Below are 56,075 nucleotides of genomic sequence, written 5' to 3'. Positions count from 1 at the left end.
ATGGTCGAATAGGTCTTCATGCCGGTTTCGTCGATGCCCCAACCCTGGCCTGCGGTATCGCCCGACCAGGCGAAGCGCACGTCGCGCTTGGACGACGGCGCGGTGCGGAAGCGGCCGACGATCGGCTCGGAGACGGCGTTGACATCGGAGAGGTCGGCCGCAATCATGCGGTAGAAGATGTCCTGGTCCGAAGCGAGATCGGTGAGCAGCCGCTTGACGGTGTAATCGCTGGCCGGCGACGTATCGAGGCTGGCAAGCCTGGTGGCATTGGTGAAGCTTTCGGTCGTCGACACTTCATACATCACGCGCGCCGGACGATCCGTGCGCGTCCACACCATGCCGGAATTGGCGTCGACGTCGCCCGACTGCACGCCATGGGTGAAGGCCGGACGCTGGCTGGCGCGCGAATAATAAGGCAGCGCGAGCCCGGAGGCGCCGACAAGGCCGAAAGCGCTGGCCGAAGTGACGAAAGCGCGGCGGGTAAGCGAAAGCTTGTTCATGGCTGTCTCCAGGATGGCGTTCGAACATCCCCGCCAAGCTCCAGCCTCAATGTTTCAGGCGTGTCTCGGAACCATGAACTTTTGATAACAGTGAACAGCTCTTCCTTCTCCCCTTGTGGGAGAAGGGAAAGCGCGCCTCAGGCGGCCTGCGGCTCGGGATCGAACGCCGGCCTGCTCGTGTTGATCAAGAGCGAGATGCAGGCCGCTGCAATTCCCGTCATGCCGGCGATCAGGAACGCCAGCTCGTAATTGCCCTGCAGCTCGCGCATCGTCCCGCCAAAGGCCGCGGCCGCCGCCGCGCCGATCTGGTGGCCGGCGACGATCCAGCCGAACACGATCGGCCCGCTGCGGTCGCCGAAGGCTTCGTTGGCAAGCCGCAGAGTCGGCGGCACCGTGGCGATCCAGTCGAGCCCATAGAGCACGGCAAAGATGATCAGGCTGGTTCCCGAAAAGCCGGAATAAGGCAGGTAGATCAACGACAGGCCGCGGATGGCATAGTAGACGCCGAGCAGCTTGCGCGGATCGAAGCGGTCGGTGAGCCAGCCGGACAAAGTCGTGCCGATCAGGTCGAAAATGCCCATCAGCGACAGCAACCCGGCCGCCTTCACTTCCGGAATACCCATGTCGCCGCAGAAGGCGATGAGATGCGTGCCGACGAGGCCGTTGGTGGTGAAGCCGCAGATGAAAAAGGTGGCGAACAGATACCAGAACACGCGCGTGCCGGCGGCGCGGCGCAGCGTGTTCAGCGTGTGCGCCAGGAAATTACCTTGCGATGCCGGCGACACCGGGGGCACGTCATCGGCGTCGGCGCCATAGCGCACCAGGCCGATCGAGGCCGGACGCTCGGGCACCAGCAGGAGCACGAACGGAATGAGCGCGGCTGTCGCCAGGGCCACCGCAATGGCGACGGGTTTCCAGCCGCCGCTTTGCGCCAGCGAGGCAATCAGCGGCAGGAAGACAAGCATGCCGGTGGCGCTGGAAGCCGACATCAGTCCCATCACCAGGCCGCGATTGGTCTTGAACCAGCGGTTGACGATAGTGGCGCCAAGCACGCTTGCCACCGCGCCCGAGCCGATGCCGGAAAACACGCCCCAGGTCACGAAGAGATGCCAGGGCTGCGTCATGAACAGGCTGAGCGCGGTCGAGCCCGACATCACCAGCAGTGCGCCGAGCAGCGTGCGGCGCATGCCCACACGCTCCATCAGCGCTGCTGCGAACGGGCCGGTCAGGCCATAGAGCAGGATGCCGATGCTCGCGGCCCAGGAGGTCACGTCACGGCGCCAGCCGAAGCTTTCCTCCAGCGGAATCATCATCACCGAAGGCGCAGAGCGAAGCCCGGCCGCGATCAGCAGGCAGAAGAAAATGACGGCGACGACGACAAAGGCGTAGCGCTGGCCAAACGGACGGGACTGAGCTATCATGTTACTGACCGGTACGTTGCAATTGGGTGTCGCCCTACATACGTACCGGTCAGTAACATTGTCAAGCGAGTTGTTTGCATGCCATCCGACAATAATATTGAAGCGTCGATCAGCGAAGCGCGCTCCGCCACAGCGCCAAAGGCGGCCGACAAAATCCTCGATGTGGCGTTCGACCTGTTCTATCGCGAAGGCATAAGGGCGATCGGCGTCGACGAGATCGTCAGGCGAGCCGGCGTTACCAAGCCGAGCCTTTATCGCAGCTTTCCGTCCAAGGATGAGCTCGCCGCCTCCTATCTGCGCAAATACGATCTCGAATTCTGGGAGCGCTTCGACGAGGCCGTCGACGCGCATCCTGGCGATCCGCGCGCGCAGATCATCGCCTTCCTGACACGCGTCGGCAAACGCACGCAGAAACCCGACTATCGCGGCTGCGGCATGACCAATGCGGCCGTTGAATATCCCGAGCACGGCCATCCCGCGCGGGTGGTGAGTGAAAACAACAAGCTGGAATTGCGCCGGCGCCTGCGCGCAATGGCCAAGGCGATTGGCGCGCCCGATGCCGATACGCTGGGCGACGGCCTGCTGCTCCTGATCGAAGGCGCCTATATCAGCGGCCAGCTCTTCGGCCTTGGAGGCCCGGCGGCTACTGTCGCCCGCAACGCCGACCTGTTGATCGAAGCCAGCTTGAAGAAATAGCGATTGGCGCTAGGCTCGCGGCGACCTCCACCGGAGACGTTCGCCATGCGTGCTCTTCTGATCCCGCTTGCCCTCGCCTGCTTCTGCCAGGCGGCCCATGCCGGCGACATTTCCAGCGCCTACACCGATCTCGACTCCAAGAAGGATTGCGTGACCTATGCCCAGGCTGAACAGGGTGATGGCGACTGGGCAAACCTCGTCTGCTCCGGCTATCGCGGCTACCCGGTGCTGATCAACTACGACGATGCGCGCGAGTCCGTCTATTACGGCTTTCCGTCAGACGACATGACCGCCGTCTGGGAAAGCTTTTCCGCCTTCAACGGCTCCGGGCCGAAGGTGGAATGGCGCGTTGAGACCAAGGGCGACATCGCCGTCCCCTACGCGGCCATCCACCGCCGCTCCGTCAGCAATCCCGAGGACGACAAGAAGTCGATCGACGTGCTGGTCGTCGCCAAAGTGGCGCAGCCCGAGCAGCATGAGGGCTGCACGATCGGCCTGGTGTTAGCCACCGGCAACCCGCAGGCCAACGACCAGGCCCGCAAGCTCGCCGATGAGAAGGCAAAGACGTTCGCCTGCGGCAAGGACAAGCGCGAGGTCATCGGCAGCGTGCCGGATTTCGGCCGGGTGGATAATTAGCGCAGCAGTGAGGCGGTCAGCCGGCATCGGGGCGCCAACTGTTAGGCCAGGGCCGCATCGGGTTCCCATCAGCGTCGGCGCCTAGTAATCCTTCCCCGATCACGACCGATCTCGGAGGATTTCCGCTTGTCCAATTTTGTCAGCGTCGCAAGCGACAACGGCGTCGCGGTGGTCACCATCGACAATCCGCCGGTCAACGCGCTGAGCTTCCACGTCCGCAAACCGCTCTATGAGGCGCTTGCCGCGCTGCGCGACGATCCCGCCGCCAAGGCGATCGTCATCGCCTGCGCCGGGCGGACTTTTGTCGCCGGCGCCGACATCACCGAATTCGGCAAGCCGCTGGAGCAGCCCGAATTGCGCGCCATCATCGCTTTGTTGGAGACGATCGCCAAGCCGACGGTTGCGGCCATCCACGGCACGGCATTGGGCGGTGGATTGGAACTGGCGCTCGGCTGCCATTTCCGCGTCACCGATCATGGCGCCAAGCTCGGCCTGCCGGAGGTCAAGCTCGGCCTGCTGCCGGGTGGTGGCGGCACGGTGCGACTGCCACGCCTGGTCGGCGCGGCTAAAGCGCTTGGCATGATCGTTTCCGGAACGCCGATTTCGGCCAGCGAGGCAAAGACCGCTAGTCTTGTTGACTCTGTTTTCGACGGCGATCTGTTGGCGCAGACCGTTCGTTTCGCCAGCGAAATGGCCTCCCGGGGTGAAGCATTCGTGCCCGTGCGTGATCGCAACAACCGTCTGGCCGAAACCGATCTGGCTGCTTTCGACGCCCAGGCGGCTGACCTCGCCAGGAAAGCCCGCGGGCTGGAGGCGCCGCTCGCCTGCGCCGAGGCTGTCCGCAACGCCATCACTTTGCCTTTCGACGCGGCGCTGGCCGCCGAGCGCCAGCTCTTCCTGAAACTCGTTTCCGGCGACCAGTCGCGGGCGCAGCGGCATCTGTTCTTTGCCGAGCGCGAGGCGGCGAAGATACCCGGCAAGGATGTGCAGAAGCGAAAGATTGCCCGCGTCGGCATCATCGGCGCCGGCACGATGGGCGGCGGCATCGCCATGGCTTTCGCCAATGGCGGCTTCCCGGTGACCTTGCTGGAGACCAGCGCGGAGCCGCTGCAGCGCGGGCTGGCGACGATCGAGAAGAATTATGCCGTTTCGGTCAGCCGCGGCTCGCTGACGGAGGAAGCAAAGCAGAAGCGGCTCGGCCTGTTCAAGGCCAGCACCGACTATGCCGATCTTGCCGATTGCGATCTGATCGTCGAAGCCGTCTTCGAGGATATGGCGGTCAAGAAAGAAGTGTTCGGCAAGGTCGATGGCGTCGCCAGGCCCGGCGCCATCCTTGCCACCAACACCTCCTATCTCGACGTCAATGAGATCGCAGCCTCGACCTCGCGTCCACGGGACATGCTCGGCCTGCATTTCTTCTCGCCGGCCAATATCATGAAGCTGCTCGAGATCGTGCGCGCTGAAAAGACGGCTCCCGACGCGCTGGCGACGGTGACCGATCTCGCCCGGCGCATCGGCAAGGTGCCGGTCGTCGTCGGCGTCTGCCACGGTTTCGTCGGCAACCGCATGCTGGCCGCGCGCGGCGCGGAAAACGAATTCCTGCTGCTCGAAGGCGCTGCACCGAGCGAGGTCGACAAGGCGTTCACCGATTTCGGCTGGCCGATGGGACCGTTCCAGATGGGCGATCTCGCCGGACTCGATATCAGCTGGCGCAACCGCAAGGCGCGCGGCCTGACGGCGGCGATCGCCGATACGCTCTGCGAGCAGGGCCGCTTCGGCCAGAAGACCGGCCGCGGCTGGTATCGCTATGACAGCGGCGCGCGCGAGCCGGTTGCCGATCCGGATGTCGAAGCGCTGATCCGGACGAAGGCGGCAGATCTGGGGATCGCACAGCGCAACATTGGCCCGGACGAAATCCTTGAGCGCACGCTGTATCCCTTGGTCAACGAGGGCGCGAAAATCCTCGAGGAAGGCATCGCGGCGCGCGCGTCCGATATCGATGTCGTCTGGGTGAATGGCTACGGCTTCCCGATCGGCAAGGGCGGGCCGATGTTCTGGGCCGGGCTCCAGGGGGCGGCGAAGATCGTCGAGCGGCTGGAGTATTGGCACCGGCAAACGGGGCGGCCGGTCTTCGAGCCGGCTCCGGCGCTGAGGCGGTTTGCCGTGACGGGGTCGTGGGAGAGTGTCCCGAACGGATAAGGACAGGCGCCGCGTTCCTTCGCGCCGACCTCGCTGGCTCTCACCAAACGCCGTCGCCAAATTTGACCATGTGGACAAAACTCAGGCATCGTTCCATAGTCCTCAGCGTCTGACATTTGGAACAGCCGGCTCGACACGGCTGTCGAACAGAGGGGCACTTCAATGGAAAACGAACGTAGCAAAACGCAACGCACGAGCCTGTCGCGGCGCAACGTGCTGGAACTCGGCGCGCTTGGCCTCGCCGCTTCCGTCCTGCCGGGTGCGGCCTTTGCCAAGGACAAGAAGCTGAAGGTGGCGGCGATCTTCGCCACGCCGATCGAGGAGCCGTGGGACAACCAGATCCACGTCGCCTTGCAGAGGGCCGAGAAGGAGCTGGGCATCGACTACAAATGGTCGGAGAAGGTCCAGACCGCCGACTTCAGCCGCGTGATGCGCGAATATGCGCAGGGCGGCTATCAATTGGTTTTGGGCGATGCCTTCGCCGCCGAGCGTGAATCGCGCAAGACCGCCAAGCAGTTCCCGAAGACGGCCTGGCTCTTCGGCTCCGGCGCTGGGCCCGCCGAGCCCAATTTCGGCGTCTTCGACAACTGGATCCACGAGCCGGCCTACCTCTCCGGCATGATCGCGGGAAAGATGTCGAAGTCGGGCACGGTCGGCGCGGTTGCGGCGATGGGCATTCCGGAAGTGAACCGGCTGGTCAACGCCTTCTTTGCCGGCGCCAAGGAGGTGAACCCGAACGTCAAGAAGAAGGTCGCCTTCATCGGCTCCTTCTTCGATCCGCCCAAGGCCAAGGAAGCTGCCGTGGCGCAGATCGACGCCGGCGTCGACGTCATCTATGCCGAGCGTTTCGGCGTCATCGAGGCGGCGGTGGAAAAGAAGATCTACGCCATCTCCAATATGTCCGACCAATCGAGCCTCGGCCCGGACACAGTCATCACCGGCCCTGTCTGGGACATGTACCCGACGGTCGAGCAGGCGATCAAATTGGTCAAGGCCGGCGTCTTCACCGCGCAGGATTATGGCGATTTCTCGCGCATGGCCAAGGGCGGCTCGTATCTGGCGCCCTTGCACAAATTCGACAAGACGCTGCCTGCCGAGGTCAAGGACCTGGTCGAGAAGAAGAAGGCCGAGATCCTCGAAGGCAATTTCCGCGTCGACGTCGACGAGAACACGCCGGTTTCGGATTGATGCCTTGTTGAGGGGTGGCGCGAGGCCCCCCTCTCTGCCCTGCCGGGCATCTCCCCTCAAGGGGGGAGATTGGCGGCTTCGTCGACGACGCTCGATCTTTTCAACGTTGAAAGTTGGCGAAAGCCGGCGTGACATCTGATCTCCCCCCTTGAGGGGGAGATGGCCGGCAGGCCAGAGAGGGGGGCCTCGCGCTGCCCTCGGGATCGCAAATCCAGGGAGCACCCTTGTCCGTCCCTCTCATCGAAATGCGCGGCATCACCAAGATCTTCGGCGCCGTCACGGCGAACGAGGCTGTCGATCTCAGCGTCGCGCCCGGCGAAATCCTCGGCCTTCTGGGCGAGAACGGCGCCGGCAAGACGACGCTGATGAACGTGCTGTTTGGCGCCTATGCGCCGGATGCCGGCGAAATACTCGTCGAGGGCAGGCCTGTCGCCATCCACAGCTCCGCCGACGCTCTTGCCGCCGGCATCGGCATGGTGCACCAGCATTTCCATCTCGCGCCGCGCCTGACGGTTCTGGAAAACCTGCTGATCGGTATTCCGGGAAAATCCGGCCGTATCGATCGCGCCGGTGGACTGGCGCGGCTGCAGGAAATCGGCCGCCAGCATGGGTTGAGCCTGGATCCGAACCTGCCGGTCTCGGCATTGTCGGTTGGTGAGCAGCAGCGTCTGGAAATCATCAAGGCGCTGTTTCGCGGCGCCAGGCTTTTGATCCTCGACGAACCGACAGCGGTGCTGGCGCCGAGTGAGGTCGATGGCCTGTTCGCCGCTTTGCGTTCCATGGCGGCACAGGGGCTCGGCATCATCTTCATCTCGCACAAGCTGAACGAGGTCCGGGCGCTGACGCATCGCTGCGTCGTGCTGCGCCACGGCAAGGTCGCGGGCCGTGTCGACGATCCGGCCAACACGACATCTGCCGCCATGGCGGAACTGATGTGTGGCCACGAAATCGTGCCGCCGACCAGGGGAGCCTCGACCATCGGCGCCGCCGTGCTGACGCTCGACGGCATATCCACCGCCAGCCATGCCGGCACGCCATTGCGCGACGTCTCGCTGTTCGTCCGCTCCGGCGAGATCCTCGGCGTTGCCGGCGTTTCCGGCAACGGCCAGCGCGCGCTCGCCGACTTGATCTCCGGCATGCTGGCGCCAAAGGCGGGCACCATGACGATAGCTGGCAAACAAGTGACGCAGTTCGCGCCGCGCGAACTGCAGGCGCTCGGCCTCGGTCGCATTCCGGAAGACCGCATGACGACCGGCCTGGTGACCAATCTGCCGCTCGCCGATTCCATGGTGCTGCCACGCATCGGCACCGATGCCTTCAGCCGCAACGGGCTGCTCAATCCCGCTGCGATCCGCGCCTTTGCCGAGGCGCAGATCAAGGCTTACGACATTCGCTGCCCGGGCCCTATGGTGCGTGCCGGCGCTTTGTCCGGCGGGAATTTGCAGAAGGCGCTGCTGGCGCGTGAGCTCGCCTTCGACCCCAAGGTTCTCATCGTCTCGCAGCCGACGCGCGGGCTCGACATCGGTGCGGCCCGTTTCATCCACGAAAAATTCCTCGACATGCGCGCCAAGGGTTGCGGCATCATCGTCATCGGCGAGGACCTAGAGGAATTGCTGGTGCTCTGCGATCGCATCGCGGTGATGTATGAAGGCCGCATCGCCGGCACGCTGGACAGCGCGGACGCGACCGTCGCCAGGCTCGGCCTGATGATGACCGGGGCCGGACATGCCGAGGAGGCCGCCTGATGTTCCGGCTCGAAGCCCGCAGCGCCACGCCCGCCTGGTTCAATCTCGCGCTGCCGCTCATCGCCATCGCGGCGACGCTGGTGCTGTGCAGCGGCCTGATCGCGATCGCCGGTGCCGGCGTTGTCGAAGCCTATGGCGTGATGCTGTCGGCCTCGCTCGGCGACAGCTACGCCATCACCGAGACGCTGGTGCGCGCCGCGCCCATGATCTTCACCGGCCTGGCGGTGGCGGTCGCCTTCCGCGCCAAATTCTGGAACATCGGCGCCGAAGGCCAGTTGCTGGCGGGTGCTGTTGCAAGCTGCTTTGTCGGCGCCATCCCGATGCCGGGCTACCTCGCCATGCTTTTGATGGCTGTTGCCGGTGCCGTCGCCGGCGCCCTCGTCGCCCTTGTGCCGGCGACGCTGCGCGTCAAATTCAAAGTCGACGATGTCGTAAGCTCGCTGCTCTTGAACTCGGTCATCTACTACGCCCTGATGGCGCTGATCGAAGGGCCGTGGAAGGACACCTTCAGCGGCTATCCGATCTCGCCGCCGATCGAGGATTCAGCCAATTTCCCGGTGCTGATCGAAGGCACCAGGCTGCATCTCGGCGTCATCGCGGCGCTGATCGCCGCGCCCGTTTGCTGGTTCCTGATCGCGCGCACCACGCTCGGTTTCCGCATCCGCGTCACCGGCGAGAACCCGGAAGCCGCGCGCTATGGCGGCATCAACGTTAAGCGCGTGCTCATTTCCACCGCACTGCTCTCCGGCGCGTTGGCCGGCCTCGCTGGCGTCGGCGAAGTCGGCGGCGTGCACTTCCAGGTGATGAGCGACATCTCGCCGGGCTACGGCTATTCCGGCATCGTCGTTGCGATGCTGGCCCGGCTCAATCCGCTCGGCGTGGTGCCGGCGGCGATCTTCCTCGCCGCCGTCATGACCGGCGCCGAGGCGATGTCGCGCGCGACCGGCGTGCCGGCTTTCCTCAGCGACGTCATCCAGGGCACGGCGCTGCTCGCCATGCTGGTGGCGCTGCTCTTCACCGCCTACCGCATCCGCCGGGTCGGAGCCTCGTCATGAGCGCCGTGTTCGAGCAGATTTTCCAGCTCGGCTTCCTCGCCGCCATCATTCGCATCGCCACGCCGCTGGCCTTTGCCACGCTCGGTGAAATGTTTTCCGAGCGCGCCGGCGTGCTCAATCTCGGCATCGAAGGCATCATGCTCTTGTCGGCCATGGCTGGCTTCACCGCCGCCAGCTTGAGCGGCAGCCTGTGGTTCGGCGTGCTGGTGGCGGTGCTGACCGGCATGGCGATGGGCGCGCTGCACGCGCTGTTTACGGTGGCGCTCGGCTTGAGCCAGCATGTCTGCGGCATCGGTGTGACGCTGTTCTCGTCGGGCCTCGCTTATTTCCTCTACCGGCTGATCTTCGGCCAGCAATCGGTGCCGCCGAGCATCAAGGGATTCGAGACAGTACCGATACCCGTCCTGTCCGACATTCCTGTGCTAGGCCAGGCGGTGTTCAACCAGTTTGCGCTGGTCTACATGGCGATCCTGGCCATCCCGCTTGGCGCCTTCGTGCTCTACCGCACGCCCTGGGGGCTGTCGGTGCGCATGGTCGGCGAGAACCCGCGCGCGGCCGATTCCGCCGGCGTCAGCGTCATTGCCACCCGCTTCCAAGCCGTCATCCTCGGCGGCGCGCTGATGGGGCTCGCCGGCGCTTTCCTAACCATGGCGCAGTTCAACGCCTTCACCTTCGGCGTCGTGTCGGGACGCGGCTGGGTGGCGATCGCGCTGGTCGTGTTCGGCCGCTGGGACCCATGGCGCTTGGCGGGTGCCGCACTGCTCTTCGCCTTCGTCGATGCGCTGCAGCTCCGGATGCAGGCGAGCGGGCTCGGCCATATCCCCTATGAAGCCTTCCTGATGCTGCCTTTCATCTTCACCATCGTCGCCATGGCGATCATGTCGCGCAACGCGGTCGCGCCATCGGCGTTGTTGAAGCCGTTCAGGCGAGAGGAACGGTAGCTCCCTTCCTCTCCCTCCGGAGGGGGGAGAGGTGGCGCCGCGAAGCGGCGACGGAGTGGGGGAACCACCTGGCAACCGTCACCGACGGATGTTTGCATAGAATCTTCCCGCACCGCGCCAACGGTCGACCCCCACTCCGTCGAGCTGCGCTCGACACCTCTCCCCCGATCGACGGGGGAGAGGAAGGGCGCCAAGCTGTAGGATGCCTCAGATCGCCGTGAACGCGTTGTCGACGAACAGATGCGCGCCGTTGACGAAGCTGGATTCGTCGCTGGCCAAGAACAGCGCCGCCTTGGCCACCTCTTCCGGCTCGCCGATCCGCCCCTGCTGCGCCGCCAGCGCTGCATCGGAAACATCGACGCCGAGCTTGCCGAGATCGGCCACCTCGCGCAGGCCGTGCGGCGTGCGAATGAAGCCGGGACAGACGGCGTTGCAGCGGATGTTGCGGTCGCGGAATTCAACCGCGATGGCGCGGGCGAACATGTGGCAGGCGCCTTTCGTCGTGTCGTAGAGCACTTCGTTGGGCGTGGCCGCCACCGCCGAGATCGACGAGGTGCAAACGATCGAGCCGCCCCCCGCCGCAATCATGCCTGGCAGCACCGCACGCGTCATCAAAAACATCGAGCGGACATTGACGGCATGCAGCCAGTCCCATTCCTGGAGCGTCGTCTCCAGGAATGGTTTGATGACGATCGTACCGGCATGGTTGAACAGCACCGTGACCGGTCCGAGCTTTGCCGTCGCCGCCTTCACCGCCGCCTCGACCTGTCCCTCATCGGAAACATCGGCGACGAAATGCTCCGCCACATGGCCGCGCGCGCGGACCGCGGCAGCGGTCGCGGCCGCCGCCTCGCCATTGCGGTCGATGATCGCCACCTTGGCGCCTTCAGCTGCGAACAGCTCGGAAGCCGCCCCGCCCATGCCCGTCGCGCCGCCCGAAATGATAGCGACCTTGCCCGCCAGTCTTGCACCCATCTCACTTCTCCCTTTCAAGCCGCGTGGCCGTGTTCAGGCGATGCTATCTTTCGCGCGGGGGACGGCCAAGGCCACTCGAACGCCCGGATGTTGGGCCTGAAGCCTGCCGCAATCGGTTGATTTCGCGCCATTTTGAGCCCGATTGAGGTCACGGGAAGCTCGGATATTCCACACCGATCAGGGCACAGAAAACTACCGTTTCCATGAATCTGAGAAGTTCGTTCCAAAAATCATCGAAAAATAGCAATCGACAAAGTCTACTAACTTTATAGATTAATGGCCGTGACGGAGGCTCGACCATGACCTACATCCAGAACGCTCAGCGCAAGGGCCAGAGGCTGACCGCCGACCAAAGCTGGAGGCCCGCCTATGGCGGCACCTTCGCCTATCTCGTCTTCGCGCTCGCGTTTGTGTTCACCGGCGCGGTGGTGCTGGGTCTCATTCCGTGACCGCATCGGGGCCAAAGGCTCCGCACCAATAACAATCTGAGTTGAGTAATCTGAGCTGAAGACCGGTATTAACCGGCGCGCAGTCGCATGTCTGCGCATGCATTTTCAATCGAGGGTTTTCGAGGCGGGGGTGACCAACGTGATGGAGGCGATGGCAATGCCGATCGAGTTCACGCATGTTCCCGGAAAGTCTGCCGACGGCAGCTTCTTCTACGATTTCGCCGAGACCGCGACCAGGCTGTCGCTGATCGAGGACGCCGGTTTCCGCAAGCTGGTCGTCGACGATTCGGCCGGACTTCTGACAAACATGGATATCGCCGCCCAGACGCTCGACCGCACCGGCTCGCTCGAAGTGGTGCTGACGCATTGGGCAGGCGTGATCGAGCCGACCGTGGCGGCAAGGCAGCTGGCGGCGCTCGACCGCAGCGGCGGCGGCCGCTTGTCGCTTCGCATGCTGAGCGAGCCGCTGGAAGACAGCGATGCCGAGGCGCGGCCGATCGGCCACAGCGTGGTCTGGCAGCGCATCGACGAATATCTGGTGCTGTTGAAGCGCCTGTGGTCGAACGACAGGCCTTTCGACCACGAAGGTGCCTTCTACAGCGTCAAAGGCGGCTTCGTGCCTCGCAAGGGGCCACATGGCGCCGACCTCGCCATCCGCCTTGGCGGCCAGTCCGGCACCGCGCTGAAAGTCGCCGGGCGGCATGCCGACATCTTCGAGCTTGCCCCCGGCACGCCCGAAGAGACCCGCCGGCTGATCGAGCGCGCGCGCAGTGCCGCCGCCGAGCATGGCCGTGCCGGCAAGCTACGGTTCGCGCTTCCTGTGCGCATTCGCCCCGAGGGCTGGACAGGTATCGCCGATCATAAAGCGGTCGAGGTCGCTGGACCGCCGGCGCGGATCGCCTTGGCGCTGTTGCCTTATGCCGCGCTGGGTATCGAGGAGTTCATGGTTAGCGGCATCGACCGCCCGAACGAGATTACCCGCATCGGACATGAGACGATCACGCTGGTCTCGAACTCGCTGGCGCGGCGTGAGGCCGAGCTTCCCCAGCCCGCGACATTTGCGGTGCCGTCGGAAGCCCGCGCTCCGGTCTGATTGGAACCTACCGCGCGGCGCTCGTGAACTTGGACAGCGCGGCGATAACCGCTTGCGATTCCGCGAGCGCGCCGAACACGCCGTCCTCGACCGTCACCATATGCAGCGCGGCTTCGTGGGCATATTGGTCGCCGCTGGCGCAGGCGTCGGAAATCGTCAGGCATTGGAAATTGCGGTCGCAGGCCTCGCGCAACGTGGTGTGCACGCACACATCGGTCGTGCAGCCGGTGAACAGGAGATCCGTGATATCCCGCGCGCGCAGCACCAGCTCGAGATCGGTATAGGTGAAGGCGCTGTTGCAGGTCTTGTCGATGACGATGTCTTCGGGCCTCACCTCGATATCGGCGACAATCTGGAAGCCGGGGCCGGAGCGCAGCAGGACATCGGTGCCGTCCAGGCCCGAGCGCTTGCGGCGCCATGTCTCGTAAGGCGTCATGTCCGCCATGTCGGCGCGGTAGCCCTGCCTGGTGTGGACGATGGTGACGCCGGCCGCGCGCGCCGCGCTCATCAGCCGGTTCACCACCGGCAGGATGGCGCGCAGCGGCGAGGGGTCGTAGCCCTTCCTGGCGAAATAGCCGTTCGGCGACAGGAAATCCTCCTGCAGGTCGATGGCTAACAGCGCCGTGTGCCGTGGCACCAGGCGGCCATCATAGGGGAAGTCGAACGGTATCGCCTTGATCATCGGTGGCTTGCCCCGGTTCTTGCTGCTTGTGCTCTCTACCATGGTGGCTGGGAGGCGCGCCGCCGTCCAGCGCGGTCACTATGCCTGCGCCAGATGCTGGGCGTCATGCAGGCGCCGAAAGACGCCGCCGACGCCCAGCAATCCCTTGTGCAAGGATGCCACCGCAATTTGTTGATCGATGCAATCACCTTTATAGTTGACTAGTAAAGTCATGTTTCATAGTCAACCGGCATTGGCCACCCGGCATGAGCTTTAAACAGCGGTGGCGTGGAGACGGATGTTGCCTGCAATGGATGCCGAGAAAGCCTTTCAGGTCGACGCCGTGAGTTTTGCGGTCGGCGAGCGCACATTGCTCGGGCCGGTCTCGCTGGAGTTGCAGCGCTCGCGCGTCTATGGGCTGATCGGCCATAACGGCTCCGGCAAGTCGACGCTGGTCAAGCTCCTGGCACGGCAGCAGCCGGCAAGCTCTGGCGACATCCGCTTGGCCGAACGCCCGCTGGCGGGTTGGGGCGCGCGCGAGCTGGCGCGGGCGCTGGCCTATCTGCCGCAGACGACGCCGGCGGCGACCGGCATGACCGTGCGCGAGCTGGCATCGCTCGGCCGCTATCCCTGGCACGGCGCTCTTGGCCGCTTCGGGCCGCAGGACAGGCAGCATGTCGAGGAGGCGCTGGTGCTCACTGACATGACCGGTTTCGCCGACCGCCTGGTCGACGAGCTCTCCGGCGGCGAGCGGCAGCGCGCCTGGCTCGCGATGCTGGTGGCGCAGAATGCCGGCGTCATGCTGCTCGACGAGCCGATTTCGGCGCTCGACATCGCCCATCAGGTCGAGGTGCTGGCGCTGGTCAAGGAGCTCAGCCGCAAACGTGACCTGTGCGTCGTCGTGGTGCTGCACGACCCCAACATGGCGGCGCGCTATTGCGACGAGCTGATCGCGCTGAAGGAAGGTCGGCTCTTGAGGCGCGGCACGCCGGCCGAGATCATGCAGGGCGATTTGCTCAAGGAGATTTTCAGCGTCGAGATGGGCGTGCTGAAACACCCCGTTACCGGCCAGCCCATCGGTTATGTGCAATGAAGAAGCGAGGACGAGCCTTGTCCCGAAGCGGTCTTTTCGCGGCGCTGGCCGCATCCCTCGTTCTTTCGGCCGGCATCGCCGAGGCGCAGGAACAGCCAGCGACGCCGGCCACAGCCACGCAACCGCGCGTTCAACAGCCGGCAGCGCCCGGCGCTCCGGCCACGCCAGCGCCTGCGGCCCGGACACCGGCCACACCTGTGGTTGAGGCACCCGCCGGCGCAGCGGCGGCGGCAACCCAGCCGGCTCCGAACACGATCCCGAACGAGGAACCTTCCGCCATTTCGCTGACGCTGCCGCACGATTTGTCGCCATGGGGCATGTTCATGGCCGCCGACATCGTCGTGAAGGCGGTGATGGTGGGCCTCGCCTTCGCCTCGCTGGTCACCTGGACGATCTGGCTCGCCAAATCGCTGGAGATCTTCGGCGGCAGGCTCAGAGCCCGCCGCGCCGCCAACGCCATCGGCAATGCCGCGACGCTGATGCAGGCCAGACGCGCGCTCGGCCATGGCGGCGGTCCAGGCGTGCTCCTGGTGCGGGCGGCCGAGGAAGAGGCAGCACTTTCGGCGAGCGCGCTCGACCATGTCTCTGGCGATGGCCTGAAGGAGCGCGTCGCATCGCGGCTGTCGCGCATCGAGGCGGCGGCGTCGCGGCGCATGTCACGCGGCACCGGCCTGCTCGCCACCATCGGCTCGACAGCGCCCTTCGTCGGCCTGTTCGGCACCGTATGGGGCATCATGAACGCCTTCATCGGCATCTCGCAGGCCCAGACCACCAACCTGGCGGTGGTGGCGCCGGGCATCGCCGAGGCGCTTCTTGCCACTGCCATGGGCCTGGTGGCGGCCATTCCCGCCGTGGTCATCTACAACGTCTTCGCGCGCTCGATAGCTGGCTACAAGCAGATCCTCGCCGACGCCTCGGCCGGCGTCGAGCGCCTGGTCAGCCGCGATCTCGACTTCCGCACCGTGCCGCCGGCAACGGCGCTCGCGGCGGAGTAGACGGCGATGGCAACGCGGATACGCGACACGGCCGGCGACGATCTCGAGGAAACCCACGACATCAACGTCACGCCGTTCATCGACGTGATCCTGGTGCTTTTGATCATCTTCATGGTCGCGGCACCGCTCGCGACCGTCGATGTCAATGTCGACCTGCCGGGATCGACGGCAACGCCGGCGCCACGGCCCGAGATGCCGCTGTTCCTGACGCTGAAAAGCGACCTGACGCTGGCGATCGGCAATGACAGCGTGCCGCGCCCTGCCTTTGCCGCCACGCTCGACAGCCGCACCAAGGGCGACAAGCAGACGCGCATCTTCCTGCGCGCCGACAAGACGGTCGGCTATGGCGATCTGATGGAGGTGATGAACCTGCTGCGCCATGCCGGCTATCTGAAGGTGGCGCTGGTCGGGCTGGAGACGGCATCAAGCGATGCGGCTCCCGCGCCTGCTGGAGCCGCTCCGGCCGCGAGCGGAAGCCCGGCCCCATGACGCAAACGATCGCCACCCTGTCCTCTCGATCCCGCTTCGGCATGCGCGAAGCCGTTTTGTGGACAAGCGCTGCCGCGATCATTCTGGCCGCGCATGTGGCGGTTGCCTATGCGGTGCAGAATCTGAGCTTCACCGACACGGCCGACGGCGGCCCGCCGCCGGCATTGACCGTCGATATGGTGCCGCTTGTCAGTGCGCCTTCTGTGCCGGAAGACCCCGCCGTGCTGGATACGATCAGCCCTATCCCGCCCAACGCCGCCGAGGAAACGCCTGTCGATCCGAACCCGGTGACCGACCCTGTCGCCGACAAGGCCGAGCCCGACGCGGATCCGCCGATCGAACCCGACACGGCCGAGCAGGCCGAAGCGACAGAGCAGACCTTGGCGCTGAGCGAACAGCAACCGCTGGACGAAGTCGTGCCCGATCCCGTCGAAGCGATCTCGCCCGACGTCGTCGTCCCGCTGCCCGAGCCAAGGCCGGTCGAGAAAGTCGAAAAGCCTGTAGAGGCGAAGAAGAAGCCGATCGAAAAGCCGAAGCCGCCGAAGAAAAAAAAGGCCCCCGCCCCCAAAGCATCGATGACCGCAAGCATCGATGCCAAGGCGGAAGCCAAGGCCGCCGCACCGAAGTCGACAGGGGCATCCAGATCCGGCGACAGTTCCAGATGGAACTCCAGCTTGGCGGCTTGGATCAAGCGGCACACGCGTTATCCGAATGCGGCGCGACCGCGGCGCGCGGAAGGCACGGCCAACGTGACCTTCGTGGTCGAAGCTTCCGGTTCGGTAAGTTCTGTACGGCTGGCGCGATCCTCGGGCGACGCGGATCTCGACCGAGCGGCGCTCAGCGCTCTGCAAGGCGCGACCGTGCCCGCCCCTCCGCCCGAGAAAGCCGGCACGCGCGTCACGGCGCCGCTTTATTTCAACTTGCGGGACTGATCCCTGTCGCTCCAAGTGTTATGCCGCGATTGGCGATAGATGCTTGCAGGCCCCGGCTTTATCCTGGATTACGCCACGAACCCTTTCGCTCGAAGCCAGATGACTATGCTGACGCGCCGCACTCTTCTCAAAACCACCGCCGCCGCCGGCCTCGCCGGCCTCGGCGCGGCGACTATCGGCAGGTTGACCGGATTTGCCGCGCCCAAGCCCGATCCGCTGCTGCTGAAGACCGCCAGCATCGAGGCGCAACTCATGGACGGCGCGCCAACGAGGAATGTGCTGACCTATGGCCAAGCCGGCATGCCGCCGGTGATCCGCATGCGCAAGGGCGTGCCGTTTGCAGCGCAATTGATCAACGGCATCGACGATCCGACGACCATCCACTGGCACGGCATCCGCGTTCCCAACAAGATGGACGGCGTGCCGTTCCTGGTGCAGCCCTATGTCTACCAGGGCGATCATTTCGACTATGCTTTTACCCCGCCCGACGCCGGCACTTTCTGGTATCACCCGCATTGCAACACACTGATCCAGATGGGCCACGGCCTGACCGGCGTGATCGTGGTCGAGAACCCGAACGATCCGGCCTTCGATGCCGAAATGGTGATCAACCTGCGCGACTGGCGCCTCGGCGACGACGGCCAGTTCATCGAGCCGTTCCGGCCGCGTGACGCGGCAAAAACCGGCACATTCGGCACGGTGCGCACCGCCAACTGGCAAGGCGAGCCGCAATTCGACGCGCCGGCCGGCGGCCTGGTGCGGTTGCGTACCGCCATCACCGACGTCACCCGCATCTACGCCTTCCGTGTCGACGGGGCCGAGGCGGCGGTGATCGCGCTCGACGGCAATCCGGTGCCGCAGCGTTTTGCACCCGACGCACTGCTGCTCGGACCTGGACAGCGCCTCGACCTCGCCATCCGTATGCCGGACGACGAAGGCGCGATCGTCAGCCTGCGCGATGTGCGGGGCACCAAGCCAAAGATCCTGGCGACGCTGCGCGCGGTCGGAAGCTCGCTCAAGCGCGATATCCGCGACCTCGCTCCGCTGGAACCGAACCCCGTGGCAGAGGTGGATGTCGGCAGTGCGAAGCACATTGCGCTGGCGCTCAGCGCCACGGCCGAAAACGTGCCGGCCGACGGCATCTGCGGCTCCCTCGGCTACAGTTTCTGGGCGATCAACAAGGTGCCGTGGCCCGGTGACACACCCGACCCGACCGCGCCGCTCGCTGAGCTGAAGCTCGGCCGGAGCTATGTCATCGACATGGAGAACCTGACGCCGCACGCGCACCCGATCCATCTGCACGGCATGAGTTTCAAAGTGCTGTCATCCTCGAAGCGCGCGGTCCAGCCGTTCGTCTCCGACACCTATCTGATCCAGCCCGACGAGAAAGTGCAGCTCGGCTTCGTCGCCGACAACCCCGGCGACTGGCTGCTCCACTGCCACATCATCGAGCACCAGAAGACCGGCATGACGAGCTATCTTCGGGTCGTGTGAGCCTCTCGTGACAGGTTCGTGAAGGCGTGCGGGGTTGACCCGTTCGCTCGATTGCCTAGGTAGGCAACAGGGCAGGCGGGGCGTCACACAACTCCGACCGACGGCATGACATCTTCGCGCATTCGAAAACTTGCCCTTCTTGCGGCAGGCATCCCGATCCTGTCTTCCTGCGTCATCCCCGACGACACGTCGCGGCTCGCGAGGGAGGACGTCACCACCGCCGCTGCGCGCCGCGAAATGGTTGGCCTCAGCGAGGCCGACATTCGTATGTGCGCCGGCTTTCCGACCGCGACCGCCGATGCGGGACCATCCGGTCAGATCTGGACCTACCAGCGCACCGTGCAGCGTGGCAATCTCAGCATTGCGGTGCCGACCTTGGGCATCGGCGCGATTCCCGGTGTCGGCGGTTCCGTCAATGTCGCTCCCGGCGGCTATTGCAACACGCAGATCCGCATGCTCGACGGCCACGTTGCGGAGGTCGCCTATGCCGGCGACAACAACCTGCCCAACAGCCGCGATGCGCTATGCGTCAGCACAGTGGACTCCTGCGTGACCTATGCGCGCCAACGCCAGCACAAAGCGCCGGCGGTCTCAAGATAAGTGCAACCAAGCGACGCCACCGCCTAGAATGGTACGATGCTTGCGAGCGGACGCGGGCATTGCTGCCCGCACCCTTGTTGAACGCCGCTACTGGTGCTGCGCCTCCGCCGCGCGCCGCTCCTTCTTCTTGCGCCATGGCGCGTTGGCCTCCCAATCGCCGGCCATGATGCTGCCGTAGGGCAGAACCTCGTCGACGATTTCCGCCAGGCCGAAATGCTCGATCTGGCGGCGCATCGAAGCCGCGTTCTTGTAGGCGCTGGGCAGCTCCGAAATATCGGTTACCCCGCTGAAGAAACGGGCGTCGATGCCCTTGGTCTCCTCGGCGAAGATCTCGGCGTCGCTGCGCCCGGCCTGCATGCGCCGGTGCTGCGTGCGCGAGAAGTTGCGCCCGGCGCCATGCGGCGAGAAACCAAGCCCGTGCTCGGCATTCTTGCCGCGAACGATCAGCACCGGCTCCGCCATGTTGAGCGGGATCAGCGTCAGATCGGTCGCATCGTCGGCCCAGTCGTCGAAGGCCGGCGTGGCGCCCTTGCCGTGATAGAACAGCCCGTCCGAGCGGCGGAAGACGAAGTTGTGCTCGTTCCAGAACCGGTCCGAAACCTTCGCCGACAGCTTTTCGGCCGTGAGATCGTGAATGAGCATATGGTTGCCCTTGGTCCATTCGCGGATCACTTGCAGGGCATCCCAATACTCATCGCCTTCGCGCGTATCGGCCGGTATCCAGGCATTCTGCGGCAGCGTCTCCGGCGACAGCACCCTGCGGACGCCTTCGGCGATCTTCATGCCCTTGGCATAGAGCCGCGCGCCCGGCGAACGCGAGCCGTGATGCGTGACCAGCGCCGTCTCGCCGCTCGACTTCAGCGTGCCGACATAGGCGAAATGGTTGCCGTCACCCTGCGTGCCGAAATGCTCGATCGCCACACTCTTCAGGTCGCGCAGCAGGCCGTTCGCCTCGAAGCGCTGGAACAACGCATCCGACGGTCGGAACTGCTGGCCGCGCTGGCGCCCGCCCGGTCCGAAATGGGTCACGGCGTGCACGGCGTCGAGCAGCGCGGCAGGCGCCACGCCGGGAAACACCGAGATCGCCATCGAGCAGCAGATATCGGCCGAATGCATGCCGGGATGGATGCCTTCGGACACCGCGACACCGCCGACCGGAATGGTTCCGGGCGAACCCGCCGGACACGCATCGGGCATGATGGCGCCGGCACGGACCACGGGCGTGCGCATCAGCTCGATCATGCTGCGCTTGACAGCCTCGACATTGGCCGCCTCATGCTCGTTCTCGGCCAGGATGTTGAGATGCAGCGGCAGCGAGCCGCTCGCCTTGAGCGGCATCGCCGGTGGCGGCGCGCAGGCGCGCGCGACCTCGATCGCATCCTCATGCGATCCGCCCATCTCCAGAACGGCATTGGCCGCCACAAGCGCCCGGGCAAACCACTTGCCCTGCTGCATTCCGGCGTCGATCAGATCCTGTCCACTTACAATCTCGGTCATGTCTTTCACTTTCAACTTTACATTGCGAGCTGGCGACAAGGGGCGGCAAGACAATTTACTGAGCTACTCTCCATCGCAAAGACGGATGGGACGACTCGAACATCCGACCTTCCGCAACTTTCGTTGCGAACGCTCTATCCATGTAGTCCTGCCTGCATTCGCCATTCACATCTGCAATTCCAACTCCTGGCGGACGACAAATCGATGCGAGAAACCGATCGGTCAACAGACCGACGGGTGGATTCGAACCACCAGATACCACTGTATTCCCGCAGGTATTCGCCCTTGTTCAATGGCTGGCGACAAGGATCGGCAAGACGACGCTTGACTGCGCCACCCCGCTCCGTGGAGCGAGAGAGTGATTTGAACACCCGACCTCCCGTCTTTCGACGGGCGCGCTACCTGTAATCCTGCCTGCATTCGCCATTTCTTGAGCCTGATCTTTTCCCAAACCGGAATCCACTTTTGGATTCATGCTTTGGTTCGCCACGGCGACAAAGGATGATGAAACACCGGGAGTCCCGCTCGTGCCAGAGAGCGCCTGCAAGGTGAGGAGTCGAACCTCACGGAGCATCCCGTTCGTGTTGCTGTAGTTCCATCGGGCATTCGCCGCGCCTTCGATTTCTATTCTTCTTGTCCACGTGCGGCCGGAGCCGCGAAAGTCGTCGGGCATGACGACAAGAGTGATGAAACGTCTCCCTGCCTTGCGACAGGGCCCTGCTCTATCCGCTGAGCTACGGGTCCAAAGTGGCGGACCCGACGGGATTCGAACCCGCGACCTGGAGGGTAACAGCCTGTAGTTCCACCGGCATTCGTCATGCCCGTTTCTCGAGGGTGCCGGCGGACGCGCCTCCGGCACCCATTTCTTCAAAGCTCGACCGCCTCGATCGTGCGCACCCAATGGTCCGGGTCGCCGCCGGAGGCGAGCATCGTGCCGACCACGTCGAAGACGCGGTCGGAGAAGCCGCCGACATTCAGGATGTCGGCGCGGCCTTTCGCCTGCGTGGTGGCGTAGGGCTGGATATCGATGCAGACCAGCTTGGCTTTCGGGTTCAACCCCTTCAGCTTCTGCCATTCCTGCATCGTCGCCGTCCCCTGATGCGCGTTATGCGTGGCGTCCACCCAGGACTGGTTGTCCGAAACGAACACCACCAGGTCGACCCTCGCCTTTTCACGCACCAGCCGTGCCAGCGGCGCCGAGCAATTGGTTCCGCCGCCGCCGATGGCCGCGAGCTTCGCCGCGTTGGTCATCACCGTATCGCGAGCGTTGAGGTGGATATCCACCACATCGTTCTCGAACGGCAACACCCTCGCCGTCGGGTTGCGCCGCAGCATCGCGGCGGCCACCAGGGCAGCCACATCGATGCAGCGCACGGCCGACGTCGCGCCCTTGCGGTACCCGGTCGCAGGCGAGGCCATCGAGCCCGAGACGTCCGGGCACACAACCACATTGCCATCGATCTGCGGAACGTTGCCGAGCGCGACTTCCATCGCGTCCTGCAGCGCATCCCTCACCACACCGGGCACCCCGGCCTCAGCCATGGTGAAAGCCACCATCAGCTGGTACGGGAACACCCTGGCGCGCCGGACCTCATCCGGATCACGAAGGCGAGCCGCCAGCATCTCGGCGAAACCCTCCACCTCGAACACGCCGTTGCGCGCGAAGGTGTTGAGGTTCTGCCGCAGCATCTGCCAGCCGGCCGTCCGGGCGATCTGCACCCAATGCTCGCGCGACAGCGGCATCGAGGTCAGCATCTGGAACGGCACTTCGGGCACCGGCAACGACGGATCGCGCTTGAAGGCCTCGAAGGCCTTCACCACGTCCGGCAGCGCGGCGACATCATGCGGCTTGCCGATCAGATAACCGTAGAGCGCCTCACGCGAGGCCGACTTGGGCTTCGGATGAACCATCTTCACGACATCGGCCAGCGACGGGTCGTTGCCGACCGCGGCGCGCATGATCTCGAAGTCCGACGCATGTTCGAGCCAGTTCTGCACCAGACGCTTCGGCCGCGTGCCGAGCGACTTGCGGCCGGTGACGCCGGAACGCATCACCTGCACGAAGTTGCGCAGCATCTTGCCGTTGCGCACGATCCGGGCGAAGGCGCGGTTGAACTCGTCGCCCTGCATCAAGGACAGCACCGCCAACAGCAGCGCCGGCATGTCCTTCATGTAGCCCTTTTCGAACGCATGCACCGCGGTCTTGGCCAGGAATGCCGGCTCGACCTGCCAGGCAAGCTTCAGCACCTCGTCGAGCTGCTCGCGCGGCTCGGCATAGAACGTGGCGTTGAAGGTTCCCGTCGCCGCCAGCTGAGCCAGAGCCTGATGCGGCGACAGGCGATAGGCCTGCGCACCCTCATGGTTTCTGGCATCAGCCGGCGGGAGCAGCTTTCCTGCTATCGTCGCAAACACGGATTTGTTTGCCATTGTCCTGATCCTCTTGTTTGACAGCAGGATCATAACAAGCCGCGTGCCAGTTTGGACCGCAAGCCCGTCCCAGGCATGCGCATCTTTGATAACCTGTTGATTTTACTTCGAAAGAAAAAATGGAAGCGAGACCTGTCGCCTCTGGCGCCCTGATGTCAAGTATCTGTATAGTGATCTAAAAATATCGCTATTTATACGGTGGGATAAATGAAGAGACGGGTCGCCATCGGAATTCTCGGCACGACGCTCGATTCGGGCCGCACCGATGATCGCTGGAAAAAATGGCGGCCAACGGTTGCGCTCTGCCAGCAGCCGGGCCTGTTCATCGATCGGCTGGAACTCATTCACGGCACCCACTCGGAGCAGTTGGCAAGGCAGGTCATCGCCGACATCGAGCAAGTATCGCCGGCAACCGAGGTCAGGCGGCATGTCATTCCCGCGAAGGATCCCTGGGACTTCAGCGAGGTCTATACCGGCTTGCGCGACTTCGCCCGCGCCTACGCCTTCGATCCGGAGAAAGAGGATTATCTCGTCAACATCACCACCGGCACCCATGTCGCCCAGATCTGTTGGTTCCTGCTCACCGAAGCGCGTTTCATTCCGGCGCGCCTGTTGCAGCTTTCACCGCGCAAGGACGGGCGTGACGATGTGTCGGGCAGCCATTCGATCATCGATCTCGACCTGTCGCGCTATGACGCGATCGCCACGCGCTTCGCCGCCGAGCGCGACGAAGCGACCTCGTTCCTGAAGTCCGGCATCGCCACCCGCAACCCCGCTTTCAACCGCATGATCGACCAGATCGAGAAGGTGGCGATCCGGTCACGCGCGCCGGTGCTGCTGACCGGCCCGACCGGTGCCGGCAAATCGCAGCTGGCACGGCGCATCTACGAATTGAAGAAAGCGCAGCGCCAAGTATCGGGCGCCTTCATCGAGGTCAATTGCGCGACGCTGCGCGGCGACCAGGCGATGTCGACCTTGTTCGGCCATGTGAAGGGCGCCTTCACCGGCGCTCAGAACGAGCGCGCGGGCCTGATGAAATCGGCCAACAAGGGCGTGCTCTTCCTCGACGAGATCGGCGAGCTCGGCTCAGACGAGCAGGCCATGTGCCTGAGGGCGATTGAAGAAAAGCGGTTCCTGCCCGTGGGCGCCGACCAGGATGTGACCTCGGACTTCCAGCTGCTTGCCGGCACCAATCGCGATCTTTCGATCGACGTGAAGGCAGGCAAATTCAGGGAAGACCTGTTCGCGCGGCTCAATTTGTGGACCTTTCAATTGCCGGCGCTGCGCGACCGCAAGGAAGACATCGAGCCCAACCTCGAATTCGAGCTGCGCCGGTTCAGCGAGCGCGAGGGACAGAACGTCACCTTCAACAAGGAAGCGCGCGAGCTTTACCTCAAATTCGCGATAGCGCCCGAGGCGCAATGGCGCGCCAATTTCCGCGACCTGTCGGCCTCGATCACGCGCATGGCGACCTTGGCTCCGCTCGGCCGCATCAACGAGGAAGCCGTGCGCGACGAGATCGGGCGGCTTGACGCGGTCTGGCGCGACGGGAGCGGCAGCGGTGACCGGGATGCGCTGCTGCTGGATATGCTTGGGGCGAACCGTCTCGGCGAGATCGACCCCTTCGACCGGGCGCAGCTCGCCACGGTGATTGAAGCCTGCCGCGACAGCCATTCGCTCAGCGCCGCGGGCCGCAAGCTCTTTGCGGTATCGCGTCTCAAAAAGACCAGCGGCAACGACGCCGACCGGCTGCGCAAATACCTGATGCGCTTCGATCTCAGCTTCGAGGATGTCGCCGGACGGTGAGGCGGTGACCCGAAGGGCGCTCCGCCAAGCCTGCTCTTAGGAAAGCGTCTTGTGGCGGGTCATCGCGATGATGGCACGGCCGATGGCTATGCCGATGAAACCGGCGAGCGCTTTCAGCACAGCGTCGCTGAAACGCGCGTGCCTGCCCGGATCGACGATCTGCAGCAGCTCCAGGACACCCGCGACAAGTGCTGCCGCCACCATAGTCTGCACAAGACGGTTCGGGAAACCAAAGGCAAGCGCCACGCCGAACAGGACATAGGCCAGCGCGCGCTCCACATTAGGGTCCGCCAAATGCGGCCGCATCTCGATCGGCGAAAGCGTCGCGAAGCTTATCGCCGCGAACAGGATGAGCGCCACAAAGCGGGAAATCGTGATCATCGCTGCTCTTATAGGCCGCAAGCCGGTAGAACAACCAGCGTCCTCACCAAGGCAAAACGGCGCATGTTGCCGGTGAGGTGTTGGCTAGAAATTCCGCTGGTGGAGCTGAGGAGGATCGAACTCCTGACCTCGTCATTGCGAACGACGCGCTCTCCCAGCTGAGCTACAGCCCCGTCCAACGGATGGCGCATTTATCGAAGGCAGCGGTTTCCTGTCAAGGCGAAACCACCGGTCTTACAGGGTACAGCCACGACGGCACGGGCCTTGCCGGCTTCACCGGCAATGGCTACATGTCGGCAACAATTTGGAGACCGGCATGATCGCCCTTATTCAGACCATCGTCATGGCGCTTGACCTCTATTGGTGGATCATCATCGCCTCGGCGATCTTTTCCTGGCTCTACGCCTTCAATGTCGTCAACTCGCGCAACCAGTTCGTCGCCACCGTCAGCAACATGCTCTATCGGCTGACCGAGCCGGCGCTGAGGCCGATCCGCCGCTTCATGCCGGATCTCGGCGGCATCGACATCTCGCCGATCATCCTGCTGTTGGTCATCTTCTTCATCCGCCAGTTCCTGCTCACCACTGTGATCTCCTGGGTCGTTTGAGCCTCCTCTGTCGATGAGCCAGCCGTTTCGTTTGCGCGAGGACGGTGTCGACCTCTTCGTGCGACTGACGCCAAAGGCCGGGCTCGATCGGATCGACGGCGTCGAGACGGCCGACGATGGGCGCAGCCACGTCAAGGCCCGGGTGCGCGCCATTCCGGAGAACGGCGCCGCAAATGCAGCGCTGGAACGGTTGCTGGCCAAGGCGCTTGGCGTGCCGGGTTCCGCGGTATCGGTGGTTGCCGGGGGCACCTCGCGGCTGAAGACGCTGCGGGTCGTGGGCGATGCGCCTGAACTGGCAGCGAGGGTTGAAGCGCTCGTCGGCGGGCGATGAACTACACATAGAGCGTTTCACCGTTTCACGGAAACGGCGAATCTCTCTGTTTTGTCGCGATTTCCAGGCGGAAAACCGCTCACACTTTTCCTGAAATTGCTCTAATTTCCTCGGTCGACGCCGCCCCTCATTGCCCTGCCGGGCATTTCTCCCCGTAAACGGGGAGAAAGAAGTTGTCGCGAACGATTTCGCCAACCGTCAGCGTTGCAAAACATAGCGCCGAGGTCGCGGCCAGCTGCCTTCTCCCCGTTCACGGGGAGAAGGTGCCGGCAGGCGGATGAGGGGTAACGCGGCGCTTAAGGATTGGCACGGACTGCGCGGCGCCGACACTCACGCAGATGGACTTCAATCCCCCAGCGGCAGTCTTGGATCATCCACCTTCAGCGTGTTGACGCTCTGCTTGATGCGCCGCAGATTCTCCAGGACTTTCGGCCCGCGCGATTCCGCCACCGCGGTGGCGATCATGTCGAGGATGGCTAGAAGCGCGTAGCGCGACGACGTCGGTTTGTAGATGTTGCCGTCCTCGAAGGGCTGCAGCTGGATCACCGTGTCGGCGGCCTTGGCCAGCGCCGATTCCGGTGCGGTGATGGCGACGGTGGCGGCGCCGTATTGCTGCGCGACCTCGACGGCTTCGATGACCGAACGCGCATAGCCCGAGACCGAAAAAGCGACCAGCGTCGTTTCCGCCGTCGCGACAGCGGCATACATGCGCTGCAGCTGGCCGTCGGTCTGGGCAAGCGCCGACAGGCCGAGCCGGAACAGACGGTTCTGCATCTCGGTCGCCAGCATCGAAGAGATGCCGCCGGAGCCGATGCACAGGATATTGCCTGAGCTGGCGATGCGGGCGGCCACACTCACCAGCACGCTCATGTCGAGGTTCTCGCTGGCGCGCTTGATGGCGGCGATTGCCGCCTCGGTGATGGCCGAAGCGATGCGCTGCTCGCGCGCGTCGCGGCTGAGCGGCTCCGGCGACAGATACTGGCCGCCGATGGCGATCGCCTGCGCCAGATAGAATTTGAAGTCGCGAAGACCCTCGCAGCCGAGGTTGCGGCAAAAGCGCGTCACCGTTGGCTCGCTGACGCCGACGCGCGCGGCAATCTCCGAGATCGCCGCCTTGGAGGCGAAATCGAGATCGGACAGAACGAGGCTGGCCAGCCGGCGATCCGATTTGGTGCCGTCCTGCGACATCAGCTGCAGCCGCGTGATGATGTCGGCCGGCGTCTTCATGCCCGTGTTTTCGTCATCGTGTTTGTCGCTTCGTCTTCATGCCATTGCCTCACAAGGGTGGGCGTTATAGCGGCAGGCCCGTCGCCTTGTCGAACAGATGGATGTTGCGGGGGTCGACCGAGACCGGCAACAGGTCGCCCGGCCTGACCGGCAGCCGATCGTGGAACACCGCGCGTACCGTGTCGGCGCCGATGGCGCCATAGACATGGGTCTCGGAACCGGTCGGCTCGACGACATCCACCTTGAGCGCCATGGCATCGGCAGCTTCACCGATGACAAAGTGCTCGGGCCGGATGCCGGCCTCTACCGCGCTGCCCGCCGGCGCAGCCTTGCCGGCAAGCGCGAGGCGCCCGCCGCCGGCCGACTCGAACCAGGTCTTGTCCGACGTCGACTTCAGCGCCCCGGAGACAAAGCTCATCGACGGCGAGCCGAGGAAACCGGCGACGAACTTGTTGGCCGGCCTGTCATAAAGCTCCAGCGGCGCGCCGACCTGCTGGATGCGGCCGCGATCCATCACCACGATGCGGTCGGCCATGGTCATCGCCTCGATCTGGTCGTGGGTGACATAGACGATGGTCGATTTCAGCCGCTGGTGCAGCGCCTTGATCTCGGTGCGCATCTGCACCCGCAATTGCGCATCGAGGTTCGAAAGCGGCTCGTCGAACAAAAAAACCGAAGGCTCGCGCACGATGGCGCGGCCCATGGCGACGCGCTGGCGCTGGCCGCCCGACAATTGCCTCGGGTAGCGGTCGAGATAGGAGAAGAGGTTGAGCACCCCGGACGCCTTCTTGACCTTGGCATCGATGGCGGTGCGGTTCTCGCCACGGATCTTCGGGCCGAAGCCGATATTCTCCGCAGCCTTCAGGTGCGGAAACAGCGCATAGGACTGGAACACCATGGCGATGTTGCGCTGCTGCGGCGGCAACTCGTTGGCGCGCACCCCGCCGATCAGCAGATCGCCGGAGGTGATCGTCTCCAGCCCGGCCAGCATACGCAGCAGCGTTGACTTCCCGCAGCCGGACGGCCCGACCAGCACGACGAACTCGCCGGTCCGGATGTCGAGGTCGATGTCCTCGAGGATTTTGTGCTGGCCGAAGGATTTCGACAGGTTGCGAAACTGGACGTCGGTCATGGTCACGCTCCCAGAATGTCATCGATGAAGGGCAGGTAGCCGGCTGTCAGCCCGGCGTCCACCGGCACCACCGCTCCAGTTATGCCGGATGCGCGGTCGGAGGCAAGGAAAGCCACGGCTTCGGCCACTTCCACAGCATTGACGATGCGGCCGAGTGGATAGAGCCGCTGCAGGCGGCCGAGGATTTCCGGATCCTTGGCCAGGCGATGGTCCCAGGCGGCGGTGCGGATCGAACCCGGGCACACGACATTGGCGCGCAACCCGTCGCGGCCGAGCTCGACGGCGATCGACTTGGCGTAGGCGTTGATGCCGGCCTTGGCGGCGGCATAGGCCGGATTGCCGAAATGCGAAATCGCGTTGACCGAGGAGATGAAGACGATGCTGCCGGAGCCGCGCGCCGCCATCGCCTTGATGACCGGATCGGCGAAAGTCATGACACCGGTCAGGTTGAGATCTAGCTCGTGCTCGATCTTGTCCGCCGTCAACGCTCTCAGTGTCTCGGCGCGCGTCCAGCCGGCATTGTTGATCAGTATGTCGGGAACGCCGTCCCGGTCGAGCAAGGCGGGGATCGCAGCTTCGATCGAGGCCCGGTCGAGCAGGTTGAAGACATGGCGCGAGGCGATATGCGGGCTGGCCAGCGCTTCCGCCGACTGATCACAACCGACGATGCGTGCGCCGCGCTCGGCCATAAGCGCCACGATCGCCGAACCAAGGCCGCCGCCCGCGCCGGTGACGACAACCGTCTTGCCCTCGAACTCGGTTCTCGAAACCACGCTGCGCGCTCCTCCGCCCCTTCATTTTTGACTGGGTACGCTACCCAACCAAATGTAAATAAGCAACACGATAAACTGCTTGCATGGCCTCAAATGATGGATAATGTAGGAAAGTCACATAAATCCTGCGCTCATAAGAGTCAGGCGCCAACGTGCATCAATGGGAGAAATCAGATGAGCCTTGCGAAATGGACTGTCGGCCTGTTGGCCGGAATGAGCATGCTGGCGTTGGCCGTGCCCGCCGACGCCGGCGAGGTGCGCGTCACCGTTGCCGAATACAGCGCCAAGACCGGCCCTTATTTCGAGGCGGTCAAGAAGGAATTCGAGGCCGCCAACCCTGGCATCACCATCAAATACGAAGTGGTGCCGTGGGACGTGCTGCTGCAGAAGCTGACCACTGACATCAGCGCCGGCACGAATGCGGACCTGTCGATCATCGGCACGCGCTGGCTGATCGATTTCGTGCAGCAGGACGTCGCCGAGCCGCTCGACAGCTACATCAAGCCCGAGTTCAAGGACCGCTTCATCGACACCTTCCTGCAGCCTTCGATCATGGGCGGCCACACCTATGGCCTGCCGATCGCCGCCTCTGCGCGCGCCATGTACTACAACAAGGAGCTGTTCGAGAAAGCCGGCATCGCCAAGCCGCCGGCAACCTGGACCGAGCTGCAGGACGACGCGCGCAAGATCAAGGCGATCGGCGCCTTCGGCTTCGGCTTGCAGGGCAAGGAAATCGAGACCGACGTCTACTACTACTACGCGATGTGGTCGCAGGGCACCGAGATCCTCAACAAGGACGGCACATCGGGCCTCGGCACGCCGGGCGCGCTCGAGGCGGCCAAGCTCTACAAGTCGATGATCGACGAAGGCCTGACGGAACCGGGCGTCACTTCCAACAACCGTGAGGACGTGCAGAACCTGTTCAAGCAGGGCAAGGTCGGCATGATGATCACCGCGCCCTTCCTGTCCAACCAGATCAAGGAAGAGGCGCCGAGCCTGAAATATGGCGTCGCCGCCATTCCGGCGGGCCCGACCGGCGCGCGCGGCACTTATGGCGTCACCGATTCGATCATCATGTTCAAGAACTCCAAGAACAAGGACGAGGCCTGGAAGCTGCTCGACTTCCTGTTCACCAAGGAGCAGCGCGCCAAGTTCACGCAAGGCGAAGGCTTCCTGCCGGTGAACAAGGAAGAGGCCAAGATGGATTATTACGTCAACAACGCCGACCTGGCCGCCTTCACCGCGCTCCTGCCTGACGCCCGCTTCGCCCCGGTCATCCCCGGCTGGGAAGAGGTCGCCCAGATCACATCGGATGCCATGCAGAAAATCTACCTCGGCGGTGACCCCGAGGCAGGCCTGAAGGACGCCGCCGACAAGGCCAACGCGGTGCTCAAGAAGAAATAAGGGCGTATCTCCCTGCGCCCGTGGCGCGCTCCACCCCGTCGGAGCGCGCCACACTTTCTGGCTTCAGGTTCTCTGCCGGAGAAACCGCTGCCGGATTGAGCCAAGCCGGCAAATCGGCGAAATTCCGTTCCACTTCAACACGGTGCCATCCCGCCGATGCAAAGCCGGATCCTGCCCTATCTGCTGACCCTGCCCAGCCTGTTCCTGGCGGCGGTGGTGATCTTCTGGCCGGTCTGGGACCTGGTGCAGATCTCGACGCATGACGTCAGCCGCTTCGGCCAGCTGCGCGACTTCACCGGCTTCGCCAATTTCACCGAGTTGTTTGCCGATCCGGATTTTCTCGCGGCACTCTGGCGCACCGGCTTATGGACCGTGCTGGTGGTCGGCGGCGCGCTGCTGCTGTCGGTCCCGGTGGCGATGATCCTCAACATGGATTTCTACGGCCGCGGCATTGCCCGCGTCATCATCATGCTGCCCTGGGCGGTGTCGCTGACGATGACGGCGGTGGTCTGGCGCTGGGCGCTCAACGGCGAAAGCGGCATGCTGAATTCGGCGCTGATCGGGCTCGGCCTGATCCATGAGAACATCCAGTGGCTGGCGCGCGCCGAGACAGCCTTCCCGATGCAGGTGCTGATCGGCATATTGGTGACGGTGCCGTTCACCACCACGATCTTCCTCGGCGGCCTGTCGTCGATCCCCGACGATCTCTACGAGGCGGCGGCACTCGAGGGCGCGACACCGCTGCAGCAATTCCGCGAGATCACCTTTCCGCTGCTGAAACCGTTCATCAATATCGCCATCGTGCTCAACACCATCTACGTCTTCAATTCCTTCCCGATCATCTGGGTGATGACGCAGGGCGGGCCGGCGAACTCGACCGACATCCTCGTCACCCACCTCTACAAGCTTGCCTTCCGCATCGGCAAACTGGGCGAAGCCTCGGCGGTCTCGCTGGTGATGTTCGCCATCCTGCTTGTCTTCACCATGATCTATGTGCGCCTGGCCATGCGGGAGCAGCGGGCATGAGGGGCAAGCTGAAACGCACCATCATCGCCTGGCTGCTGCTCGCACCGCTGATCGTGGTAACGATCTTTCCGTTCGCGGTGATGTTCCTGACCGCGGTCAAGCCGCGCACCGAGGTGCTGACTCCAACCTGGTGGCCGAGCGAATTCCGCTGGTCGAATTTTTCCGACATGTGGGTGGCGACCGGCTTCGGACGCGCGCTCATGAACTCGCTCTATGTCTCGGCGCTGGCGACCATCGGCGCCATCCTGATCTCGGTGCCGGCGGCCTACGCCATGTCGCGCTTTCGCTTTGCCGGCTATGGTGCCTTCCGCCAGTTCCTTCTGATCTCGCAGATGATCTCGCCGATCGTGCTGGTGCTCGGCCTGTTTAGGCTGATGGCCGCCTGGGGGCTGGTCGAATCGACGACCGCGCTCGGCTTCATCTACATGGCCTTCAACGTCGCCTTCACCGTCTGGATGCTGCAGAGCTATTTCGACACCATTCCGCGCGATCTCGAGGAAGCTGCCTGGATGGAAGGCGCCGGACGCTGGCTGACGCTGCGCAAAGTGTTCCTGCCGCTTTGCCTGCCGGCGATCGCCGTCACCGCCATCTTTACCTTCATCAATGCCTGGAACGAGTTCGTCGTCGCGCTGACCATGCTGCGCAGCCAGGAAAGCTACACGCTGCCGATCCAGGTTTTCTCGCTGGTCGCCGGCCGCTACACGATCGAATGGCACCATGTCATGGCGGCCACGCTGCTGGCGACGCTGCCGGTGGCGATCCTCTTCATCTGGCTGCAACGCTACCTTGTCCGCGGGCTGGCGCTCGGGGCGGTCAAATAGCAATTCCAGGAAAGTCTGCATGCGCATCTTCACCGCCTCGCTGGCGACGGAAACCAACACCTTCTCGCCGGTGCCGACCGACCGGGCCTCGTTCGACATGGCCTTCTATGCCGGGCCAGGCAAGCATCCGGAGACGCCGACTTTGTGCTCCTCGCCGATCGTGGCGCTGCGCAAGCGCGCGGCCGCGGAAGGGCTCACCGTCATCGAGGGCACCGCGACCTGGGCCGAGCCCGGCGGCCTGGTGCAGCGGCAGACCTTCGAGGCGCTGCGTGACGAGATCCTCGACCAGCTCAAGGCGGCGCTGCCGGTCGATGCCGTCATCCTCGGCCTGCATGGCGCCATGGTGGCGCAAGGCTATGACGACTGCGAAGGCGATCTGCTGGAGCGCGTGCGCAACATCGTCGGCCCGAAAGTGGTGATCGCCTCCGAGTTCGATCCGCACAGCCATCTGACGCCGAAGCGCGTCGCCGCCTCAAACATCATGGCCTATTTCCTCGAATTCCCGCACACCGATTTCTACGAGCGCGGCGAACATGTCGTCGAGCTCGGCCTGGCGGCGGCGCGCGGCGAGATCGAGCCTGTCATCTCGACCTTCGACTGCCGCATGATCCAGGTGCTGCCGACCAGCCGCGAGCCGATGCGCTCTTTCGTCGACAAGATAAAACACCTGCATGGCAAGGATGGCGTGCTGTCGATCTCGGTCGTCCACGGCTTCATGGCCGCCGACGTGCCGGAAATGGGCACGCGCATCCTGGTCGTCACCGACAACGACAAGGCCAGGGGCGATGCGTTGGCTGAAAGCCTCGGGCGCGAGCTCTACGCCATGCGCGAGCAGACGGCGATGACGATGCTAAACACCGCCGACGGCATCGACCGGGCGCTGGCGGTCTGCGCCGGGCGCCAGGACAAGCCGGTGGTGATCGCCGATATCTGGGACAATCCCGGCGGCGGCGTGCCGGGCGATGGCACGAACGTGCTTCGCGAACTGCTTCAGCGCGGCATCCACAATGTAGGGCTGGCGACCATCTGGGACCCGATCGCGGTAACCTTCTGTCACGCGGCTGGTGAAGGAGCGGTCATCGACCTGCGTTTCGGCGGCAAGGCCGGACCGCAGGCCGGCGAGCCGATCGACGCGCGCGTCACGGTGCTGAAGACGATCAATGAAGCCTGGCAAAGTTTTGGCCCGAGCCGGGTGACGTTGGGGCCGTCGGCCGTGGTGCGCATCGAAGGCACCGAGGTCGATGTTATCCTGAACACCAACCGCACCCAGACCTTCGAGCCGGACATCTTCTCCAACATCGGCATCGATCCGATGGCCAAGGACATCCTGCTGATCAAATCGACCAACCATTTCTACGCCGGCTTCGAACCGATCGCCGCCGAGATCATCTACGTCGCGGCGCCGAGTTCCTATCCGAGCAATCCGGCGGTGACGGATTACAGGAAATTGAAACGGCCGGTGTGGCCGAGGGTCAAGGATCCGTGGAAGGATAAGGCTCCCCCTTCTCCCCTTGTGGGAGAAGGTGTCGCCGAAGGCGACGGATGAGGGGTGCTCCAGGGAACACCAACGTCTCACTCCGCTGGAACACCCCTCATCCGTCTCGGCGCTACCGCGCCGATCCACCTTCTCCCACAAGGGGAGAAGGGAAGGCCGCCTACACCAGCCCTCGCTTCACCATCATCGCTTCCGGCGAAGGCATTTTGCCGCGGAACGCGGTGTACAGCTCTTCCGGATCCTTCGATCCGCCGGCGGCATAGATGTTCTTGCGCAGGCGCTCCGCCAGCGCCGGGTTGAAGGGATCGCCGGTCTCCTCGAAGGCCGAGAAGGCGTCGGCGTCGAGCACTTCCGACCACATGTAGGAATAATAGCCGGCCGAATAGCCGTCGCCGGAAAAGACATGGCCGAAATGCGGGGTGCGGTGACGCATGGCGATGGTGTCTGGCATGTGCAGCTTCTCGAGCGTTTCGGCCTCGTATCGAAGCGGCTTTTCCGGCGCATCCGGCCGGGCATGATAGGCCATGTCGATCAATGCCGATGCGGTGAACTCGACCGTCGCGAAGCCGGCGCCGAAGGTGCGGGCGGCGAGCATCTTGTCGAGCAGCGCCTTCGGCATCGGCTTGCCGGTCTTGACGTGCAGCGCATGTTTTTCCAGCACCGCCGGCACCGTCAGCCAGTGCTCGTAGAGCTGCGAGGGCAGCTCGACGAAATCGCGGCTGACCGAGGTTCCCGACACCGACGGCCAGGTGACGTCGGTCAGCATGCCGTGCAGCGCATGGCCGAATTCATGGAACAGCGTCTTGGCCTCGTCGACCGACAACAGCGCTGCCTCGCCGGCCGGCGGCTTGGCGAAGTTCATGATGTTGTAGATCACCGGCCTTGAGCCATGGCCGAGCTTATAGCCGGATTTCAGCGCGCTCATCCAGGCGCCGGAGCGCTTGGATGGCCGCGCGAAATAGTCGGCCAGGAACAGGCCGCGCTCGCTGCCGTCAGCGTTCTTCACCACGAAGACGCGGGCGTCCGGGTGCCAGGCGGCAATGCCTTTCTTCTCCTCGAAGGTGATGCCGAACAGCTTCGTGGCGACATCGAAGCATGCCTCGATGACACGTTCCAGCTGCAGATATGGCTTGAGCTCCGCCTCGTCGAAGGCGAATTTTTCGGCGCGCAGCTTCTCCTGGTAGAAGCGCCAGTCCCAGGCCGCGAATGTCTCGTTGCTACCGGCTGCCGCCGCCAGCCGCTCCAGCTGCTTCTGGTCGGCGGCTGCCTTTTCCAGCGCCTTCTCCCAGACCGGGTCGAGCAGATCGTGCACGGCCTTCGGCGTCTTTGCCATGGTGTCGTCGAGCTTGAGCGCGGCGAAGGAACCGTAGCCGAGCAGCTTCGCCTTTTCGGCGCGCAGCTTCAGCATGTCGCGTACGACATCGGTGTTGTCGGAAGCGCCGCCATTCTGGCCGCGCATGATGAAGGCGTTGAAGGCGACTTCGCGCAGGTCGCGACGCTCGGAAAACGTCGAGAACGGCTCGTAGATCGAGCGCGACAAGGTCACCGCATAGCGGCCCTTCTGGCCGCGCGTTTCGGCGGCCTCGGCCATTGCGCTTTTGAGGAAATCAGGCAGGCCGGCAAGATCGGCCTCGTCGAGAAACAGCGCCCAGTCGCGTTCGTCGGCCAGCACGTTCTGGCCGAATTTGGTGCCGAGCGAGGACAGTTCCTCGTTGATGGTGGCGAGCCGCTTCTTGCCTTCGGCATCGAGCTTGGCGCCGGAACGGACAAAGCCTTTCCAGGTCTTTTCCAGCACACGTAGTGTTTCGGCGCCGAGCTTCAGACTGTCGCGCCGCTGATAGAGGTCGTCGATGCGGGCAAACAGCTTCTCGTTCATCGAAATCGCCGAGAAATGCCGCGACATCTTGGGCGAAATCTCGCGCTCCATGGCCTGGATCGCGTCATTGGTGTGGGCACCGGCCCGGCACCAGAAGATCGACGACACATGGTCGAGCGGCTCGCCGGCAAGCTCGAGCGCTGCCAGCGTGTTTTCGATCGTCGGCGCCTCGCTGTTTCCCGCGATCGCATCGATCTCGGCTTCATGCGCTTTCAACGCGGCATCGAAGACCGGACCGAAATCGTCATCGCCGATGCGCGCGAAATCCGGCAGGCCGAGCGGCCCTTGCCAGACAGTGAGCGGATGGGCGGCGAGGTCGACGGTTTTTGACATGGGCAAATCCAACTAGGCAGTTCGGTGGGATGATGCGGGCGGGTCACCCGGATGTAGGGCGGTGCTCGGCGCCGCGCAACATCGGTTCTTAATAGTCGCTGCAGTCCTGCGCGACCGCTGTCTGAGTGCTGGCGATGATGCGGCCGCTGGCGACAAGGAAAGTTTCGCGCATTAGCGTGTCGTTTCCCGGGAAGTCGTAGCAGGCGAGCACCGTGGTTTCGCCATTCGCGCTCTTCTCGATGCGGTGGCGGATCGTGGCGCCGGCGACCGCGCCCTGCCATTCGTCGATCGAAGCGATGAAATCCTGCTTGGTCTGGATGACGCCGATATCATCGAGCTTCATGCGCGCATCGTCGGCCAAAAGCTCTCTGAGTTCGCTGCGGTCGGCGACCAGAAGCGCCGAATACCAGCGGTCGATGATGGCGCCGTCATCGGCGCTGGCGCCCATGATCGAGAATAGCAGCAGCAGCGCCGCGAGAAGGGGCCTCCGCCCGATCCGATCCATCACGCCTCCTCTATCTCCTTTCGACGCAATTCCGGACGGAGAGTTACGGCGAAGTCGCCGAACTTAACCGCTTCACACTTTTCCTGGAATTGCTCTACAGCTCCGGTCGCTCGAAATCGCCGGTATCCTTGTTCATCACCCAGAGCTCGCCGGTCGAAATGTCGAACCAGGCGCCATGCAGCGAAAGCCGCCCCTTGCCTTCGAGGATGGAAACGCAAGGGAAGGTCCTGAGATTGGCGAGCGAATAGCGGATGGAGATGCGCTCCAGCGCCGTCTGCCGCTCCGTCGCCGTCATGAAGGTGCTCGACGACACGGTTTCGGCGGCAGGCGCGATCAGGCTCATCCACTTGCCGATGAAATCGCCCGGCGACAGCGGCGCGGACTTTGTGTCGAGCGCGGCGCGAATGCCGCCGCAGCGGCCGTGGCCCATCACCACGATGTTCTTGACCTTGAGGCTCTGCACGGCGAATTCGAGCGCGGCCGAGGTCGAGTGAAATTCGCCGTCGGGCTCGTAGGGCGGCACCAGATTGCCGACATTGCGCAGCACGAACAGCTCGCCTGGCCCAGCGTCGAAGATCGCTTCCGGCGCGGAACGGGAATCGCAACAGGCGACGATCATCGTCTCGGGCGCCTGGCCTTCTCGCGCCAGCGAACGGTAGCGATCGCTCTCGGAAGGATAGCGGCCGGTCATGAAGTTGCGGTAGCCGTTCAGCAGATGCTCGGGAAGATGCGGCATTGGTGGCTAGAGCCTTTCCGGGGGTTGGAGGCGGCAGCTCGTTGCGAACGAGACAGGCTCTAACGGCAAATGCCCATCGCGGGCAATGCCGAATTGCGGATGGCTTGGTCGCAATCGCGATGCGCGCACATTGAAATTCACACCCAGATGGCGACGGGAATGCCGAAACGGTCGGTCAGCGGCGGATCCGGAAACGACCGCGCGTCCCCGCTGGCGATACGGCCGGCGATCAGCATCATGGCGGCGGCATCGAGGAAATCGTCGCTGGCCGAACCCCTCGGTGGTGTCTGGTCGAGAAAGCTGGGCTCATAACCATGCCGGCTAAGCAAGGCCTTGCGCTCCTCCATGCCGGCCGGGTTCGCGGCGCCCTTGATCTTCTTCGGCAGCGCCATCGCCATACCGCCATTCAGGCGACAGAAAGCCACCTCGGGATGCGACTCGAAGATGCGGCCGCGCAGGTCGGGCCGCGCGATCAGAAGCTGGTCGATCTCGCGGATCTTGGAAAAAATGCCGAAGGCCTGGATGGAAACGCCGCGAGGCGGATCGGACGTGGCCAAAGCCACGTCGCTGGCGCGCCGATGGGCCGCATACCAGGCCTCAAGCGTCGTGAAGTCGCTGATATCGGCATAGAGCGCCGCACGCGATGGGATGGCGAAGACGCTCGATTGCCGCGCCGCGAGCAGCGGCCGCACCAGCGCTTCCGGTCCGCGTCCGCCCTTGCGCGATAAATCCGGCAGGCCGATCGGCATGTCAACGGTGATCAATGCATCCGGCAAGGCCTCCAGCAGCATCTGGAAGCTCGGGAAGACCGAGACCGAAGGTGCGGCACTGGGCTCGCGATGGACGGCGATCCAGCCGGCCTTGCAGCCATCGACGCCAGCGAGCTTCACGCGCGTTTGTCGCGCCCGGGATGGAGAAGATGGCGCAGCTGCACCATGGCCATCGGATGCGACAGGCTTTGCGCGTCGGTCTCGAGCTGCAACTCGTCGCCGCCGCGTTTTGCCGTACGCGCCAGGATCTCGAAGACGGTGGCTGTGGTCGACTGCAGCGCCTTGACCGGCGGCTGTCCAGACAGGATGCGCGCCAGATAGACGGCGGCCGTCAGGTCGCCAAGCCCGTTTGGCGGCTTGTCGATCAAGCGGTGTTCGGCAAGCAGCGCCTGGCTGCCGTCGAGCAGGAAATTGGCGATGCTGCCATTCATCATTGGCGGCGCCGAGGTCACCAGCATGGTGGAAGGTCCGGCATGAAGGGCCGCCGCCGTCACCGACTTGATGTCGGGCAGCGGCGCGCCCGCCATCCATTCGAGCTCGTAGCGGTTCGGCGTGGCGATATCGGCGATCGGCATCAGCCTGTCGCGCAGCGCTACCGCTGTCGCTTCCGGCACGTAGAGCCCGCCGGAATCGCCCATCACCGGGTCGCAGATATAGAGCGCGTCCGGCGTCTTCGCCTTGACGGCGGCGACCAGCGAGGCGACGGCCTCAGCCTGGCCGGCCTCGCCGAGATAGCCTGACAGCACGGCCCGGACCTCGCCCAGCCAGGGTGCGCGTTCGAGATCGGCCATCAGCGCCTTGAACTGGTCGAGCGGCGGCACGATGCGCGTGGCGCGGCTGTGTCCCGGATGCCAGGGCAGAATGACGGTGGGCACCGCCCAGACCGGGAAGCCCAGCGTCTCCAGCGCAAACACAGCGGCTCGGTTGCCGACCGAACCGCGGGCGACATGGCTGGAGATGACGATGACCGCGCGCGGCGCGTCGGCTTTTTCTGCGTTCATGAAATTTCGGTCCTAGCCACCCCGCGTGGCTGCATACACCAGCCAGACCAGCAGCCCAATGGCGATGATGAAGCCAAGCGTTCGGCCAACGCGGGTCCCCCAATATTCGATCGGGTCCGCGCGGTCGGCATCCGCCGCCGTCATATGGTCACGCGCATCCTTCGCCGCCCGCACCACGAATGGGGTGCCGCCCGGCGCCGTCTCGCGCGCCACACGCTCGAGGATGCGGCGCGATTCCTGCTCGTGGTCCTGGCGTTCCGCCATGGCAATTGCCCTTTCGCAGCGCGAGCTTAGCCTGTTCATACTTCTATTCACAGGGCCTTGCAGCGGGATGAGCCAGGCGCGGCGGCCCGTCATCGCGGGGTCGTTTTCTTGTGCGCGGATTGTGGTAATGCTTCGCATGCAACTTCCCCAGAGGGACCAATCATGATTGTCGAGCGCCTCGCACCACCCTCCGCCCTTCGCAACCTTCCTGCCTTCCTGATGCTGGTTTTCGTGCTGCCGCTGCTTGCCGGCTGCGGCTACAACACCATTCCGACGGCGGAAGAAAACGCCAAGGCGGCCTGGAGCGAAGTGCTCAACCAGTATCAGCGCCGTGCCGATTTGATCCCGAACCTGGTCGAGACGGTGAAGGGCTACGCCTCGCATGAGAAGGACACGCTCGACGCGGTCGTAGAGGCGCGCGCCAAGGCGACGCAAATCACGGTGACGCCCGACACTCTGAAGGACCCCGAAGCGCTGAAGAAGTTCCAGGATGCCCAGGCCGGGCTGACCAGCGCGCTGTCGCGGCTGATCGCGGTGTCGGAAGCCTATCCCGACCTCAAGGCCAACCAGAACTTCCTGGCGCTGCAGGCGCAGCTCGAAGGCACCGAGAACCGCATCGCGGTGGCCCGGCGCGACTACATCCAGGCGGTCCGGGACTATAATCTGACGCTGAAGACCTTCCCATCCGTGTTGTGGGCGACCTTCTGGTTCCGCGGCAATGAGCCGTTCGCCACCTTCACCGTCGATGAAGACAAGATGCAGGTGCCGAAGGTCGATTTCGGCACGACCACCAAGCAGGGCGGGTGAGCGGCTCGGCTAAAATCTAATTGAGCCCGTCAGCGTTGCGTTCCTTCGCCCCCCTCTCTGTCCTGCCGGACATCTCCCCCTCTAGGGGGGAGATTGGCTGTGTCGCCCACGGCGCTCCCCTTGCAGCGATGGAGATTGGCGAAGGCCAAGGTGACGTCCAATCTCCCCCCTTGAGGGGGAGATGTCCGGGAGGACAGAGAGGGGGCCCTCGCACCAACCCTTCCTTCGTTGGCATTTTGCTGAGCGTCTTCTGCCTCTTCCTCCTCCCCGTCTTCGCCTTCGCCGCCGACCTCCCTGCCCTCACCGGCCGCGTCGTCGACAATGCCGGCATCATCGACGCCGGCACCAAAGCCGCGCTGACGCAGAAGCTCGCCGACTTCGAGACCAAGGGCTCCGACCAGATCGTCGTCGCCACCATCCCCAGCCTCGACGGCGAGGAGATCGAGCCCTACGCCAACCGGCTGTTCCGTTTCTGGAAACTAGGCCAGGCCAAGGAGAACAATGGCGTGCTGCTCTTGGTCGCGCCCAACGACCGCAGGATGCGCATCGAGGTGGGTTACGGCCTGGAAGGCACGCTGACCGACCTGCACACCAAGCTGATCATCGAAAACGACATGGTGCCGGCCTTCCGCGCCGGCGATTTTTCCGGCGGCATCTCGAAGGCCGTCGACGACATGATCATGGTGCTGGAGGGCAATCCGGAGGAGCTGGAGGCGCGCGGCAAGCGCAATGAGCAGGCGCCGTTCAACTCCGACAATCTGTTCTTCGCCGTTTTCATCACGATCTGGGTGCTGATCTTTTTCGGCAGCATCGCGCTCGCCATCCTGCCGCGTGTCTTCGGCCAGAAGATCGGACCCGGCCGCTATCGCTGGCTGGGCATGACCTTCTCGCAAAGCAGCGGTTCGTCGTCCTCCGGCGGCGGATGGTCGTCGGGTGGCGGCGGCTGGTCGTCCGGCGGCGGTGGCGGCTTTTCCGGCGGCGGCGGCTCGTCTGGGGGCGGCGGCTCCTCGGGAAGCTGGTGAGGCACCATGGCAACACGACCGATCAGCATCGAGGACCATGAGCGTATCGCCGAGGCGATCCGCGCCGCCGAGGCCAAAACCGACGGCGAAATCTACTGCGTCGTCGCGCATTCGAGCGACGGTTATTTCTTTCCCGCCGCCTTCATGACGACACTCGGCCTGTTCGTCGCCAGCCTCGCTGTCGCCTATGGGCTGGAGGCCTGGTGGCTGACCATCCGGCTGCCGCATTTCGTGCTGGCGCAGTTGCTTGCGCTGGTGTCCACCCTCATCTTGCTGTGGCTGCTGCCGTCCATACGCATTCATTTCGTGCCCAAGCGGCTGCGCTACCAGGCGGCGCACGCCAACGCGGTGAAGCAGTTCCTGGGCCGCAACGTCCACCGCACCCAGGCGCGCACCGGCGTGCTGGTCTTCGTCTCCATCGCCGAGCGCTACGCCGAGGTTGTTGCCGACGCCGGCATCGACGCCAAGGTCGGCCAGCATGTCTGGGACGGCGTGGTGCGCGACCTCACAAAACATGCCGGCGACGATCAGCTGGCCAATGGTTTCGTGAAGGCGATCGAAGCGGTCGGCGCGGTGCTCGCCGAGCATTTCCCGGTCACTGCCGGCGACACCAACGAACTCGACGATCACCTCGTCGAAATCTGACAACGCCTGTCGCTGGTGACGCGTCTTTCGCCTGTGCGAAATCGTCGGCCGGATGCGCCGGACTCTTTGCAAGTCAGCGATGCGGGTTTATGGTTAACCAATCATGAACACGCTGACCATCGACATCCGCAAAGCCGAACCTCGCGACGCGAGCGCCATTGCCGAAGTGCATCAGGAAGCGTGGCGTGGCGCCTATTCGGGCATCATCCCGCACCGCACGCTGACCTCGATGATCAATCGCCGCGGCGTTGACTGGTGGGCGAATGCGATTCGCCGCGCCGCCACCGTGCTGGTGGTCGAGATCGGCGGCACCGTGGCCGGCTATGCCACGATCGGCAAGAACCGCGCTCGCGAGCTCAGGCAGCAGGGCGAGATCTACGAGCTTTATCTGCGGCCGGAATATCAGGGCATCGGGCTCGGCAGCAGGCTGTTCAAGGCCGCCAAGGCGCGCCTCGCCGACCATGGCCTGCGCGGCATGGTGGTGTGGGCGCTCGAAGACAACCAGAACGCTTTGGCATTCTATGCCGGCAATGGCGGCCGCGATGTCGCCGAAGGCGTCGAGGTCTTCGAGCAGAAGGCGCTTAAGAAGGTCGCGTTCGTCTGGGAATGACGAGCGTCGGCTAAAGCAATCCCAGGAAAGTGCGAAGCGGTTTTCCGTCCGGAATTGCGTCAAAACAAAAAGACAGATTACAGGCCATCACAAACTGTGCGATTCCGTTAGCGCTGCGCACTATTCGACGCATTGCACCATGACGCGTCCCCCGCTATCGGTCTTTTCAATCGAGAGAGGGATTTTTGCCATGCGCATCGAAGCCATTCCCACCGGAAAGAACCCACCCGACGACGTCAACGTCATCATCGAGGTGCCGATCGGCGGCGAGCCGATCAAGTACGAGATGGACAAGGAGGCCGGCACATTGTTCGTCGACCGCTTCCTGCACACCTCGATGCGTTACCCCGGCAATTACGGCTTCGTGCCGCACACGCTGTCCGGCGACGGCGATCCGATCGACGTACTGGTCTGCAACACGCGCGCGCTAGTGCCGGGCTGCGTCATCAATGTGCGGCCGATCGGCGTGCTGGTGATGGAGGACAATGCCGGCCAGGACGAGAAGGTGATCGCCGTCCCGTCGCCCAAGCTGACGCTGCGCTACGAGAACGTCACTGAATACACGCAACTGCCCGACATCACCCGTCAGCAGGTGCAGCACTTCTTCGAGCACTACAAGGATCTCGAACCCGGCAAATGGGTCAAGATCGAGGGCTGGCACGATTCCAAATATGCCAAGCAGATGATTGTCGACGCGATCGCACGGGCGAAGGCTGCCAAGGGCTAAGCAAGTTTAGAGCAATTTCAGGAAAATTATGAGCGGTTTTCCGCCTGGAAATTGCGACAAAAACAAAGAGATAGAGCGGTTCGCCGTTTCCGTGAAACGGTGAAACGCTCTAGCGAACCGCCTTCTCGCCGCCGGCCGCGGTGATGACGCCGACGATGATCAGCCCGGTGAGCAGCAGCCGCACGCCGGCGCTGACGCCGAATGTGTTGAGCATGGTGAGCAGCAGCACTAGGAACAGGCCGGCGCCCCAGACGCCGGGCACATTGGCCTTGCCGCCGGCGACCGATGTGCCGCCGATGACGACCACCGCGATCGAGGCGAGCAGATATTCGTTGCCGATATCGACATTGGCGCCGCGGAAATAGCCGGCAAGCAGCGCCCCGTCGATGCCGCCCAGCGCGCCGCACAGCGTGTAGGTGAGGAACCGGATACGGCCGACATTGACGCCGGCAAGCCAGGCGGCGCGGATGTTCTGCCCGATCGCCAGCACCGAACGGCCATAGATCATGCGCTGCAGCGCCAGCGCCGCGCCGATGGTGAAGAGAACCGTCAGCAGCGCCAGCACGGGAATGCCGAGGACCTGCCAGTTGGTGAAGTCGGCAAAGCCGGGCGGCGGCTTGATCTGCAGGCCGCGTCCATAGCTGATGTCGACCGACTGGATGATGAAGCTCGCCGACAGCGTCGCGATGATCGGCGGAATCCTGAGCGCCCAGATCAGGAGATAATTGATGGCGCCGATCGCAGCGCCGCAGGCAAGCGCAGCCAGCAGCCCGACGACGATCATCGTATCGCTGCCGCCCATGACTTTCATCGCCACCGCGCTCGCCAGCCCGATATTGGCCGGCAGCGACAAGTCGACATTGCCTGGTCCGAGCGTGATGACGAACATCTGGCCGACGCCGACGATGACGGTGAAGACGGCAAGCGACAGCGCCGCCGTGATCATGCCGCCGGCGCCGTAGCCGCCGGTGAAGACGATGGTGGCGAGCCACACGACAAGTGCGCCGACGAAGGACCAGATCCAGGGCTTTTCCAGCAGCGTCCGCAGCGAGACCATGGCTTACCGTTCCCTGCGGCTGATCAGGACGCGCGCCGCCAGCACGATGATCAGGATTGCCCCGTTGGCGGCGACCTGCCAGTCGGGCGGGATGTGCATGAAGGTGAGCAGTGGCGAGGCGGCCAGCGCCAGCGTCAACGCGCCAAGCACGGCGCCGATCGGCGACACCCGCCCCCCGACGAACTCGCCACCCCCGAGTATGACGCCGGCTATCGAAAGCAGCGTGTAGCCATTGCCGATATTGGCGTCGGCCGAAGTGGTGATGCCGATCAACGCCATGCCGGACAGCACGCCGAACAGGCCGGTCAGCGCAAACAGCGCGATCTTGGCCCTCAGCAGCGACCAGCCGGCGCGCCTGAGCGCCGCCGCATTGCCGCCGGAGCCGCGCAGGATGACGCCATAGGAGGTCCGCATCAGGCCGAAATGGACGACGGCGGCGATGATCAGCGCCGCGAGGATCGGGAACGGGATATAGGGCGGCTTGAACGACATGATCGCAAGCAGCCAGTCCGGCGCCTTGCCGCCAGGCTTGGGCAGGACGAGAATGGCAAGCCCCTGCCAGACGAAGCTCATGCCGAGCGTCACCACGATCGACGGCAGATTGCGCAGATGGATCAGCGCGCCGAGCAGCGCATAGACGCCGATCGAGCCCAGAAGGACAACGATGCCGAGCAGCGGCGCATCCCGCAGCCATGTCGCGGTGACGCAGCCGACGAAACCGACGAAAGTCCCGATCGACAAATCGAGCTCGTTGCCGGCGATGACGAACATCTGCGCGATCGTCGCCAATGCGATCGGTATCGCCAGGTTGAGCATCAGGTTGAAGCCGAAATAGCTGATCGCGCGCGGGTTGAGCCAGGCAATCGCCATCAGCACGAGAGCCAGCGACAAAGCCGGCAAAAGGCTGCGCAGCATGCGCGCCCTGGCGGCGCCGCCACGCGGCGAAGACCTCGGAGTTGTCCCGGGAGCGATCGCCGTCATCTCAGGCCGCGTCGCCGAATGAGGACTGGATGATTTTTTCCTCCGTCAGCTCGTCGCGCCTAAGATTGGCGACGATGCGGCCATTCTTGAACACATAGACGTGGTCGCAATTGTCGAGCTCTTCCGTTTCGGTGGTGTACCAGAGGAAGGTGCGGCCTTTGGCGGCCTCCTCGCGCACCAGATCGTAGACTTCGAGCTTGGTGCCGATATCGACGCCGCGCATCGGGTCGTCCATCAGCACGATCTCGGCGTCGGAACCGAGCGCGCGGGCAAACAGCGCCTTCTGCTGGTTGCCGCCGGACAGCGAATAGATGTTGTTGTTCATGTCCGGCGTACGGATGCCGATCTTGGTCTTCCAGGTTTCGGCCAGCTCGGCCTCGCGCTGCGGCGAGATCAGCAGCCCGTTGCGCAAGCGGGACAGCGAGCGGATGCCGATGTTCTGTGCGATCGACCATTGCGCGAAAATACCGTCGGCCTGGCGATCGCCGGCGACCAGCGCCACCGGCGCCGTGACCTCGATGCCGGTCTTGGCCCGGGAGGCGGCTGAAAAGATTGCCAGCAGCAGATCGGTCTGGCCGTGGCCGGCTAACCCGGCAAGGCCGATGATCTCGCCCGCGCGCGCGACCAGTTCCTTGCCGTCCTGCTGGCGCGCCGGGCGCGCCTTGACCCGCAGCGCGCCAGCCTCGGCCCTGCGGGCTTCCGTTGCGGCCTTCCGATGACCTTCCGCGCCGCCCATGGCGGCAACCAGTTTGTCACGGTCGAAGGCGCTTGCGGCATCGGCCGCGACCACTTTGCCGTCGCGCATCACCACGATGCGGTCGGCATTTTGCAGCACTTCGCCCAGCACATGCGAGATCAGGATGCAGCTGCCGCCCGCAGCCACGAAACGGCGCACGAAAGCGAGCAGCTGGCCCGCCGTATGCGCGTCCAGCGACGACGTCGGCTCATCGAGGATGACCAGGTGCAACGGCTCGCTGGTCAGCGTGAAAGCCCGCGCCACTTCGACCATCTGCCGCCGGCCGATCGACAGGTCGCCGGCAATGTCGTCGGCGGAAATACCGTGGTCGGGAAAGATCTCGTCGAGCTTCGCCCGGATGAGGTTGGCTGCCTTGCGCTGCCAGCCGAAACCGGTCAGCGCGGAATGGTTGATGCGCGTGTTCTCGGCGACGCTGAGGTTAGGGCAGAGCGACAGCTCCTGGAAGACGCAGCGTATGCCGAGCTGAAGCGCGCGTGCCACGGAATAACCCGCCTCCGCATTGCCGCGCACGGCGATCTGCCCGCCATCCGGCCGCAGCGTGCCGGCCACCATATGCATCAGCGTCGACTTGCCGGCGCCGTTATGGCCGACCAGCCCAACGCATTCGCCGGCGCCGACATGGAAATCGACGCCATTGAGAGCGCGGACGGCGCCGAAATGCTTTTCGGCGCCGTCCAGCCTGACGATATCCGCAACAGCCTGGAGCATGCTCAACGATATCCGGTTGGCGATGCGGACGGCAATGCGCTCACCAAAGTGAGATGACCCTTCTTCGAAAAATCATCCCACTTTGTCTCCTGTTTGAGCATGATCTTTTCCGAAAACCGCCGCACACTTTTTGCTTCGCCGACCTTCGGTTCGGGATCATGCTCTATTGCTTGATGTTGGCCTTGATCGCCGCGATGGCGTCTTCCTGGCTGTATTCGTGAGTGGCGACGCCGCCTTCCTTGATTTTCGGCAACTCGGTCTCGAAATCGTCCTGGGTGAAGGCGAGATAGGGCACCAGCAAATCGTGCGGGATATCCTTGCGGCCGTCGAGCACCTGCTGCGCCACCCAGAAGGCGAGCGAGGAGACGCCGGGAGCGATAGAAGCCGACCAGGTCTGGTAGCCGTCCTTGTCCTTCTGCTCCTTCCACCACTTCAGCTCATCCTGGCGGTTGCCCATGATGATGGTCGGGCGCGGCTTGCCGGCGGCGGCGAAGGCTTGGGCTGCGCCATAGCCGTCACCGCCCTGGTCGACGATGCCGACGACATCGGGAAGCGAGGGCAGGATGGTCGCCACCGCTTTCTGCGCCGTGGTCTGGTCCCAGTCGCCGGTCACCGAGCCGACGATCTTGAATTCGGGATGGGCGGCGACGCCTTCGAGGATGCCGGCATGGATGGCATCGTCGATCGAGGTGCCGGCCAGGCCACGGATTTCCAGCAGATTGCCGCCCTTGGGCTGGAACTTGGCCATCTGCTCGACTTCCTGCTTGCCCATGTCCTTGAAGTCGACGACGACGCGGTAGGCGCAGGGCTCGGTCACGGTGCCGTCGAAAGACACGACGGTAATGCCGGCATCGCAGGCCTGCTTGATGGCGCCGTTCAGCGCATCCGGCGAAGCGGCGTTGATGACGATGGCGTCATAACCTTGCAGGATCAGGTTCTGCACCTGGGCGGCCTGCGTCGGCACTTCCTTGTCGGCGGTGGTGAAGACGTCGGCCGCGCCGACCACCTTGTCGTCGACCGCTTTCTTGGTGACGATGCCGTAGCTGTCGAGCATCGCCTGGCGCCACGAATTGCCGGCGTAATTGTTGGAGAAGGCGATCTTCTTGCCGCTGGTATCGGCGAGCGCGGTGCCTGAGGCCAGCATGGCCGCCAACGCACCCAGAACGAGCAGTTTCCTCATATGATTTCCTCCCGAAGTTGCTAGTTTTGCCTGATGATCGTTACGCGAAGTCCCTGTTTTTTATCTATTGTCAGACAAATTCAGACGAACCGCAAGCTGTCAACTGCAAAGCTTGGCATGCCTTCGATCAACTTGCGGTGCGATGATTGAAAAAGCCGCCGGCCCATGGTCTAGGAGCACAACAGGAGGCCAATTGATGGCAGTAACGCCGACCGTTGCCAAAGGCGCGCCCGGAATACCGGCGCGCTGGACGTCAAGCGCCAAGAGTGGCGTCGGCACCGCGTTTTCAGCCAGGAGCCCGCTCTGGTTCACCATCAGTCACGGCATCTTGAACGAAATCTACTATCCGCGTCTCGACGCCGCCTGCACGCGCGACATGGAGCTGATCGTCACCGGCCCCGGCGGCTATTTCTCGGAAGAGAAACGCGATGCCGCGCACACGATAGCGCCCTTCGAGGACGGCGTGCCTGGCTACAGGCTGACCAACACCGCGACGGACGGCGCCTACCGTATCGAAAAGCGCATCATTACGGATCCGAAACGGCCTGTCCTGCTGCAGGAGATTGCGTTCGTCGCGCTGAAAGGCCCGGCGGCCGACCACCATGTCTACGCGCTGCTTGCGCCGCATCTCGTCAACGCCGGCATGGGCAACACCGCCTGGGTCGGCGAACACAAAGGCCAGAGCATGCTGTTCGCCACGGGGCGCGGCGTCTCCCTGGCGCTGGTCTCCTCGCTGCCCTGGAAAACCTGTTCGGCCGGTTACGTCGGTTTTTCCGACGGCTGGCAGCAATTGCAGAACGGCGGCGCGCTCGATCCTTCCTGCCGGCGGGCCGAAGACGGCAATGTCGCGCTGACCGGCGAGATCGGCTTTTCGGCCGGCAAGACCACGGCTTTGCTGGCGCTTGGCTTCGGCGTTTCACCGCAAGAGGCGGCCGATCTGGCGCTGGCCAGCCTCGAGCAGGGCTTCGACGCGGCCGCCGCGACCTATGTCGAGAACTGGCGAAAATTCCAGGCTGGACTTGAAAAACTCGACCGTCACACCGCCGCCGGGCCGAACACCTACCGCGTCAGCACGGCGGTTCTGGCCTCGCATCTGTCGGTCGCGAGACCGGGCGCCGCCGTTGCCAGCCTGTCGATCCCGTGGGGCTTCAACAAGAGCGACGACGACCTCGGTGGCTACCACCTGGTCTGGCCGCGCGATCTGGTCGAGACGGCGGGCGGTTTCCTCGCCGCCGGCGACGGCAGCCGAGCGCTGCAGATCCTGACCTATTTGCGCTCGATCCAGCAGCCCGACGGCCACTGGCCGCAGAATGTCTGGTCGGACGGCACCGCTTACTGGCCCGGCATCCAGATGGATGAGTGCGCCTTTCCGCTGCTTCTGGCCGACGCCTTGCGCCGCGCCGGCCATCTGCCGCGCGCGAAACTGACCGACTTCTTGCCGATGATAGAAAGCGCGGCGTCCTACGTCGTGCGCAATGGCCCGGTCACCGGTGAGGACCGCTGGGAAGAAGATGCCGGCTACAGCCCGTTCGCGCTGGCCGTCGAGATCACGGCCTTGCTTGCCGCCGCCGATATGCTGGATGTCTTCGGCAAAACTGAGCCGGCAAATTATCTGCGCGAAACCGCCGATTGCTGGAACGACCAGGTCGAGCGCTGGACCTATGTCACCGGCACGGAAGTCTGTGCCCGCGAGGGCGTCGCCGGTTATTACGTCCGCATCGCACCTCCCGACGACACGGGCGCCGCCTCGCCGAAGGACGGTTTTGTACCGATCAAGAACCGTCCACCGGGCGACACCGACAGACCGGCCGAGGCCATCATCAGCCCAGACGCGCTGGCGCTGGTTCGCTTCGGCTTGCGGGCGGCGGACGATCCGCGCATCGTGAGCACCATCAAGGCCATCGACGCCGAATTGCGTTGCGACCTGCCGCAAGGCCCGCTCTGGTACCGCTACAATGGCGACGGCTATGGCGAGCACGAAGACGGGGCGCCCTTCGACGGCACAGGCATAGGCCGGCCCTGGCCGCTGCTCGCCGGCGAACGCGCGCATTACGAACTGGCGGCCGGGCGCAAGGACAAGGCCGCCGCATTGCTGGAAACCTTCGAGCGCTCCGCAGGCATTGGCGGCCTTTTGCCCGAACAGGTCTGGGACAGCCCGGACGTGCCAGAGCGCGAGTTGTGGCCGGGCAAGCCGTCCGGCAGCGCCATGCCGCTGGTCTGGGCGCATGCCGAGCACATCAAGCTGTTGCGTTCGCTGCGCGACGGCGCGGTCTTCGACATGCCGCCGCAGGGTGTCGAGCGCTACATCAAGGGCAAGACAAGCTCGCCGCTCAGGATATGGCGCTTCAACAACAAGATCCGCTCCATCCCGGTCGGCAAGGTTCTGCGCGTCGAGCTTTCGGCGCGGGGCGTCGTCCATTGGAGCAGCGACAATTGGCTGACGGTCCAGGATCACAGGACAAAAGAAAACGCGTTTGGCGTGCATCTGGTCGACCTGCCGGTCGCCGGACTGGAGCCAGGAAGCACAATCGTCTTCACTTTTTTCTGGCCCGATGCGATGCGTTGGGAGAATGTCGACTTCAGCGTCGGCATTGACGCATCATGATGACGTGAGCACGGCCAATAGTTTCTTCTTTCCTCAAGCAATCGGGATGAAACCATGCAGATCGGAATGATGGGATTGGGCAGGATGGGCGCCAACATGGTGCGGCGCCTGATGCGCGACGGCCATCAATGCGTCGTCTACGACATCAACTCGGCAAGCGTCGCCGGCATGGTCAAGGACGGCGCCGTGGGCGCTGCCTCGCTTGAGGAATTCGTCGGCAAGCTGGCCAAGCCGCGTTGCGCCTGGCTGATGCTGCCGGCGGCGATCACCGGCAAGATCGTCGACCAGATCGCGGCGCTGATGGAGCCGGGCGACATCATCATCGACGGCGGCAATTCCTATTACCACGACGCGGTCGACCAGGCGGCCAAGCTCGCGGTCAAGGGCATCAACTTCGTCGATGTCGGCACCAGCGGCGGCGTCTGGGGCCTGGAGCGCGGCTACTGCCTGATGATCGGCGGCCCCGACGATGCCGTGAAGCATCTCGATTCGGTCTTTGCCACGCTGGCGCCCGGGCCGGATGCCGGAACCAACCCCTCCAAGGCCGACGGCACCGCGGCTTTCGGCTATCTGCATTGCGGCCCGAGCGGCGCCGGCCACTTCGTCAAGATGGTGCATAACGGCATCGAATACGGCGTCATGGCCGCCTATGCCGAAGGCATGAACATCCTCAAGTCGGCCAATGCCGGCAAGCGTCAGCGCACGGCGGATGCCGAGACCAGCCCGCTGGAAAACCCGCAATACTACCAGTTCGATGTCGACCTGCCGCAGGTGGCCGAGGTCTGGCGCCACGGCAGCGTCATCGGCTCCTGGCTGCTCGACCTCACCGCTGGCGCGCTGAAGAGCGATCCGGGCCTGGCGAATTTCGGCGGCCGCGTATCGGATTCCGGCGAAGGCCGCTGGACGCTGAAAGCGGCGATCGACACCGGCGTCCCGGCGCCGGTGCTGTCCTCGGCGCTGTTCGACCGCTTCGCCTCGCAAGGCGAATCGCAATTCGCCGACAAGCTCTTGTCCGCCATGCGCTATGCGTTCGGCGGCCATATTGAAAAGCCGAAGACCGGCGCGTGAGGGGGGAGGCGGCATGAGCCAGGAGCGGTCCGACACGCTGGTGCTTTTCGGGGCGACCGGCGATCTTGCGCACAAGAAGATATTCCCAGCGCTCTACCAGATGGTCGCCAAGGGGACGCTGACCGAGCCGGTGATCGGCGTCGCCTTCGAGCCCTGGGACCTTGCCAAGCTGGCCGATCGCGCCCGCGACGGCATCGTCACTGCGCTCGGCGCCATCGACGACAAGGTGTTCGGCAAGTTCACCTCGCTGCTGCGCTATGTCAGCGGCGATTATCGCGACAGCGCCACCTTCGAGAAATTGAAGACCGCACTTGGTTCGGCGCAGCGGCCGCTGCATTACATGGCCGTGCCGCCGACCATGTTCGAGACCGTCGTGCAAGGGCTGGAACAATCGGGCACCGCGCATGGTGCGCGGCTGATGGTGGAAAAGCCGTTCGGCCACGATCTGCAATCGGCACGTTGGCTGAACCGGGTTCTGCACCTGGTGTTCGATGAGCAGTCGATCTTCCGTATCGACCATTATCTCGGCAAGGAAGCGATCCAGAACCTGCTCTATTTCCGCTTCGCCAACGCCTTTCTCGAGCCGATCTGGAACCGCAATTTCGTCGAGAGCGTGCAGATCACCATGGCCGAGGATTTCGGCGTCGAAGGGCGCGGTAAATTCTATGACGATGTCGGCGCCATCCGCGACGTCATCGAGAACCACCTTCTCAACATCCTGCTGCTTCTCGCCATGGAGCCGCCGATCGGCCGCTCGGCCGACGATCTGATCGACGAGAAGGTGCAGGTGCTGCGCGCCATCCGCACGCTGACCAAGGACGACGTCGTGCGCGGCCAGTTCGACGGCTATCTTTCCGAGCCAGGCGTGCGACCAAATTCTCCGGTCGAGACCTTCGCCGCGGTGCGCTTCTTCGTTGATACCTGGCGCTGGCGGGACGTGCCGTTCTTCATCCGCGCCGGCAAGAACATGCCGGTGCATGTGACGGAAGTGATCGTGCGGATGAAGCGGCCGCCGCTCGATGTCTTCGATCCGATCAAGCCGAGCGACGCCAATTACGTCCGCTTCCGCATCGATCCGCAGGTGGCGATCTCGATCGGCGCACAGCGCAAGCGCGCCGGCGACGACATGGTCGGCGAGCAGGTCGAACTGACCGCGCTCGACGACACCAAGAACGACATGCCGCCCTACGAGCGGTTGATCGGCGACGCCATGAACGGCAACGGCCAGTTGTTCACCCGCCAGGACGCGGCGGAGCTGGCCTGGCGCATTGTCGGCCCGGTGCTGGGCGACACCACGCCACCGGCAACCTATGCGCCCAGGACCTGGGGACCAGCCGACGCGATGAAAGGCTTCGGCCCGCCCGACGGCTGGATCAATCCGACGACATAATTTCCAGAGCAATTCCAGGAAAAGTGTGAAACGATTTTCCGTCCGGAACTGCGTCAAAACAGATAGATGAGCGGTTCGCCGTTTCCGTGAAACGGTGAAACGCTGTAGGGAGGGGAACAGCATGGCAAAGGCGGCAAAACCGGCTGCGGCGACCACCGCCCCGATCGTGCTGACGATCGATGTCGGCGGCTCGCATGTGAAGATCCTGACCAGCGCCGGCGGCGAAATGCGCCGGACCGATTCGGGGCCGAGCCTGACACCGCAGCAAGTGGTTGCCTCGGTGACGAAGCTGGCCGAGGGGCTGGACTATGACGTGATCTCGATGGGTTATCCCGGCCCGGTGCGGGACAACAAACCATCGCTCGATCCCTTCAACCTCGGCAAGGGCTGGAATGGCTTTGATTTCACCGCTGCCTTCGGCAAGCCGGTGAAGCTCGTCAACGACGCGCTGATGCAGGCGATCGGCAGCTATGACGGCGGCCGCATGCTCTTCCTCGGCCTCGGCACCGGGCTGGGTGCTGCGATGGTCATCAACAATGTCGGCCAGCCGATGGAGCTGGCCCACCTTCCCTACAAAAAGGGCGAGAGCTTCGAGGACTATGTCGGCGAGCGCGGTCTGGTAAAGCGCGGGAAGAAAAAATGGCGCAAATACGTTTTCGACGTTGTCGACAGGCTTCGCGCCGCCTTGCAGCCGGACTATGTCGTCATCGGTGGCGGAAACGTCGATAAGCTTGACGAATTGCCTGAAAAATCCAGGCGCGGCGATAACACTCGCGCGTTCGAGGGTGGATTTCGACTTTGGCGCGACAAGGCGCTGATCATCTGATATTGTTACAATTCAGTATAATTGTTCAAAATAGCGTGTAACGGCGCGACGAATCGTTGCTTTGTGCAGATTTGCCGACTAGGAATTCGGCAGCCAGCGGCATCATGCGCCTTTGCGGATGCGCCAACGAGGAGTGCTGCGCTTCACGGTTACATCCCGCGAAGACCGAGTTGTCTTTGCGGCCATTGCGGACACAACAAGGAGGGACGACGTGGACGAGGACACCACAGCCAGGGAAGAAGCCGATCTGCTCGAGATTACAGCCCACATCGTTTCGGCGTATGTGGCCAAGAACCGCCTGCCCGTTTCGGGTCTGGGCGAGCTTATCGCCAGCGTCGCATCCTCGATCGGCGGACTGAGCCAGCCGCAAGAATCCGCAGCACCCCCACCTGTACCTGCCGTCAACCCCAAGCGCTCGGTGACGCCGGACTACATTATCTGCCTCGAGGACGGCAAGAAGTTCAAATCGCTGAAGCGCCATATCGGCGTGCATTTCAACCTGACCCCCGAGGCCTACCGCGCCAAATGGGGCCTGCCGGCCGACTATCCGATGGTCGCTCCCAATTACGCGGCCTCGCGCTCGCTGCTGGCCAAGTCGATCGGCCTCGGCCGCAAGGCCGAACCGGAGCCGGTGAAGCCCGCCAAGGGCAGGAAGGCCAAGGCGACGGCCTGAGAAAGTCCGCCCCTGCACCAACGGTTTAAGAAAGCCTGCCGGCAAATCCGCCTTGGCAGGCTTCCTGCTTTTGTGGCTTGAATAAGCTGGCATTGGGGGAGCGCAGCGATGAACTACGCCAGGATGGTGATCGAGAAAGAGGCGCCGGAGGAATACGGTTACGACCGCATCCGCTACAACCTCTCCGAAAGCTCGATCGCCGACCAGAAGCTCTCCGACATCGGCCTGGCGCTGCCTGACCTTACCCTGTTCTACGGCGAGCACCGCGGCGACAAGGAGTTGCGGACGCTGATCGCCGCGCAGGACAAGGGCCTATCCGCTGACCATGTGTTGGTGACGGCAGGCGCTGCCGGCGCTCTGTTCATCATTTCCACCGCGCTGCTCTCGGTCAGCGACCATCTGGTGGTCGTGCGGCCCAACTACGCCACCAACATCGAGACGCCCAAGGCGATCGGCTGCGCCATCTCCTATGTCGACCTCGATTTCGACCAGGGTTTCGCCATCGACATCGAGCGCGTCAAAACCGCGTTGCGGCCGAACACGAAGCTGATCAGCGTGACCTGCCCCCACAACCCGACCGGCACGATGATGAGCCGTGCAGACCTAGATGCGCTGATCGCGCTCGCCGAAAGCCGGCGCTGTCGGCTGCTTGTCGACGAGACCTATCGCGATCTCTCCTATGGCGAGCGACTGCCTGCGGCGGCATCGCTCAGCCCAAGCGCCATCAGCGTCTCCTCGCTGTCGAAGGCGTTCGGCATTCCGGGCATCCGCGTCGGCTGGCTGGTCACCCGCGATCCGCAATTGCAGGAGACATTCCTCGCCGCCAAGGAGCAGATCGGCATCTGCGGCAGCGTCATCGACGAAGCGATCGCCCGCACCATGCTCGAGCGCCGCGACGCCTTCCTCGCCTCGCTGCTGCCCGACATAGCCAGGCGCCGCGACATCGTGCAGGCCTGGATCGACGGCGAGCCGCTGGTCGACTGGGTGCGGCCGCAAGGCGGCGTCGTCTGTTTCCCGCGGCTGAACGTCGATGCCGGCTTCGATCTCGACCACTTCTACGCCAGGCTTCTCGACGAACACGGCGCCTATGTCGGCCCCGGTCATTGGTTCGAGATGCCGAAGCGCTTCTTCCGCGTCGGCTTCGGCTGGCCGAAGGAGACCGAATTGCGCGGCGGACTGGAAGCCATCTCGGCGGCTTTGAGGGCCTGAACATCTCGAACGAAATTTTCGATTTTCTCTGATCAGGCGCGGATTTTTTGCGCGCACGGCAGAACGAACTGGGTTAAAGGGTTCCCCGCCGGACCAGCGCCAACCGTGGAAGTGCCCCGCCGGCCACTGTCGCAACGGGGCCTTGAACCATGACTGTCGAAGCATCTTCCCCAGATCAGCGCTATGCCGCGTTCCGGCACAAAGCCTTCCTTAGCTACTGGACGGCGCGCTTCCTC

General features: G+C 64.0%; 54 protein-coding genes and 1 tRNA gene (2 of these 55 running past the window's edge). 34 read left to right on the top strand and 21 right to left on the bottom strand.

Translation table 11 applies throughout. The annotated features are described in order from the left end of the window. Positions 1 to 500, bottom strand: partial view of an alkaline phosphatase gene (locus AB6802_RS18730; protein WP_371011643.1) — the 5' end (the start) only. 1,075 nt of this gene lie to the left of the window's left edge; the window shows 500 of its 1,575 coding nt (coding positions 1-500); its start codon is at positions 498 to 500; its stop codon lies beyond the left edge, outside the window. 137 nt (positions 501 to 637) lie between these two features. After that, positions 638 to 1,921, bottom strand: a complete 1,284-nt coding sequence (locus tag AB6802_RS18725; protein WP_371011642.1) for an MFS transporter — start codon at positions 1,919 to 1,921, stop codon at positions 638 to 640. Between the two features lie 78 nt (positions 1,922 to 1,999). Here AB6802_RS18725 and AB6802_RS18720 point away from each other — a divergent pair, with 78 nt between their 5' ends. From AB6802_RS18720 to AB6802_RS18690, 7 genes are all read left to right on the top strand, one after another. Next, positions 2,000 to 2,617, top strand: a complete 618-nt coding sequence (locus tag AB6802_RS18720) for a TetR/AcrR family transcriptional regulator (RefSeq protein WP_371011641.1) — start codon at positions 2,000 to 2,002, stop codon at positions 2,615 to 2,617. Positions 2,618 to 2,662: 45 nt separating this feature from the next. Beyond that, positions 2,663 to 3,253 carry a hypothetical protein gene (locus AB6802_RS18715; RefSeq protein WP_371011640.1) on the top strand — a complete coding sequence of 197 codons (591 nt, stop codon included), beginning with the start codon at positions 2,663 to 2,665 and terminating at the stop codon, positions 3,251 to 3,253. 126 nt (positions 3,254 to 3,379) lie between these two features. Then, on the top strand, positions 3,380 to 5,452 hold the full coding sequence (locus AB6802_RS18710) for a 3-hydroxyacyl-CoA dehydrogenase NAD-binding domain-containing protein (protein ID WP_371011639.1): 2,073 nt from the start codon (positions 3,380 to 3,382) through the stop codon (positions 5,450 to 5,452). Positions 5,453 to 5,614: 162 nt separating this feature from the next. Then, positions 5,615 to 6,640 (top strand): BMP family protein, encoded by a 1,026-nt coding sequence (locus AB6802_RS18705; RefSeq protein ID WP_371011638.1) that lies wholly within the window; start codon positions 5,615 to 5,617, stop codon positions 6,638 to 6,640. 224 nt (positions 6,641 to 6,864) lie between these two features. After that, positions 6,865 to 8,385, top strand: coding sequence for an ABC transporter ATP-binding protein (locus tag AB6802_RS18700; protein WP_371011637.1), 1,521 nt, complete (start codon positions 6,865 to 6,867; stop codon positions 8,383 to 8,385). Beyond that, positions 8,385 to 9,440, top strand: coding sequence for an ABC transporter permease (locus AB6802_RS18695; protein WP_371011636.1), 1,056 nt, complete (start codon positions 8,385 to 8,387; stop codon positions 9,438 to 9,440). Before AB6802_RS18700 ends, AB6802_RS18695 begins: the two co-directional genes overlap by 1 nt. Further along, positions 9,437 to 10,381 (top strand): ABC transporter permease, encoded by a 945-nt coding sequence (locus AB6802_RS18690; RefSeq protein WP_371011635.1) that lies wholly within the window; start codon positions 9,437 to 9,439, stop codon positions 10,379 to 10,381. The genes AB6802_RS18695 and AB6802_RS18690 overlap by 4 nt, the downstream gene beginning before the upstream one ends. 207 nt (positions 10,382 to 10,588) lie before the next feature. On the opposite strand, the gene AB6802_RS18685 is transcribed toward AB6802_RS18690, so the two are convergent. After that, entirely contained in the window at positions 10,589 to 11,356 is a 768-nt protein-coding gene (locus AB6802_RS18685; RefSeq protein WP_371011634.1) for an SDR family NAD(P)-dependent oxidoreductase, read from the bottom strand. Positions 11,357 to 11,655: 299 nt separating this feature from the next. Between AB6802_RS18685 and AB6802_RS18680 the strand changes: the two genes are divergently transcribed. Both AB6802_RS18680 and AB6802_RS18675 read left to right on the top strand, forming a co-directional pair. Further along, entirely contained in the window at positions 11,656 to 11,805 is a 150-nt protein-coding gene (locus AB6802_RS18680; RefSeq protein WP_371011633.1) for a hypothetical protein, read from the top strand. 157 nt (positions 11,806 to 11,962) lie between these two features. Next, positions 11,963 to 12,898, top strand: coding sequence for an LLM class flavin-dependent oxidoreductase (locus AB6802_RS18675; RefSeq protein ID WP_371011674.1), 936 nt, complete (start codon positions 11,963 to 11,965; stop codon positions 12,896 to 12,898). 7 nt (positions 12,899 to 12,905) lie between these two features. On the opposite strand, the gene AB6802_RS18670 is transcribed toward AB6802_RS18675, so the two are convergent. Then, positions 12,906 to 13,580, bottom strand: a complete 675-nt coding sequence (locus AB6802_RS18670; RefSeq protein WP_371011632.1) for a cysteine hydrolase family protein — start codon at positions 13,578 to 13,580, stop codon at positions 12,906 to 12,908. 289 nt (positions 13,581 to 13,869) lie between these two features. Between AB6802_RS18670 and AB6802_RS18665 the strand changes: the two genes are divergently transcribed. The 6 genes from AB6802_RS18665 to AB6802_RS18640 all read left to right on the top strand — a co-directional run bounded on the left by AB6802_RS18665 (position 13,870) and on the right by AB6802_RS18640 (position 19,162). Then, positions 13,870 to 14,652 carry an ATP-binding cassette domain-containing protein gene (locus tag AB6802_RS18665; RefSeq protein ID WP_371011631.1) on the top strand — a complete coding sequence of 261 codons (783 nt, stop codon included), beginning with the start codon at positions 13,870 to 13,872 and terminating at the stop codon, positions 14,650 to 14,652. A 17-nt stretch (positions 14,653 to 14,669) separates the two neighbouring features. Beyond that, positions 14,670 to 15,647: a tonB-system energizer ExbB gene (gene exbB / locus AB6802_RS18660; protein WP_371011630.1), complete on the top strand. Its 978-nt coding sequence runs from the start codon at positions 14,670 to 14,672 to the stop codon at positions 15,645 to 15,647. A 6-nt stretch (positions 15,648 to 15,653) separates the two neighbouring features. Continuing rightward, positions 15,654 to 16,136 carry a TonB system transport protein ExbD gene (exbD, locus tag AB6802_RS18655; RefSeq protein WP_371011629.1) on the top strand — a complete coding sequence of 161 codons (483 nt, stop codon included), beginning with the start codon at positions 15,654 to 15,656 and terminating at the stop codon, positions 16,134 to 16,136. Then, positions 16,133 to 17,068 carry a TonB family protein gene (locus AB6802_RS18650; protein WP_371011628.1) on the top strand — a complete coding sequence of 312 codons (936 nt, stop codon included), beginning with the start codon at positions 16,133 to 16,135 and terminating at the stop codon, positions 17,066 to 17,068. The genes exbD and AB6802_RS18650 overlap by 4 nt, the downstream gene beginning before the upstream one ends. A gap of 99 nt (positions 17,069 to 17,167) precedes the next feature. Continuing rightward, entirely contained in the window at positions 17,168 to 18,562 is a 1,395-nt protein-coding gene (locus AB6802_RS18645; protein ID WP_371011627.1) for a multicopper oxidase family protein, read from the top strand. Between the two features lie 105 nt (positions 18,563 to 18,667). Beyond that, positions 18,668 to 19,162 carry a hypothetical protein gene (locus AB6802_RS18640; RefSeq protein WP_371011626.1) on the top strand — a complete coding sequence of 165 codons (495 nt, stop codon included), beginning with the start codon at positions 18,668 to 18,670 and terminating at the stop codon, positions 19,160 to 19,162. Positions 19,163 to 19,249: 87 nt separating this feature from the next. Here AB6802_RS18640 and AB6802_RS18635 read toward each other — a convergent pair whose 3' ends face one another. Both AB6802_RS18635 and AB6802_RS18630 read right to left on the bottom strand, forming a co-directional pair. Next, complete coding sequence (locus tag AB6802_RS18635) at positions 19,250 to 20,659, bottom strand: RtcB family protein (protein WP_371011625.1); 1,410 nt, start codon at positions 20,657 to 20,659, stop codon at positions 19,250 to 19,252. 867 nt (positions 20,660 to 21,526) lie between these two features. Then, entirely contained in the window at positions 21,527 to 23,086 is a 1,560-nt protein-coding gene (locus AB6802_RS18630) for an RNA-binding protein (RefSeq protein ID WP_371011624.1), read from the bottom strand. Between the two features lie 207 nt (positions 23,087 to 23,293). Between AB6802_RS18630 and rtcR the strand changes: the two genes are divergently transcribed. Continuing rightward, entirely contained in the window at positions 23,294 to 24,892 is a 1,599-nt protein-coding gene (gene rtcR, locus AB6802_RS18625) for an RNA repair transcriptional activator RtcR (RefSeq protein ID WP_371011623.1), read from the top strand. A 36-nt stretch (positions 24,893 to 24,928) separates the two neighbouring features. Here the strand turns inward: rtcR and AB6802_RS18620 are convergent, their stop codons facing one another. Together AB6802_RS18620 and AB6802_RS18615 are read right to left on the bottom strand one after the other, a co-directional pair. Further along, on the bottom strand, positions 24,929 to 25,273 hold the full coding sequence (locus tag AB6802_RS18620) for a VanZ family protein (RefSeq protein WP_371011622.1): 345 nt from the start codon (positions 25,271 to 25,273) through the stop codon (positions 24,929 to 24,931). A 97-nt stretch (positions 25,274 to 25,370) separates the two neighbouring features. Next, a tRNA-Ala gene (locus AB6802_RS18615) sits at positions 25,371 to 25,446 on the bottom strand. Positions 25,447 to 25,589: 143 nt separating this feature from the next. On the opposite strand from AB6802_RS18615, the gene AB6802_RS18610 reads away from it, so the two are divergent. Together AB6802_RS18610 and AB6802_RS18605 are read left to right on the top strand one after the other, a co-directional pair. Then, positions 25,590 to 25,880: a YggT family protein gene (locus AB6802_RS18610; RefSeq protein ID WP_371011621.1), complete on the top strand. Its 291-nt coding sequence runs from the start codon at positions 25,590 to 25,592 to the stop codon at positions 25,878 to 25,880. A 13-nt stretch (positions 25,881 to 25,893) separates the two neighbouring features. After that, positions 25,894 to 26,211 carry a DUF167 family protein gene (locus tag AB6802_RS18605; RefSeq protein ID WP_371011620.1) on the top strand — a complete coding sequence of 106 codons (318 nt, stop codon included), beginning with the start codon at positions 25,894 to 25,896 and terminating at the stop codon, positions 26,209 to 26,211. Between the two features lie 345 nt (positions 26,212 to 26,556). Here AB6802_RS18605 and AB6802_RS18600 read toward each other — a convergent pair whose 3' ends face one another. The 3 genes from AB6802_RS18600 to AB6802_RS18590 form a co-directional block, all read right to left on the bottom strand. Then, positions 26,557 to 27,438: a MurR/RpiR family transcriptional regulator gene (locus tag AB6802_RS18600; RefSeq protein ID WP_371011619.1), complete on the bottom strand. Its 882-nt coding sequence runs from the start codon at positions 27,436 to 27,438 to the stop codon at positions 26,557 to 26,559. Positions 27,439 to 27,502: 64 nt separating this feature from the next. After that, complete coding sequence (locus AB6802_RS18595; protein ID WP_371011618.1) at positions 27,503 to 28,570, bottom strand: ABC transporter ATP-binding protein; 1,068 nt, start codon at positions 28,568 to 28,570, stop codon at positions 27,503 to 27,505. A gap of 2 nt (positions 28,571 to 28,572) precedes the next feature. Beyond that, positions 28,573 to 29,343 carry an SDR family NAD(P)-dependent oxidoreductase gene (locus AB6802_RS18590; protein WP_371011617.1) on the bottom strand — a complete coding sequence of 257 codons (771 nt, stop codon included), beginning with the start codon at positions 29,341 to 29,343 and terminating at the stop codon, positions 28,573 to 28,575. Positions 29,344 to 29,517: 174 nt separating this feature from the next. On the opposite strand from AB6802_RS18590, the gene AB6802_RS18585 reads away from it, so the two are divergent. From AB6802_RS18585 to AB6802_RS18570, 4 genes are all read left to right on the top strand, one after another. Continuing rightward, on the top strand, positions 29,518 to 30,747 hold the full coding sequence (locus tag AB6802_RS18585) for a sugar ABC transporter substrate-binding protein (RefSeq protein WP_371011616.1): 1,230 nt from the start codon (positions 29,518 to 29,520) through the stop codon (positions 30,745 to 30,747). 156 nt (positions 30,748 to 30,903) lie between these two features. Beyond that, positions 30,904 to 31,773 (top strand): carbohydrate ABC transporter permease, encoded by an 870-nt coding sequence (locus tag AB6802_RS18580; protein ID WP_371011615.1) that lies wholly within the window; start codon positions 30,904 to 30,906, stop codon positions 31,771 to 31,773. Then, a complete protein-coding gene (locus AB6802_RS18575; RefSeq protein ID WP_371011614.1) occupies positions 31,770 to 32,594 on the top strand; it encodes a carbohydrate ABC transporter permease in 825 nt (274 codons plus the stop codon). Before AB6802_RS18580 ends, AB6802_RS18575 begins: the two co-directional genes overlap by 4 nt. Positions 32,595 to 32,613: 19 nt before the next feature. Continuing rightward, positions 32,614 to 34,140 (top strand): M81 family metallopeptidase, encoded by a 1,527-nt coding sequence (locus AB6802_RS18570; RefSeq protein ID WP_371011613.1) that lies wholly within the window; start codon positions 32,614 to 32,616, stop codon positions 34,138 to 34,140. Positions 34,141 to 34,249: 109 nt separating this feature from the next. Here AB6802_RS18570 and AB6802_RS18565 read toward each other — a convergent pair whose 3' ends face one another. From AB6802_RS18565 to AB6802_RS18540, 6 genes are all read right to left on the bottom strand, one after another. Continuing rightward, positions 34,250 to 36,304, bottom strand: coding sequence for a M3 family metallopeptidase (locus tag AB6802_RS18565; RefSeq protein ID WP_371011673.1), 2,055 nt, complete (start codon positions 36,302 to 36,304; stop codon positions 34,250 to 34,252). Positions 36,305 to 36,386: 82 nt separating this feature from the next. Further along, complete coding sequence (locus tag AB6802_RS18560; RefSeq protein WP_371011612.1) at positions 36,387 to 36,803, bottom strand: nuclear transport factor 2 family protein; 417 nt, start codon at positions 36,801 to 36,803, stop codon at positions 36,387 to 36,389. Between the two features lie 94 nt (positions 36,804 to 36,897). Next, positions 36,898 to 37,539 (bottom strand): carbonic anhydrase, encoded by a 642-nt coding sequence (locus AB6802_RS18555; protein WP_371011611.1) that lies wholly within the window; start codon positions 37,537 to 37,539, stop codon positions 36,898 to 36,900. A 137-nt stretch (positions 37,540 to 37,676) separates the two neighbouring features. Then, positions 37,677 to 38,429, bottom strand: a complete 753-nt coding sequence (locus AB6802_RS18550) for a DUF429 domain-containing protein (RefSeq protein WP_371011610.1) — start codon at positions 38,427 to 38,429, stop codon at positions 37,677 to 37,679. Next, positions 38,426 to 39,310 carry a pyridoxal kinase PdxY gene (gene pdxY, locus AB6802_RS18545; protein ID WP_371011609.1) on the bottom strand — a complete coding sequence of 295 codons (885 nt, stop codon included), beginning with the start codon at positions 39,308 to 39,310 and terminating at the stop codon, positions 38,426 to 38,428. The genes AB6802_RS18550 and pdxY overlap by 4 nt, the downstream gene beginning before the upstream one ends. Positions 39,311 to 39,322: 12 nt before the next feature. After that, a complete protein-coding gene (locus AB6802_RS18540) occupies positions 39,323 to 39,574 on the bottom strand; it encodes a hypothetical protein (RefSeq protein WP_371011608.1) in 252 nt (83 codons plus the stop codon). A gap of 162 nt (positions 39,575 to 39,736) precedes the next feature. Between AB6802_RS18540 and AB6802_RS18535 the strand changes: the two genes are divergently transcribed. The 5 genes from AB6802_RS18535 to ppa all read left to right on the top strand — a co-directional run bounded on the left by AB6802_RS18535 (position 39,737) and on the right by ppa (position 43,385). Next, the gene (locus AB6802_RS18535) at positions 39,737 to 40,381 is read left to right on the top strand and encodes a LemA family protein (RefSeq protein ID WP_371011607.1); all 645 of its coding nucleotides are present in this window, start codon (positions 39,737 to 39,739) and stop codon (positions 40,379 to 40,381) included. 170 nt (positions 40,382 to 40,551) lie between these two features. Further along, complete coding sequence (locus AB6802_RS18530) at positions 40,552 to 41,403, top strand: YgcG family protein (RefSeq protein WP_371011606.1); 852 nt, start codon at positions 40,552 to 40,554, stop codon at positions 41,401 to 41,403. A gap of 6 nt (positions 41,404 to 41,409) precedes the next feature. Further along, on the top strand, positions 41,410 to 42,048 hold the full coding sequence (locus AB6802_RS18525; protein WP_371011605.1) for a TPM domain-containing protein: 639 nt from the start codon (positions 41,410 to 41,412) through the stop codon (positions 42,046 to 42,048). Between the two features lie 103 nt (positions 42,049 to 42,151). Further along, positions 42,152 to 42,658, top strand: coding sequence for an N-acetyltransferase family protein (locus tag AB6802_RS18520; protein ID WP_371011604.1), 507 nt, complete (start codon positions 42,152 to 42,154; stop codon positions 42,656 to 42,658). A 190-nt stretch (positions 42,659 to 42,848) separates the two neighbouring features. Next, the gene (gene ppa, locus AB6802_RS18515; protein ID WP_371011603.1) at positions 42,849 to 43,385 is read left to right on the top strand and encodes an inorganic diphosphatase; all 537 of its coding nucleotides are present in this window, start codon (positions 42,849 to 42,851) and stop codon (positions 43,383 to 43,385) included. A gap of 109 nt (positions 43,386 to 43,494) precedes the next feature. On the opposite strand, the gene AB6802_RS18510 is transcribed toward ppa, so the two are convergent. The 4 genes from AB6802_RS18510 to AB6802_RS18495 all read right to left on the bottom strand — a co-directional run bounded on the left by AB6802_RS18510 (position 43,495) and on the right by AB6802_RS18495 (position 48,068). Beyond that, positions 43,495 to 44,442 carry an ABC transporter permease gene (locus tag AB6802_RS18510; RefSeq protein WP_371011602.1) on the bottom strand — a complete coding sequence of 316 codons (948 nt, stop codon included), beginning with the start codon at positions 44,440 to 44,442 and terminating at the stop codon, positions 43,495 to 43,497. 3 nt (positions 44,443 to 44,445) lie between these two features. Beyond that, complete coding sequence (locus tag AB6802_RS18505; protein WP_371011601.1) at positions 44,446 to 45,423, bottom strand: ABC transporter permease; 978 nt, start codon at positions 45,421 to 45,423, stop codon at positions 44,446 to 44,448. A gap of 1 nt (position 45,424) precedes the next feature. Further along, positions 45,425 to 46,888: a sugar ABC transporter ATP-binding protein gene (locus tag AB6802_RS18500; RefSeq protein ID WP_371011600.1), complete on the bottom strand. Its 1,464-nt coding sequence runs from the start codon at positions 46,886 to 46,888 to the stop codon at positions 45,425 to 45,427. Between the two features lie 163 nt (positions 46,889 to 47,051). After that, complete coding sequence (locus AB6802_RS18495; protein ID WP_371011599.1) at positions 47,052 to 48,068, bottom strand: ABC transporter substrate-binding protein; 1,017 nt, start codon at positions 48,066 to 48,068, stop codon at positions 47,052 to 47,054. Between the two features lie 196 nt (positions 48,069 to 48,264). On the opposite strand from AB6802_RS18495, the gene AB6802_RS18490 reads away from it, so the two are divergent. The 7 genes from AB6802_RS18490 to AB6802_RS18460 all read left to right on the top strand — a co-directional run. Further along, entirely contained in the window at positions 48,265 to 50,673 is a 2,409-nt protein-coding gene (locus tag AB6802_RS18490) for a glucan 1,4-alpha-glucosidase (protein ID WP_371011598.1), read from the top strand. 54 nt (positions 50,674 to 50,727) lie between these two features. Beyond that, positions 50,728 to 51,741, top strand: a complete 1,014-nt coding sequence (gene gnd / locus AB6802_RS18485) for a phosphogluconate dehydrogenase (NAD(+)-dependent, decarboxylating) (RefSeq protein WP_371011597.1) — start codon at positions 50,728 to 50,730, stop codon at positions 51,739 to 51,741. Positions 51,742 to 51,754: 13 nt separating this feature from the next. Further along, a complete protein-coding gene (gene zwf / locus AB6802_RS18480; RefSeq protein ID WP_371011596.1) occupies positions 51,755 to 53,131 on the top strand; it encodes a glucose-6-phosphate dehydrogenase in 1,377 nt (458 codons plus the stop codon). Positions 53,132 to 53,252: 121 nt separating this feature from the next. Next, entirely contained in the window at positions 53,253 to 53,957 is a 705-nt protein-coding gene (locus tag AB6802_RS18475; RefSeq protein WP_371011595.1) for an ROK family protein, read from the top strand. A gap of 211 nt (positions 53,958 to 54,168) precedes the next feature. Next, complete coding sequence (locus tag AB6802_RS18470) at positions 54,169 to 54,630, top strand: MucR family transcriptional regulator (RefSeq protein WP_371011594.1); 462 nt, start codon at positions 54,169 to 54,171, stop codon at positions 54,628 to 54,630. Positions 54,631 to 54,738: 108 nt separating this feature from the next. After that, entirely contained in the window at positions 54,739 to 55,839 is a 1,101-nt protein-coding gene (locus tag AB6802_RS18465) for an aminotransferase class I/II-fold pyridoxal phosphate-dependent enzyme (protein ID WP_371011593.1), read from the top strand. A gap of 149 nt (positions 55,840 to 55,988) precedes the next feature. After that, positions 55,989 to 56,075, top strand: partial view of an MFS transporter gene (locus AB6802_RS18460; RefSeq protein WP_371011592.1) — the 5' portion only. The gene runs 1,152 nt beyond the window's last position; the window shows 87 of its 1,239 coding nt (coding positions 1-87); its start codon is at positions 55,989 to 55,991; its stop codon lies off the right edge, out of view.

The organism is Mesorhizobium sp. RCC_202 (assembly GCF_041355295.1).
Taxonomy (GTDB): domain Bacteria; phylum Pseudomonadota; class Alphaproteobacteria; order Rhizobiales; family Rhizobiaceae; genus Mesorhizobium.
The sequence above is the reverse complement of the archived record's forward strand: the minus strand, read 5'-3'. Positions and strand labels throughout refer to the sequence as shown.

What these genes read in the sequence shown, in the direction of transcription:
- AB6802_RS18725 (WP_371011642.1), bottom strand. Translation starts at nt 1,921, where the DNA reads ATGATAGCTCAGTCCCGTCCGTTTGGCCAGCGCTACGCCTTTGTCGTC.
- AB6802_RS18720 (WP_371011641.1), top strand. Translation starts at nt 2,000, where the DNA reads ATGCCATCCGACAATAATATTGAAGCGTCGATCAGCGAAGCGCGCTCC.
- AB6802_RS18715 (WP_371011640.1), top strand. Translation starts at nt 2,663, where the DNA reads ATGCGTGCTCTTCTGATCCCGCTTGCCCTCGCCTGCTTCTGCCAGGCG.
- AB6802_RS18705 (WP_371011638.1), top strand. Translation starts at nt 5,615, where the DNA reads ATGGAAAACGAACGTAGCAAAACGCAACGCACGAGCCTGTCGCGGCGC.
- AB6802_RS18695 (WP_371011636.1), top strand. Translation starts at nt 8,385, where the DNA reads ATGTTCCGGCTCGAAGCCCGCAGCGCCACGCCCGCCTGGTTCAATCTC.
- AB6802_RS18690 (WP_371011635.1), top strand. Translation starts at nt 9,437, where the DNA reads ATGAGCGCCGTGTTCGAGCAGATTTTCCAGCTCGGCTTCCTCGCCGCC.
- AB6802_RS18685 (WP_371011634.1), bottom strand. Translation starts at nt 11,356, where the DNA reads ATGGGTGCAAGACTGGCGGGCAAGGTCGCTATCATTTCGGGCGGCGCG.
- AB6802_RS18680 (WP_371011633.1), top strand. Translation starts at nt 11,656, where the DNA reads ATGACCTACATCCAGAACGCTCAGCGCAAGGGCCAGAGGCTGACCGCC.
- AB6802_RS18675 (WP_371011674.1), top strand. Translation starts at nt 11,963, where the DNA reads ATGCCGATCGAGTTCACGCATGTTCCCGGAAAGTCTGCCGACGGCAGC.
- AB6802_RS18670 (WP_371011632.1), bottom strand. Translation starts at nt 13,580, where the DNA reads ATGATCAAGGCGATACCGTTCGACTTCCCCTATGATGGCCGCCTGGTG.
- AB6802_RS18665 (WP_371011631.1), top strand. Translation starts at nt 13,870, where the DNA reads ATGGATGCCGAGAAAGCCTTTCAGGTCGACGCCGTGAGTTTTGCGGTC.
- exbD (WP_371011629.1), top strand. Translation starts at nt 15,654, where the DNA reads ATGGCAACGCGGATACGCGACACGGCCGGCGACGATCTCGAGGAAACC.
- AB6802_RS18650 (WP_371011628.1), top strand. Translation starts at nt 16,133, where the DNA reads ATGACGCAAACGATCGCCACCCTGTCCTCTCGATCCCGCTTCGGCATG.
- AB6802_RS18645 (WP_371011627.1), top strand. Translation starts at nt 17,168, where the DNA reads ATGACTATGCTGACGCGCCGCACTCTTCTCAAAACCACCGCCGCCGCC.
- AB6802_RS18640 (WP_371011626.1), top strand. Translation starts at nt 18,668, where the DNA reads ATGACATCTTCGCGCATTCGAAAACTTGCCCTTCTTGCGGCAGGCATC.
- AB6802_RS18635 (WP_371011625.1), bottom strand. Translation starts at nt 20,659, where the DNA reads ATGACCGAGATTGTAAGTGGACAGGATCTGATCGACGCCGGAATGCAG.
- AB6802_RS18630 (WP_371011624.1), bottom strand. Translation starts at nt 23,086, where the DNA reads ATGGCAAACAAATCCGTGTTTGCGACGATAGCAGGAAAGCTGCTCCCG.
- rtcR (WP_371011623.1), top strand. Translation starts at nt 23,294, where the DNA reads ATGAAGAGACGGGTCGCCATCGGAATTCTCGGCACGACGCTCGATTCG.
- AB6802_RS18620 (WP_371011622.1), bottom strand. Translation starts at nt 25,273, where the DNA reads ATGATCACGATTTCCCGCTTTGTGGCGCTCATCCTGTTCGCGGCGATA.
- AB6802_RS18610 (WP_371011621.1), top strand. Translation starts at nt 25,590, where the DNA reads ATGATCGCCCTTATTCAGACCATCGTCATGGCGCTTGACCTCTATTGG.
- AB6802_RS18605 (WP_371011620.1), top strand. Translation starts at nt 25,894, where the DNA reads ATGAGCCAGCCGTTTCGTTTGCGCGAGGACGGTGTCGACCTCTTCGTG.
- AB6802_RS18600 (WP_371011619.1), bottom strand. Translation starts at nt 27,438, where the DNA reads ATGAAGACGCCGGCCGACATCATCACGCGGCTGCAGCTGATGTCGCAG.
- AB6802_RS18595 (WP_371011618.1), bottom strand. Translation starts at nt 28,570, where the DNA reads ATGACCGACGTCCAGTTTCGCAACCTGTCGAAATCCTTCGGCCAGCAC.
- AB6802_RS18585 (WP_371011616.1), top strand. Translation starts at nt 29,518, where the DNA reads ATGAGCCTTGCGAAATGGACTGTCGGCCTGTTGGCCGGAATGAGCATG.
- AB6802_RS18580 (WP_371011615.1), top strand. Translation starts at nt 30,904, where the DNA reads ATGCAAAGCCGGATCCTGCCCTATCTGCTGACCCTGCCCAGCCTGTTC.
- AB6802_RS18575 (WP_371011614.1), top strand. Translation starts at nt 31,770, where the DNA reads ATGAGGGGCAAGCTGAAACGCACCATCATCGCCTGGCTGCTGCTCGCA.
- AB6802_RS18570 (WP_371011613.1), top strand. Translation starts at nt 32,614, where the DNA reads ATGCGCATCTTCACCGCCTCGCTGGCGACGGAAACCAACACCTTCTCG.
- AB6802_RS18560 (WP_371011612.1), bottom strand. Translation starts at nt 36,803, where the DNA reads ATGGATCGGATCGGGCGGAGGCCCCTTCTCGCGGCGCTGCTGCTGCTA.
- AB6802_RS18555 (WP_371011611.1), bottom strand. Translation starts at nt 37,539, where the DNA reads ATGCCGCATCTTCCCGAGCATCTGCTGAACGGCTACCGCAACTTCATG.
- pdxY (WP_371011609.1), bottom strand. Translation starts at nt 39,310, where the DNA reads ATGAACGCAGAAAAAGCCGACGCGCCGCGCGCGGTCATCGTCATCTCC.
- AB6802_RS18540 (WP_371011608.1), bottom strand. Translation starts at nt 39,574, where the DNA reads ATGGCGGAACGCCAGGACCACGAGCAGGAATCGCGCCGCATCCTCGAG.
- AB6802_RS18535 (WP_371011607.1), top strand. Translation starts at nt 39,737, where the DNA reads ATGATTGTCGAGCGCCTCGCACCACCCTCCGCCCTTCGCAACCTTCCT.
- AB6802_RS18525 (WP_371011605.1), top strand. Translation starts at nt 41,410, where the DNA reads ATGGCAACACGACCGATCAGCATCGAGGACCATGAGCGTATCGCCGAG.
- AB6802_RS18520 (WP_371011604.1), top strand. Translation starts at nt 42,152, where the DNA reads ATGAACACGCTGACCATCGACATCCGCAAAGCCGAACCTCGCGACGCG.
- ppa (WP_371011603.1), top strand. Translation starts at nt 42,849, where the DNA reads ATGCGCATCGAAGCCATTCCCACCGGAAAGAACCCACCCGACGACGTC.
- AB6802_RS18510 (WP_371011602.1), bottom strand. Translation starts at nt 44,442, where the DNA reads ATGGTCTCGCTGCGGACGCTGCTGGAAAAGCCCTGGATCTGGTCCTTC.
- AB6802_RS18505 (WP_371011601.1), bottom strand. Translation starts at nt 45,423, where the DNA reads ATGACGGCGATCGCTCCCGGGACAACTCCGAGGTCTTCGCCGCGTGGC.
- AB6802_RS18500 (WP_371011600.1), bottom strand. Translation starts at nt 46,888, where the DNA reads ATGCTCCAGGCTGTTGCGGATATCGTCAGGCTGGACGGCGCCGAAAAG.
- AB6802_RS18495 (WP_371011599.1), bottom strand. Translation starts at nt 48,068, where the DNA reads ATGAGGAAACTGCTCGTTCTGGGTGCGTTGGCGGCCATGCTGGCCTCA.
- AB6802_RS18490 (WP_371011598.1), top strand. Translation starts at nt 48,265, where the DNA reads ATGGCAGTAACGCCGACCGTTGCCAAAGGCGCGCCCGGAATACCGGCG.
- gnd (WP_371011597.1), top strand. Translation starts at nt 50,728, where the DNA reads ATGCAGATCGGAATGATGGGATTGGGCAGGATGGGCGCCAACATGGTG.
- zwf (WP_371011596.1), top strand. Translation starts at nt 51,755, where the DNA reads ATGAGCCAGGAGCGGTCCGACACGCTGGTGCTTTTCGGGGCGACCGGC.
- AB6802_RS18475 (WP_371011595.1), top strand. Translation starts at nt 53,253, where the DNA reads ATGGCAAAGGCGGCAAAACCGGCTGCGGCGACCACCGCCCCGATCGTG.
- AB6802_RS18465 (WP_371011593.1), top strand. Translation starts at nt 54,739, where the DNA reads ATGAACTACGCCAGGATGGTGATCGAGAAAGAGGCGCCGGAGGAATAC.